Origin of the sequence: Zoogloea sp. (genome assembly GCF_044344315.1) — a bacterium.
Taxonomy (GTDB): domain Bacteria; phylum Pseudomonadota; class Gammaproteobacteria; order Burkholderiales; family Rhodocyclaceae; genus Zoogloea.
In genome coordinates, this window is record NZ_JBIJDC010000017.1 from 1 (window position 1) to 55768 (window position 55768).

The 55768-nt window shown below is 65.7% G+C and carries 47 protein-coding genes, 1 tRNA gene, 1 pseudogene and 1 riboswitch (1 of these 50 cut by a window edge); of the genes and pseudogenes, 18 read left to right on the top strand and 31 right to left on the bottom strand.

Annotated elements, in window-relative coordinates; all coding sequences use genetic code 11:
* Nucleotides 1–605 (bottom strand): annotated as a pseudogene (locus ACIQ09_RS05600) (phosphoenolpyruvate carboxykinase); the annotation flags it as partial.
* A 284-nt stretch (nt 606–889) separates the two neighbouring features.
* On the opposite strand from ACIQ09_RS05600, the gene ACIQ09_RS05605 reads away from it, so the two are divergent.
* The 3 genes from ACIQ09_RS05605 to pbpG all read left to right on the top strand — a co-directional run bounded on the left by ACIQ09_RS05605 (nt 890) and on the right by pbpG (nt 5701).
* Nucleotides 890–3157, top strand: a complete 2268-nt coding sequence (locus tag ACIQ09_RS05605; protein WP_398307059.1) for an NADP-dependent malic enzyme — start codon at nt 890–892, stop codon at nt 3155–3157.
* 69 nt (nt 3158–3226) lie between these two features.
* Nucleotides 3227–4366, top strand: coding sequence for a patatin-like phospholipase family protein (locus ACIQ09_RS05610; protein ID WP_398307061.1), 1140 nt, complete (start codon nt 3227–3229; stop codon nt 4364–4366).
* 264 nt (nt 4367–4630) lie between these two features.
* Nucleotides 4631–5701 (top strand): D-alanyl-D-alanine endopeptidase, encoded by a 1071-nt coding sequence (gene pbpG / locus ACIQ09_RS05615; RefSeq protein ID WP_398307063.1) that lies wholly within the window; start codon nt 4631–4633, stop codon nt 5699–5701.
* 67 nt (nt 5702–5768) lie between these two features.
* Here the strand turns inward: pbpG and ACIQ09_RS05620 are convergent, their stop codons facing one another.
* The 7 genes from ACIQ09_RS05620 to pmbA all read right to left on the bottom strand — a co-directional run bounded on the left by ACIQ09_RS05620 (nt 5769) and on the right by pmbA (nt 12730).
* Nucleotides 5769–6500 (bottom strand): IclR family transcriptional regulator, encoded by a 732-nt coding sequence (locus tag ACIQ09_RS05620; protein WP_398307151.1) that lies wholly within the window; start codon nt 6498–6500, stop codon nt 5769–5771.
* 153 nt (nt 6501–6653) lie between these two features.
* Entirely contained in the window at nt 6654–7595 is a 942-nt protein-coding gene (locus ACIQ09_RS05625) for a nucleoside recognition domain-containing protein (RefSeq protein WP_398307065.1), read from the bottom strand.
* A gap of 106 nt (nt 7596–7701) precedes the next feature.
* Nucleotides 7702–8421: an LrgB family protein gene (locus ACIQ09_RS05630; RefSeq protein WP_398307067.1), complete on the bottom strand. Its 720-nt coding sequence runs from the start codon at nt 8419–8421 to the stop codon at nt 7702–7704.
* Between the two features lie 11 nt (nt 8422–8432).
* The gene (locus ACIQ09_RS05635; protein ID WP_398307069.1) at nt 8433–8786 is read right to left on the bottom strand and encodes a CidA/LrgA family protein; all 354 of its coding nucleotides are present in this window, start codon (nt 8784–8786) and stop codon (nt 8433–8435) included.
* Between the two features lie 161 nt (nt 8787–8947).
* Complete coding sequence (locus tag ACIQ09_RS05640) at nt 8948–10051, bottom strand: TRAP transporter substrate-binding protein (protein ID WP_398307071.1); 1104 nt, start codon at nt 10049–10051, stop codon at nt 8948–8950.
* Nucleotides 10052–10230: 179 nt separating this feature from the next.
* The gene (locus ACIQ09_RS05645; RefSeq protein WP_398307073.1) at nt 10231–11328 is read right to left on the bottom strand and encodes a TRAP transporter substrate-binding protein; all 1098 of its coding nucleotides are present in this window, start codon (nt 11326–11328) and stop codon (nt 10231–10233) included.
* A 61-nt stretch (nt 11329–11389) separates the two neighbouring features.
* Nucleotides 11390–12730 carry a metalloprotease PmbA gene (gene pmbA / locus ACIQ09_RS05650; RefSeq protein WP_398307075.1) on the bottom strand — a complete coding sequence of 447 codons (1341 nt, stop codon included), beginning with the start codon at nt 12728–12730 and terminating at the stop codon, nt 11390–11392.
* Nucleotides 12731–12798: 68 nt separating this feature from the next.
* Here pmbA and yjgA point away from each other — a divergent pair, with 68 nt between their 5' ends.
* Together yjgA and mog are read left to right on the top strand one after the other, a co-directional pair.
* On the top strand, nt 12799–13359 hold the full coding sequence (yjgA, locus tag ACIQ09_RS05655) for a ribosome biogenesis factor YjgA (protein WP_398307077.1): 561 nt from the start codon (nt 12799–12801) through the stop codon (nt 13357–13359).
* Complete coding sequence (gene mog / locus ACIQ09_RS05660) at nt 13356–13943, top strand: molybdopterin adenylyltransferase (protein WP_398307079.1); 588 nt, start codon at nt 13356–13358, stop codon at nt 13941–13943. The genes yjgA and mog overlap by 4 nt, the downstream gene beginning before the upstream one ends.
* 11 nt (nt 13944–13954) lie before the next feature.
* Here the strand turns inward: mog and ACIQ09_RS05665 are convergent, their stop codons facing one another.
* From ACIQ09_RS05665 to msrP, 4 genes are all read right to left on the bottom strand, one after another.
* Nucleotides 13955–15655 carry a hypothetical protein gene (locus ACIQ09_RS05665; protein ID WP_398307081.1) on the bottom strand — a complete coding sequence of 567 codons (1701 nt, stop codon included), beginning with the start codon at nt 15653–15655 and terminating at the stop codon, nt 13955–13957.
* 16 nt (nt 15656–15671) lie between these two features.
* On the bottom strand, nt 15672–17141 hold the full coding sequence (locus ACIQ09_RS05670; protein WP_398307083.1) for an oligosaccharide flippase family protein: 1470 nt from the start codon (nt 17139–17141) through the stop codon (nt 15672–15674).
* 277 nt (nt 17142–17418) lie between these two features.
* Complete coding sequence (locus ACIQ09_RS05675; protein ID WP_398307085.1) at nt 17419–18093, bottom strand: sulfite oxidase heme-binding subunit YedZ; 675 nt, start codon at nt 18091–18093, stop codon at nt 17419–17421.
* 23 nt (nt 18094–18116) lie between these two features.
* Entirely contained in the window at nt 18117–19046 is a 930-nt protein-coding gene (gene msrP, locus ACIQ09_RS05680) for a protein-methionine-sulfoxide reductase catalytic subunit MsrP (RefSeq protein ID WP_398307087.1), read from the bottom strand.
* 276 nt (nt 19047–19322) lie between these two features.
* Between msrP and surE the strand changes: the two genes are divergently transcribed.
* The 5 genes from surE to arsC all read left to right on the top strand — a co-directional run bounded on the left by surE (nt 19323) and on the right by arsC (nt 23221).
* Nucleotides 19323–20066 (top strand): 5'/3'-nucleotidase SurE, encoded by a 744-nt coding sequence (surE, locus tag ACIQ09_RS05685; RefSeq protein ID WP_398307089.1) that lies wholly within the window; start codon nt 19323–19325, stop codon nt 20064–20066.
* Nucleotides 20063–20722, top strand: coding sequence for a protein-L-isoaspartate(D-aspartate) O-methyltransferase (locus tag ACIQ09_RS05690; RefSeq protein WP_398307091.1), 660 nt, complete (start codon nt 20063–20065; stop codon nt 20720–20722). The genes surE and ACIQ09_RS05690 overlap by 4 nt, the downstream gene beginning before the upstream one ends.
* Nucleotides 20723–20736: 14 nt before the next feature.
* The gene (locus tag ACIQ09_RS05695; RefSeq protein WP_398307093.1) at nt 20737–21726 is read left to right on the top strand and encodes a peptidoglycan DD-metalloendopeptidase family protein; all 990 of its coding nucleotides are present in this window, start codon (nt 20737–20739) and stop codon (nt 21724–21726) included.
* Nucleotides 21727–21881: 155 nt separating this feature from the next.
* Nucleotides 21882–22817 (top strand): RNA polymerase sigma factor RpoS, encoded by a 936-nt coding sequence (gene rpoS, locus ACIQ09_RS05700; protein ID WP_398307095.1) that lies wholly within the window; start codon nt 21882–21884, stop codon nt 22815–22817.
* A gap of 50 nt (nt 22818–22867) precedes the next feature.
* On the top strand, nt 22868–23221 hold the full coding sequence (gene arsC, locus ACIQ09_RS05705; protein ID WP_398307097.1) for an arsenate reductase (glutaredoxin): 354 nt from the start codon (nt 22868–22870) through the stop codon (nt 23219–23221).
* Nucleotides 23222–23236: 15 nt separating this feature from the next.
* On the opposite strand, the gene mltB is transcribed toward arsC, so the two are convergent.
* Genes mltB through ACIQ09_RS05725 form a run of 4 tightly spaced genes read right to left on the bottom strand, consistent with a single transcriptional unit; the run spans nt 23237 to nt 28105 of the window.
* Nucleotides 23237–24274: a lytic murein transglycosylase B gene (gene mltB, locus ACIQ09_RS05710; RefSeq protein WP_398307099.1), complete on the bottom strand. Its 1038-nt coding sequence runs from the start codon at nt 24272–24274 to the stop codon at nt 23237–23239.
* Nucleotides 24271–26214, bottom strand: coding sequence for a DUF3488 and DUF4129 domain-containing transglutaminase family protein (locus ACIQ09_RS05715; protein WP_398307101.1), 1944 nt, complete (start codon nt 26212–26214; stop codon nt 24271–24273). Before ACIQ09_RS05715 ends, mltB begins: the two co-directional genes overlap by 4 nt.
* On the bottom strand, nt 26207–27187 hold the full coding sequence (locus tag ACIQ09_RS05720; protein WP_398307103.1) for a DUF58 domain-containing protein: 981 nt from the start codon (nt 27185–27187) through the stop codon (nt 26207–26209). Before ACIQ09_RS05720 ends, ACIQ09_RS05715 begins: the two co-directional genes overlap by 8 nt.
* Nucleotides 27188–28105: an AAA family ATPase gene (locus tag ACIQ09_RS05725; RefSeq protein ID WP_398307105.1), complete on the bottom strand. Its 918-nt coding sequence runs from the start codon at nt 28103–28105 to the stop codon at nt 27188–27190. It abuts the gene before it with no gap.
* Between the two features lie 175 nt (nt 28106–28280).
* Here ACIQ09_RS05725 and ACIQ09_RS05730 point away from each other — a divergent pair, with 175 nt between their 5' ends.
* The 3 genes from ACIQ09_RS05730 (at nt 28281) to bamC (ending at nt 31444) form a co-directional block, all read left to right on the top strand.
* A complete protein-coding gene (locus ACIQ09_RS05730; RefSeq protein WP_398307107.1) occupies nt 28281–29207 on the top strand; it encodes a histone deacetylase family protein in 927 nt (308 codons plus the stop codon).
* Between the two features lie 165 nt (nt 29208–29372).
* Nucleotides 29373–30251 (top strand): 4-hydroxy-tetrahydrodipicolinate synthase, encoded by an 879-nt coding sequence (gene dapA, locus ACIQ09_RS05735; protein ID WP_296568034.1) that lies wholly within the window; start codon nt 29373–29375, stop codon nt 30249–30251.
* A gap of 29 nt (nt 30252–30280) precedes the next feature.
* On the top strand, nt 30281–31444 hold the full coding sequence (gene bamC / locus ACIQ09_RS05740; protein WP_398307109.1) for an outer membrane protein assembly factor BamC: 1164 nt from the start codon (nt 30281–30283) through the stop codon (nt 31442–31444).
* A gap of 133 nt (nt 31445–31577) precedes the next feature.
* Here bamC and ACIQ09_RS05745 read toward each other — a convergent pair whose 3' ends face one another.
* Nucleotides 31578–31868 (bottom strand): hypothetical protein, encoded by a 291-nt coding sequence (locus ACIQ09_RS05745; RefSeq protein WP_398307111.1) that lies wholly within the window; start codon nt 31866–31868, stop codon nt 31578–31580.
* Nucleotides 31869–32041: 173 nt separating this feature from the next.
* The gene (locus ACIQ09_RS05750) at nt 32042–33172 is read right to left on the bottom strand and encodes a JmjC domain-containing protein (RefSeq protein WP_398307113.1); all 1131 of its coding nucleotides are present in this window, start codon (nt 33170–33172) and stop codon (nt 32042–32044) included.
* Nucleotides 33173–33258: 86 nt separating this feature from the next.
* Between ACIQ09_RS05750 and rlmD the strand changes: the two genes are divergently transcribed.
* Nucleotides 33259–34572 carry a 23S rRNA (uracil(1939)-C(5))-methyltransferase RlmD gene (gene rlmD / locus ACIQ09_RS05755; protein ID WP_398307114.1) on the top strand — a complete coding sequence of 438 codons (1314 nt, stop codon included), beginning with the start codon at nt 33259–33261 and terminating at the stop codon, nt 34570–34572.
* 65 nt (nt 34573–34637) lie between these two features.
* Here rlmD and ACIQ09_RS05760 read toward each other — a convergent pair whose 3' ends face one another.
* Nucleotides 34638–35327: a Bax inhibitor-1 family protein gene (locus ACIQ09_RS05760; protein ID WP_398307116.1), complete on the bottom strand. Its 690-nt coding sequence runs from the start codon at nt 35325–35327 to the stop codon at nt 34638–34640.
* Nucleotides 35328–35459: 132 nt separating this feature from the next.
* Here ACIQ09_RS05760 and ACIQ09_RS05765 point away from each other — a divergent pair.
* A tRNA-Ser gene (locus ACIQ09_RS05765) sits at nt 35460–35547 on the top strand.
* Nucleotides 35548–35656: 109 nt separating this feature from the next.
* Nucleotides 35657–35986, top strand: a complete 330-nt coding sequence (locus ACIQ09_RS05770; protein WP_398307118.1) for a YnfA family protein — start codon at nt 35657–35659, stop codon at nt 35984–35986.
* Nucleotides 35987–36005: 19 nt separating this feature from the next.
* On the opposite strand, the gene ACIQ09_RS05775 is transcribed toward ACIQ09_RS05770, so the two are convergent.
* The 5 genes from ACIQ09_RS05775 to ACIQ09_RS05795 form a co-directional block, all read right to left on the bottom strand.
* Complete coding sequence (locus ACIQ09_RS05775; protein WP_398307153.1) at nt 36006–38096, bottom strand: TonB-dependent receptor; 2091 nt, start codon at nt 38094–38096, stop codon at nt 36006–36008.
* Complete coding sequence (locus ACIQ09_RS05780) at nt 37988–39589, bottom strand: hypothetical protein (RefSeq protein ID WP_398307120.1); 1602 nt, start codon at nt 39587–39589, stop codon at nt 37988–37990. The genes ACIQ09_RS05775 and ACIQ09_RS05780 overlap by 109 nt, the downstream gene beginning before the upstream one ends.
* Nucleotides 39590–39751: 162 nt before the next feature.
* Entirely contained in the window at nt 39752–40087 is a 336-nt protein-coding gene (locus ACIQ09_RS05785; RefSeq protein WP_398307122.1) for a hypothetical protein, read from the bottom strand.
* The gene (locus ACIQ09_RS05790) at nt 40084–40527 is read right to left on the bottom strand and encodes a MotA/TolQ/ExbB proton channel family protein (protein WP_398307124.1); all 444 of its coding nucleotides are present in this window, start codon (nt 40525–40527) and stop codon (nt 40084–40086) included. The genes ACIQ09_RS05785 and ACIQ09_RS05790 overlap by 4 nt, the downstream gene beginning before the upstream one ends.
* A gap of 7 nt (nt 40528–40534) precedes the next feature.
* A complete protein-coding gene (locus ACIQ09_RS05795) occupies nt 40535–44914 on the bottom strand; it encodes a cobaltochelatase subunit CobN (protein ID WP_398307126.1) in 4380 nt (1459 codons plus the stop codon).
* A gap of 136 nt (nt 44915–45050) precedes the next feature.
* A riboswitch (cobalamin riboswitch) is annotated at nt 45051–45272 on the bottom strand.
* A gap of 167 nt (nt 45273–45439) precedes the next feature.
* Between ACIQ09_RS05795 and ACIQ09_RS05800 the strand changes: the two genes are divergently transcribed.
* Nucleotides 45440–46429 carry a hypothetical protein gene (locus tag ACIQ09_RS05800; protein WP_398307128.1) on the top strand — a complete coding sequence of 330 codons (990 nt, stop codon included), beginning with the start codon at nt 45440–45442 and terminating at the stop codon, nt 46427–46429.
* A gap of 36 nt (nt 46430–46465) precedes the next feature.
* On the opposite strand, the gene ACIQ09_RS05805 is transcribed toward ACIQ09_RS05800, so the two are convergent.
* Together ACIQ09_RS05805 and ACIQ09_RS05810 are read right to left on the bottom strand one after the other, a co-directional pair.
* Nucleotides 46466–48070, bottom strand: a complete 1605-nt coding sequence (locus ACIQ09_RS05805; RefSeq protein ID WP_398307155.1) for an NAD(P)/FAD-dependent oxidoreductase — start codon at nt 48068–48070, stop codon at nt 46466–46468.
* Nucleotides 48071–48173: 103 nt separating this feature from the next.
* A complete protein-coding gene (locus ACIQ09_RS05810) occupies nt 48174–48530 on the bottom strand; it encodes an HPF/RaiA family ribosome-associated protein (RefSeq protein ID WP_398307130.1) in 357 nt (118 codons plus the stop codon).
* A gap of 124 nt (nt 48531–48654) precedes the next feature.
* Between ACIQ09_RS05810 and nhaR the strand changes: the two genes are divergently transcribed.
* On the top strand, nt 48655–49599 hold the full coding sequence (nhaR, locus tag ACIQ09_RS05815) for a transcriptional activator NhaR (protein WP_398307132.1): 945 nt from the start codon (nt 48655–48657) through the stop codon (nt 49597–49599).
* Nucleotides 49600–49708: 109 nt separating this feature from the next.
* Here the strand turns inward: nhaR and ACIQ09_RS05820 are convergent, their stop codons facing one another.
* From ACIQ09_RS05820 to cobN, 5 genes are all read right to left on the bottom strand, one after another.
* Nucleotides 49709–50662 carry a Tim44 domain-containing protein gene (locus ACIQ09_RS05820; RefSeq protein ID WP_398307134.1) on the bottom strand — a complete coding sequence of 318 codons (954 nt, stop codon included), beginning with the start codon at nt 50660–50662 and terminating at the stop codon, nt 49709–49711.
* 124 nt (nt 50663–50786) lie between these two features.
* Nucleotides 50787–51665 carry a ChaN family lipoprotein gene (locus ACIQ09_RS05825; RefSeq protein WP_398307136.1) on the bottom strand — a complete coding sequence of 293 codons (879 nt, stop codon included), beginning with the start codon at nt 51663–51665 and terminating at the stop codon, nt 50787–50789.
* 30 nt (nt 51666–51695) lie between these two features.
* Complete coding sequence (locus tag ACIQ09_RS05830; RefSeq protein ID WP_398307138.1) at nt 51696–52076, bottom strand: DUF2149 domain-containing protein; 381 nt, start codon at nt 52074–52076, stop codon at nt 51696–51698.
* Between the two features lie 2 nt (nt 52077–52078).
* Nucleotides 52079–52558, bottom strand: a complete 480-nt coding sequence (locus tag ACIQ09_RS05835) for a MotA/TolQ/ExbB proton channel family protein (RefSeq protein WP_398307140.1) — start codon at nt 52556–52558, stop codon at nt 52079–52081.
* A 27-nt stretch (nt 52559–52585) separates the two neighbouring features.
* Nucleotides 52586–55768 carry the 3' portion of a cobaltochelatase subunit CobN gene (gene cobN, locus ACIQ09_RS05840; RefSeq protein WP_398307142.1) on the bottom strand. The gene runs 771 nt beyond the window's last position, so the window shows 3183 of its 3954 coding nt (coding positions 772–3954); its start codon lies off the right edge, out of view; it ends in the stop codon at nt 52586–52588.

Genomic DNA, 55768 nt, shown 5'->3' on the forward strand with positions numbered 1-55768 from the left:
TTGCAGGGCCAGGCGGAGTCCTTCTCGCCATGGCCGAGGGGGGCGCCCACGGTGTGCACGCAGGGCACGAACTCGCCATCGGTGCCGAGCACGTCATACACGGCCTTGCCCATGCGGGTCATGGTGCGCATGTTGGTGACCACGTAGGGGCTGTCGGAGATCTCCACGCCGATGTGGGCGATGGGAGAGCCGAGCGGACCCATGGAGAAGGGGATCACGTACAGGGTGCGACCGTGCATGCAGCCCTTGAACAGTTCGTTCAGGGTCTTGCGCATCTTGGCCGGGTCTTCCCAGTTGTTGGTGGGGCCGGCGTCGTCCTTGTTGGCGGAGCAGATGTAGGTGCGGTCTTCTACACGCGCCACATCGGAGGGGTCGGAACAGGCGAGGTAGGAGTTCTTGCGCTTTTCCGGGTTCAGCTTGATCAGCATCCCGGCTTCGACCATTTCAGCGCACAGGCGGTCGTATTCTTCTTGCGAGCCGTCACACCAGACAACTTGCTCGGGTTCGCACAGGGCAGCGATCTCGCCAACCCACTGCTTCAGTTTCTGGTTCTTGACGTATGCGGGCGCGGCGGCAATGGCGGCTTCGGCAATGCTTTGAGACATCTGACGATTCTCCAGGACGTTACGGATGCGTTGTTTCGTGTTGCCGGCTTGGGAGTCCTGCCGGCTGGGCAATCGCGTCTTTGGGCCACCAGGGCGCGGCGCGTATTATTGGAGTCAATCGGGGCAAACCCCGAATGAGCTAGCCTGCAATTATGCCACGCATCGAACCTTCCAGTCACCTTGACGTCAAGGCCCAATGATGTGGATGTCACGAATTGTCGTAAATGCCGTTTGGCCGGATGATGGTCAAACACACTACACACTTAACGGAGAGGGACAACGCAATGGATGAGCAGATTCGCCAGGCCGCACTCGAGTATCACCGCCTGCCCAAGCCCGGGAAAATCTCGATCGCGCCGACCAAGGCGCTGACCAACCAGCAGGATCTTTCGCTGGCTTACTCGCCCGGTGTGGCCGCTGCCTGTGATGCGATCGTCGAGGATCCGGCCGAGGCGGCCAGCCTCACCTCACGGAGCAACCTGATCGGTGTCGTCACCAACGGTACCGCCGTGCTCGGGTTGGGCAACATCGGCCCCTTGGCGGCCAAGCCGGTCATGGAAGGCAAGGCGGTGCTGTTCAAGAAGTTTGCCGGCATCGACGTGTTCGACCTGGAGATCGACGAGCCGGATGCGGACAAGCTGATCGACATGATCGCCGCCCTGGAGCCGACCTTTGGCGGCATCAACCTCGAAGACATCAAGGCGCCGGAGTGCTTCTACATCGAGAGCAAGCTGCGCGAGCGGATGAAGATTCCGGTCTTTCACGACGACCAGCACGGCACGGCCATTGTCGTCGGCGCAGCCATCCTCAACGGCCTGCACCTGCTCGGCAAGGATCTGCACAAGGTCAAGCTGGTGACCTCCGGTGCCGGCGCGGCCGCCCTGGCCTGCCTTGACCTGCTGGTGATGCTCGGCGTGCCGGTCGAGAACATCTGGGTCACTGACATCGAAGGCGTGGTGTATGAAGGCCGTACCACCCTGATGGATCCGATCAAGGCCCGTTATGCCAAGGTCACCGACGCGCGCAAGCTCTCCGAGGTGATCGAGGGTGCCGACGTATTCCTCGGCCTCTCCGCCGGTGGCGTGATGAAGCCCGAGATGGTGGCCAAGATGGCGTCGCGGCCCCTCATCATGGCCCTGGCCAACCCGACTCCCGAGATCCTGCCCGAAGAGGTCAAGAAGGTGCGCGATGACGCGCTGATGGCCACCGGCCGTTCGGATTATCCGAACCAGGTGAACAACGTGCTGTGCTTCCCCTTCATCTTCCGGGGTGCCCTGGACGTGGGGGCTACCACCATCACCGACCAGATGAAGCTCGCCGCGGTGAAGGCTATTGCCGAGCTGGCCCGCGCCGAGGCTTCCGACATCGTCGCCGCGGCTTACGGCGAGATGGTCTCGGGCTTTGGCCCGGAGTACATCATCCCCAAGCCCTTCGATCCGCGCCTGATCGTCAAGATCGCCCCGGAAGTGGCCCGCGCGGCCATGGAGTCCGGTGTGGCGACGCGGCCGATCACCGATTTCGAAGCCTACCGCCAGCAGCTCAACAACTTCGTGTGGCAGTCCGGCCTGGTCATGAAGCCGGTCTTCCAGGCCGCCAAGCGGGCACCCAAGCGCATCATCTTCTCCGAAGGCGAGGCCGAGCGCGTGCTGCGTGCCGTGCAGACGGTGGTGGATGAGGGCCTGTGCCGCCCCATCCTGATCGGCCGTCCAGACGTGGTGGCTGCCAACGTCGAGCGCTTCGGCCTGCGCCTGCGCCCGGAGCTCGACTACGAGATGGTCAATCCGGATTCCGATCCGCGCTATGACCAGCTGTGGAGCCACTACCACTCCCTGATGGAGCGCAAGGGCGTGTCGGTGGACTACGCCAAGCGCGAAGTCCGTCGTCGCGCCACGCTGCTGGGCGCGCTGCTGCTGAAGTTCGGTTACGGTGACGGCATGATCTGCGGCACCTATGGCATGCACGGCCTGCACCTCAAGTTCATCGAGACCGTGCTGGGCCGCCAGAAGGGGGTGCGCAACTTCTACACCATGAACCTGCTGTCCCTGCCGGGCCGCACGGTGTTCCTGTGCGACACCTATGTGAATTACGACCCGACACCCGAGCAGGTGGTGGAGATGACCCGTCTGGCTGCCGACGAGGTGCGCCGTTTCGGCATTCAGCCGCGCATTGCCCTGCTGTCCCACTCCAGTTTCGGCACTGACAGTTCGCCGACAGCCGAGAAGATGCGCAAGGCCCTGGTGATGCTCCACTCGGAACACCAGGATCTGGACGTTGAAGGCGAGATGCACGGCGACGCGGCCCTGGATGCGGACATCCGCAAGCAGATCTTCCCCAATGCCAAGATGAAGGAAGATGCCAACCTGCTGATCTTCCCGACCCTGGATGCCGCCAACATTGCCTTCAACCTGCTCAAGACGGCTGCCGGTGAAGGCATGACCATCGGGCCCATCCTGCTCGGTTCGGCAAAGCCGGTGCATATCCTCACGGCTACGGCCACGGTGCGCCGGATCATCAACATGACGGCGCTGACGGTGGTCGAAGCCGGTCGCTGATCGTCAGGCCCTCAGCCCTTCGCACCCTGCTGCCGTTAAACTCCGTGAGATACATCACGGAGGGGCAGCATGGGTGAGGGGAGAGCGGCGCTGGTTCTGACAGGGGGGGGCGCGCGGGCTGCCTATCAGGTCGGCGTTCTGATCGCCATCCGGGATGTCTGGGGCAAGCGCCCCGGCAATCCGTTCCCCATCCTGTGTGGAACATCGGCGGGCGCCGTCAATGCGGTGGCGCTGGCGGTGTTTTCCGCCAATTTCGATGAGGCCGTGCGCAAGCTGGCCTATATCTGGCGCAACTTTCGGGTTGAGCACGTCTATCGGGCCGATACCCTGGCCATTGCCGAGTCGGTGGTGCGTTGGGGCTCGGCCGTCTTTCTGGGCTGGCTGATCCACCAGTCACCCCGCTCCCTGTTCGACAACTCGCCCTTGCGCGCCCTGCTGGAGGCTCAGCTCGACTTTGGTGCCATCGACAGGGCCATTGCCGCAGGGCACTTGCAGGCCATTTCGGTGACGGCGTCGGGATACACCTCTGGCGAGAGTCTGGCCTTCTTTCAGGGCAGTGAAGACCTGCAGCCCTGGCGGCGCGCCCAGCGCATCGGGGTGCGCACCCAGCTCAAGGTCGAGCATCTGCTGGCATCCAGTGCCATTCCCTTTGTGTTCCCGGCAGTGCGGATCAATCGCGAATATTTTGGCGATGGCTCCATGCGCCAGCTTGCGCCCATCAGCCCGGCGATCCACCTGGGGGCCGACCGCATCCTGGTGATCGCCGGGGGGCGCCGCTCGGAAGAGGCGCGCCAGCGAACCGATGCCTATCCCTCACCGGCCCAGGTGGCGGGCCATGCCCTGTCGAGCATCTTTCTCGATGGCCTGGCGATGGACCTGGAGCGGCTCGAGCGGATCAACGCCACCCTGAACGCATTTACGCCCGAGCAGCGGCTCGCCAGCGGCATTCCGCTGAAGCCGATCGAGACGCTGGTGATTGCGCCATCCCAACGCCTCGACTATCTTGCGACGCGGCATCGTGCGGCTTTACCGCGCGCTTTGCGACTGGTTCTGCGTGGAGTTGGTGCAACGCGCAAGAACGGGTCGGTGCTGCTCTCCTACCTGCTGTTTGAACGGGCTTACACCCGGTCGCTGATGGAACTGGGGTATCGGGATGCCATGAGTCGTCGCGCCGAACTGGCCCGCTTTCTACGTGTCGATAGCGCTTGAGCATGCGACGTGTGGGTGCGGCTTAGCGTCGTGCATGTAAAAATCAAAAAAAATCATTCACAAAAAGCTTCAGATATTTAAAATAACCCATTATTTTGAATGGAAGTCTGCCGTTAAGAACAGGCGGGCTTTGGATACATCAGGGATGTTCGGCTTCCGCTCGATCCGGAATCGAGGCGATGCAGCCGGTGCAGCACCGTTCCCCCTAACAGATTTGCAATTCCGGAAGCCCCGGCTTCCGGCTCACGATCCAGTTTGAAGACCATGAAAATCCGTAATACCGTACTGGCCGTATTGAGCGTTTTTGCCCTGGTGTCCGTGGCTGCAGGCAGTGCTCATGCTGCTGCGCAGCGTAGTTCCGCCAAGAAGGCCCCTGTTGCCAAGGTTGCCACCAAGAAGGTGTCTGTGGCCAAGGCGTCGCCGGCAAAGGCTGGCAAGCTTGCCAAGTCCAGGAGCAATGGCCGGCTGGCTGCCGTCAAGGGGCATCACCATGCTGCTGCGATCGTCATGTCCCGCGCCTTGCCGGCCGTGACTGCCGAGGTGGATCACGACGGCAATCCGCTGCTCCATTCCGCCGCCTTCATGATTGCCGATCAGGCTACTGGCAACGTGATCCTCGAAAAGAACTCCGATGCAGTGCTGCCCATCGCATCCATCACCAAGCTGATGACGGCCATGGTGGTGCTCGACGCCCGGCTGGGCCTTGGGGATCTGATCACCATTGCCCATGAAGATGTGGATACCCTGCGCGGCAGCAGTTCACACGTGCCGGTCGGTACCGAGTTGTCCCGTGAGGACATGCTGCGTCTGGCCCTGATGTCGTCCGAGAACCGGGCCTCCGCTGCTCTGGCCCGGACCTACCCGGGCGGCACCCACGCCTTCATCACCGCCATGAACCGCAAAGCTGCGTCGCTGGGGCTGCGCGATACCCGCTTCTCCGACAGTACCGGCCTCAACTCGGCCAATGTGTCGAGCGCCCGCGACCTGGTCAAGATGGTCTCTGCCGCGTCCCGTTACCCCCTGATCCGCGAGTTCTCCACCACCGCCAACTACGTGGTGTACCTCAATGGCCGCCCGCGCCAGTTCAACAATACCAATGCGCTGGTCAGCAGTCCTGACTGGCAGATCGGTGTGTCGAAGACCGGCTTTATCAACGAGTCCGGCAAATGTCTGGTGATGCAGGCCTGGCTGCTCAACAAGCCGATGATCATCGTGCTGCTCGACTCCTTCGGGCGTTTCACCCGTGTGGCGGATGCCCAGCGGGTCAAGCGCTGGCTCGAAAGTGCAGCGGCCCAGCAGAAGCTGGCTGCACAAGTCCGCGGCCCGGCGACCTGAGCTTTCCGCTTGCTGCATGAAAAACGGGCGCCAGCAGCGCCCGTTTTTCATGGATCCGGTGATGCGCTTAACGCCCTATCGGAGGCAGATAGCCGAGGGCGTTGGAGATTTCGTCGGCGGTCTGCCGGATGAGTGGAGCCCAGTCGGGATCAAAGCGTTCCGACGGGGTGGACAGGGACAAGCCTGCCACCAGCTCGCCGCTGTCGTCACGGATGCCCGCGGCGATGCAACGTACGCCATTTTCCACTTCGTCCAGGTCGTAAGCCACACCGTGACGGCGCACCTTGTCGAGTTCCTTTTCAAGGGCTGACAAAGTGGTGATCGACGTGGGCGTGGTGCCAGGCAAACTGGTGCGACGGGCGTATTCCTTGACCTTCTGGGGGCCGTCCTCAACCAGGAAGAGCTTGCCGGTGGCGGTGGTGTGCAGGGGCGCCCGGGCGCCGACGATGTGGACCACCCGCACCGAGGAGCGTCCGCTGGAGGTGCGCTCCACGTAGACGATCTCGTCGCCCGCACGGATACCGAGATTCACGCTTTCGCCTGTGGCGGCGTGCAGCTTGAGCATTGCTGCCATGGCGGTTTCTCGCAGGGAGATCCGCGATTTGACCAGGCTGCCGAGTTCAAGGAGACGGATGCCAAGGCGATAGACCCCCGCATCGCTGCGTTCGACGAAGCCGCTGCTGGTCATGGCACCGAGGATGCGGTGGGCCGTGGACGGGTGCAGCCCGGTTTCCGCCGCGAGCTGCTTGAGCGGAACTGGGTCGGGGTGCCGGGCCAGGACGTCGAGCAGCGTCATCATGCGCTCGATGACCTGGATCGGATTCTTTGCGGGCTCTTGCGTGGACAACGGATTTTCTGCCAGTGAATCAGGGATGGCGGATGTTAGCGCAGGTCGGTTCATTTCGCCTAGTGAAATGCCGTGCTGCGGCAAACGGGCGGCGAGGGAGAGAACTCAGCCTGTCAGACCGTGGCCCACCATGCGCATCACGATGCCTACGCCGGCGCCCAGGGCGGCAGGTTTCCAGACGTCGGCGACCCGCCGGCCAGCGGAAATCAGTACCGCCACCCCGGGAATGTCGAGGGGATGGATCAACATACCTGCGGCCACGCCGTTGAGGGTGGCGGCGCTGGCGGTGCCTGCGCGGATCATCTCGTCCATGACGCCCATCATCGCAGTGCCGCCAGCCAGATACTTGGTCAGGGTGGGCAGGATCAGGCCAGGGTCGGCGCCGATGCTCAACAGTAGGGGTGAGAGCAGCGCGGTCAGGGCATCCAGGGCACCCAGGCGGCGCAGGGCCAGCACCACGGTGAGGGACAGGACCAGCATGGGGATGGCGCCAACGGCGATTTTGAAGGCTTCGGCCCCGGCCCGGTTTATCACGTCGAGCACGCCCTTGGCGCTTTCGGCCACCGGGTGATGAAGGGTTTCGTCCACCGGGCGTTCGGCCGCCGAGAGCTTGCGTCCGAAGCCGTAGTAGGTGGCCGCCGCCGCTGCCAGCCCGCCGACCAGCGACCAGCCGAGGACAACACCGAAATGCAGGCCCATGGCCGCCATGGGCATGGAGACATTGGCCTGGGCCATCGCCATCACCATCGCCAGGGTGGCCGCCAGGTGCCGGCTGGATGCGCCACGCTGGTCCATCATGGCCAGGGTGGCCACGGGAGCGGCGAAACTTACGAAGTTGATCTGCAGGGCGGCAAACACGCCGAGGCCGGTAAGGCCCAGCGGGCGCAGGCCGGGTGCCAGCCGGGCGACCACCCAGTCGAGCACGCCTCTGGCTTCGAGCAGGCGCATCAGGGACAGCATCACCACCATGACCGGCAGCAGGACGAAGAAGGACAACTCGACCGCGGAGCGGCCCGCGCGCAGGATGACGTCGATCAGCAGATCCATGGTTGCAGTGCAGCAGAAGGCAGACGGCCCCGATTATCGGGGCCGCGGAGGGTAGCTACAAGCTGAGGCGAACCCTGGTTAACCTTGCGTCAATCATGACCCGGGATTATTTGAGGGCCGCAGCCAGCAAGGGCAGCAGCCAGGGCAGGGTGAGGGCGGTGAACAGGCCGTTGAGGCCCATGGCCAGGGCGGCAAAGGCGCCGGTCTGCTCGCCGAGTTGAAAGGCCCGGGCCGTACCGATGCCGTGGGAGGCCAGGCCCAGGGCGAAACCGACGCTGGCCTCGTCCTTCACGCCAACGCGCTTGAGAAGACCGTCGGCAAAGATCGCTCCGAAGATGCCGGTGAGGATGACGAACACGGCCGTCAGGGAAGCCAGGCCGCCCAGGCGCTCGGCAATGCCCATGGCGATGGGGGTGGTGACTGACTTGGGGGCGAGCGATGCCACGGTGGGGGCGCTGGCGCCGAGCAGGGCGCCGATGGCGTAGGCCGACAGACCGGCGGTCAGGGAGCCGATCACCAGGGCGATCACGAGGGGGCCGGCCATGCCCAGCAGCCGTTTGAGCTGGCCGTGAAGGGGAATGGCGAGGGCCACCGTGGTGGGGCCGAGGAGGAAGTGCACGAACTGGGCGCCATCGAAGTAGCGCTGGTAAGGCGTGCCGGTGAGCAGCAGCAGTGTGACGAGGACGCTGACCGAGATCAGTACCGGATTGACGGCCGGATGCCCGCCTGCCCGGCGATGCAGGGCTATGGCCAGCAGATAGACGGCGAGGGTCAGGGTGAGCCACAGGAGCGGCTGGGCCGAGAGATAGACCCAGATCTCGGTCATGGCCCCGCCATTCATTGTGGGCTCCCGGAGCGATGACGGGTCAGGACGTGCAGGGTCAGGCCGGTGGCGAGCAGGCCCAGCAGGGTGCTTGCAACCAGAGCCACCGCGATGGGCCAGGCCTCGTCGGACAGGCGCCCGGCGTGGAGCATCACCCCGGTGCCGGCCGGCACGAACATCAGGGACAGGTTCTGCAGCAGGGTGCCCGAGGTGCTGCGCAGGGCGTCGTCGGGGCCGCCCTGCAGTACTAGCCAGGCGAGCAGCAGCGCCATGCCGATGACAGGGCCAGGGACGGGCAGGTGGAGGGCGACACGCAGGGCTTCACCGGCGAGCTGGAAGGCGAGCAGGAGGGCGATGGCTTTGATCATGGCGGGGCTTTCCGTGGCGCAGGAAGCCGTCATCGTCGCAAAAATTGCTCAGCTTGTCCTGATGTGCAAAAGGGGCGGAGGGATGGGCAAACTCACGCCGGATGTCCACGAAAAAGGGGCCGTGCGCTGCGCGGCCCCTTTTTACAGGCTGATGAAGCAGCTTACTTCTTGGCCTTGGCGCTGGCGCTGCGGGCGGCCTGCATGAAGTTGTCGTAGCGGTTTTCGGCTACGGAGAACCACTGCAGTTGCTCGTCGCGGAATTTCTTCCAGGCTTCGTAGATCTTCTTGAACTTCGGGTTGGTGGCGGCGGTTTCCTCGTAGAGATCGTTGGCGGCCTTGTAGGCGGCAGCCATGATCTCGTTGGGGAAGGGACGCAGCTGGGTGCCGGAACCGACGAGTTGCTTCAGGGCGGTCGGGTTCTTGGCGTCGTAGCGGGCCTGCATTTCAGCGTGTGCGTACAGGCAGGCGTCTTCCAGAATGGTCTGGTATTCCTTGGGCAGGGATGCCCACTGCTTGCTGTTCACGTAGAGGGAGATCTGCGGGCCGCCTTCCCAGAAGCCCGGGTAGTAGTAGTACTTGGCCACCTTGTTGAAGCCCAGCTTCAGATCGTCGTAGGGGCCGATCCATTCGGCGGCATCGATAGTGCCTTTTTCGAGGGCCGGGTAGATATCGCCGCCCGGAATCTGCTGGGGCACCACGCCGAGTTTGGCCAGCACCTGGCCGGCAAAGCCACCGCAGCGGAACTTGAGGCCCTTGAGGTCTTCGACGGACTTGATTTCCTTGCGGAACCAGCCGCCCATCTGGGCGCCGGTATTGCCACAGGGGATGTTGTGGATGTTGTAGTCCTTGAAGAACTCGCGGAACAGCTCAAGGCCGCCACCTTCCATCATCCACGCCGTTTGCTGACGGCTGTTGAGGCCGAAAGGTACTGCGGTGTCGAAGGCGAACGTAGGGTCCTTGCCAATGAAGTAGTAGGAGCAGGTGTGGCCGACTTCAACCGTGCCATCCTTGACCGCATCCATCACGCCCGGGCCCGGGACGATCTCACCGGCCGCGAAAACCTGGATCTGGAACTTGCCGCCGGTGGCTGCAGCCACCCGTTTGGCCATCACATCGGCGCCGCCGTAGATGGTGTCGAGGGATTTCGGGAAGCTGGAAGCCAGGCGCCACTTGATGGTGGGCAGCTCGGCGGCCAGGGCGGGGGCTGCCACTGCACCGGCGGCTACGCCGACACCGGCCTTCTTGATGAATGAACGTCGTTCCACTTTGTCTCCTCTGGGAATCGCTACGAAAGGTGAACTGATTATTCATGAGCCTCCAGGCCCCGCACAGTCAGGAAAACCCTATGCTGCCTTGCGCAAATGCAAGATCGGTCCAGGGCCCCTGGGCAGACGTGCCGAGGGCGGCCTGAGCCGCCCCCCCGCAGGCCTTGAGGTTGCAGGACTTACTTGCGGCCCTTGCCCGTACGGGCGGCCTGCATGAAGTTGTCGAAGCGGTTCTCGGCTACGGCAAACCACTGCAGCTGTTCGTCGCGGAATTTCTTCCAGGGCTCGTAGATCTTCTTGAACTTCGGGTTCTTGGCGGCGGTTTCCTCGTAGAGCTCCGTGGCGATCTTGTAGCCGGCAGCCATCATCTCGTGGGGGAAGGGACGCAGCTGGGTACCGGAGCCGATCAACTGCTTCAGGGCCGTGGGGTTCTTGGCATCGTAGGCAGCCTGCATCTCGGCGTGGGCATAGGCGCAGGCATCTTCCAGGATGGTCTGGTATTCCTTGGGCAGGGAGGCCCAGTGCTTGGCGTTCACGTAGATCGACAGTTGCGGGCCGCCCTCCCACCAGCCCGGGTAGTAGTAGTACTTGGCCACCCGGTTGAAACCCAGCTTCTGGTCGTCATAGGGGCCGATCCACTCGGTGGCGTCGATGGTGCCCTTCTCGAGGGCCGGATAGATGTCGGCCGGGGGGATCTGCTGGGGCACCACGCCCATACGGGCCAGCACCTGGCCAGCAAAGCCGCCGACGCGGAACTTGAGGCCCTTGAGGTCGTCGAGACTCTTGATCTCCTTGCGGAACCAGCCGCCCATCTGGGTGCCGGTGTTGCCACAGGGGATGTTGACGATGTTGTAGTCCTTGAAGAACTCGCGCATCAGCTCCATGCCGCCGCCGTCGAACATCCAGGCGGTTTGCTGGCGGCTGTTCAGACCGAAGGGCAGGGCGGTGTCGAAGGCCAGGGCCGGGTCCTTGCCGATGTACCAGTAGGAGGCTGCGTGACCCATCTCGACGGTGCCGTCCTTGACCGCATCCAGGACGCCGGGGGTGGGTACGATCTCGCCGGCGGCGAACAGGCCGATCTGGAACTTGCCGCCGGTGGCGGCGGCAACGCGGCGGGCGACCGTTTCGGTGGCGCCGTAGATGGCGTCCAGGGTCTTCGGAAAGCCCGAGGCCAGACGCCACTTGATGGTGGGCAGATCGGCCGCGAGAGCCGGTGCGGCCACGGCGCCGGCAGCAACGCCGGCCGTGGCCTGTTTCAGGAAGCTACGCCGTTCCATGTTGTTTCCTCTTCTTTCTCTTTCTGGACGGAGGGTGATGCCAAAATCAGTGCGGGCCGGATCAGGCGCCGGCCACGGTCATGCGATCAACCAGGATGGAGCCACAGTGCTTGGAGCCGCGCACCAGCACGTCGGAGCCGATCTCCTGGATGCCCATCAGCATGTCCTTGAGGTTGCCGGCGATGGTGATCTCGTGCACCGGATACTGGATCTGGCCGTTCTCGACCCAGAAGCCAGCGGCGCCGCGGGAGTAGTCGCCGGTGACGTAATTGACGCCGTGGCCGAGCAGTTCGGTGACCAGCAGGCCGCGGTCCATCTGCTTGATGAGGCCGTCCAGGTCGTACTGGCCCGGCTTGACCAGCAGGTTGTGGCTGCCCCCGGCATTGCCGGTGGTCTGCATGCCCAGTTTGCGGGCCGAGTAGGTGCTCAGGAAGTAGCCCTGCAGCACGCCGTCGATGATGACTTCCCGGTCGTGGGTGGCCACACCATCGTCGTCGAAGGGGCTGCTGGCAAAGGCTTTGGCCAGATGCGGCCGCTCGCAGATCTGGATGTGCGGGCGGAAGACCGCCTTGCCCAGGCTGTCAAGCAGGAAGGTGGACTTGCGATACAGGGCGCCGCCGCTGACTGCATGCACGAAGGCGCCGATCAGGCCCGCCGCGAGGGGGGCTTCGAAGAGCACCGGCACCTCGCAGGTGGGGATCTGGCGGGCACCCAGGCGGGCGAGGGCACGGCCGGCGGCGAAGGTGCCGATCTCGTCGGCATCGGCCAGGTCGGCGGGGTCGCGCTTGGTGGTGTACCAGTCGTCGCGCTGCATGTCATCGCCTTCGCCGGCAATCACTGAGCACGACAGGTAGTGCCGGGAACTGGCGTAGCCGCCCATGAAACCCAGGCTGTTGGCCGAGATGAAGTGGGCTTCCTGCATGGAAACACTGGCACCGTCGGAGTTGCGGATCTCGGGGCTGACGGCGAAGGCGGCGCGTTCGCTGCGGCGGGCCAGTTCGATGGCCTCCTCCGTAGACAGCTTCCACGGGTGGTACAGATCGAAGTCGGGGAAACTCCTGGCCAGCAGGGCTTCTTCAGGCAGGCCGGCGGCGGGGTCGGGGGCGGTGAAGCGGGCGATCGAGACGGCCGCATCGACGGTGGCCTTGAGGGCGTCCTTCGAGAAGTCGGAGGTGCTGGCGTAGCCGCGCTTCTGGCCGTCATAGATGGTGACGCCGACGCCCTTGTCGCGGTTGTACTCGATGGTGTCCACCTCGTCGCGGCGGACGCTGACGGACTGGCCGAAGCCTTCGGAGACATCCACCTCGCAGGCCGTTGCGCCGCGCTTGCGGGCGAACTTGAGAATGTCCTCGGCGATGGTCTTGAGATTGTCCTGACTGAAGCTGAAACGGTTGTCGGCCATGGCTTTGCGAATGGGGGCTGGGGCTAAAGGCTATAATCTTACCCTTACAGAGCACTTCCCGCCCCCAGATGGCCAAGCACAAATACCACGAAGACGAAGAAGACACCGGCCCCAGCAAGTCCGCGCTCAAGCGCGAGAGCACGGCGCTGCAGGATCTCGGCCGCGAGTTGGCCGAACTCGGCAAGGAACGCCTTGCCAGGGTGCCCATCGATGAGGACCTGCGTGACGCGGTCAAGGATTACCAGCGCTTCACCTCCCACGAGGCTCGCCGGCGTCAGCTGCAGTTCATCGGCAAGCTGATGCGCAACGTGGATCCGGAGCCCATCCGCGCCGCCCTGGATGCGTTCAAGGGCGTGTCGGCCACCGAAACTGCCAAGATGCACCGCCTGGAAAACCTGCGCACCAAGCTGCTCGAGGATGAAAAAGCCCTCCACGGCATCGCCGAGACCTATCCCGGCGCCGACCTGCAGCAACTGAGGGTGCTGCGTCGCAACGCCATCAAGGAGAAGGAGCAGAACCGCCCGCCGCGCGCGTTCCGCGAACTTTTCCGGGTGCTGCGCGAACTCGAGGAGGGCGGCTCGGAGACCGAGTCCGATTCCTTCGACGAGGATCTCGGAGACGAGGAATGAGTGACGTGCTGAAGATCGGCCTGGTTTCCATCAGCGACCGGGCATCCACCGGCGTCTATGAAGACAAGGGCATCCCGGCCCTGGAGGCCTGGTTCGGCAAGGCCCTGAGCTCGCCCTGGCAGATGGAGACCCGCCTGATTCCCGACGAGCAGGCCGCCATCGAGGCCACGCTGATCGAGCTTTGCGACGTGGCGGGCTGCAACCTGGTGCTCACCACCGGCGGCACCGGCCCGGCACCGCGGGATGTGACGCCGGAGGCCACCCTGGCCGTGGCCCACAAGGTGATGCCCGGCTTCGGCGAGCAGATGCGCCAGATCAGTCTGGCCTTCGTGCCCACGGCAATCCTCTCCCGTCAGGTGGGGGTGATCCGCGGTCAGTCCCTGATCCTCAACCTCCCCGGCCAGCCCAAGGCCATTGCCGAGACCCTCGAGGGCCTGAAGGATGCAGAAGGCGCTCAGAAGGTGCCCGGCATCTTTGCCGCCGTGCCCTACTGCATCGACCTGATCGGCGGGCCTTACATCGAGACCCACGACGCGGTGGTCAAGGCCTTTCGGCCCAAGTCGGCGATCCGGCCTAAGGCCTGATGCTGCGTACCCTAGCGCTTGTCCTTGAAGTGCTCTGACACTTCCAGGACATAACGCATGTCGCGAGCCCCAAAATAAGTTATCAGCGAGGCAAGGAGCAGATTGAGGCTGCTCACTTGCTCGGGGGTCTTACCGCTGACAAGGGTTCTCAGTGCTGTGCCTGCTGCTTTTTTCTGGGCGCTCCGAATGCTGGATCTGTCGGCCCATTCATCCCATTGATAGCGCCCGGACGTGTCGTCCGGGAAGGGGCACGGTTCGTGACCCGGATAGGCTTGCCAGGGAATGTCGTGGTTGGCAGGAAAGTGGCGGCTGAAAAGCTTGTTGTAGAGGCGGTGCAGCAGAAGGTGTGTGGTCGGGATGTTCAGGATCTGCTGTACGAAGCGGTCGTCGAAGAACGGCAGTATCAGGTCGAAACTGCGTTGCTCCAGTGAGGCGAAGTGTTTGTCCAGGTGACGTCGCTGATCGTTAAAGAGCAGAAAGGCAAACGCCTGCTTTTCGACCGGGAGATGGGCATAGCGTTTGAGCTCATCGACGACGCCTTGCAGGGGTAGTTTGCCCAGGTGGCGCCATCCGTTCTTCAGGGCGCGCTCACTGATGCGCCAGTTATTGTGCTCTATCAATGCCTGGGCAAGGCTCTCAGTGCTTCGGGGCCCGGTGCTGCCGGTCTTCTCCGTCAGATAGACATAGCCCAGACCGACGCTGCCGCCGTCGCCGGACCACCAAAGCTTGTTGTCCACGCCGGGGTGCTCGGCCTGGATCCGGGCGACCCCTTGGTCGAGGGAAAGCAGGAGCGACTCGCTGGACGCGGGCAATGCGTAGTGGTTTGTCTGGAAAAAGCTCGCGGCACGGTTCCCCAACTTGGCGTCGAGTGTGTCGGCGGGCGCGACATTGAGGGTGATGGGGGCGGCTGCGGAGGTGCTGCACAAGGCATTGACTATGAGCCGAGAGTCCATGCCCCCGGAAAGGAATGCAAAGTGCGCGGCTTTGCCGGTTGCCTTGAGGCGATCATTCACAGCACAGAGAAAGACCTTGTTCGCGCGGTCGGCTGCCTCGTCGAGACTGATGTCCTGGTCGATGTCCGAGCCCCAGCGATGGTATTGCTGCCGGGTGTAGTTCCCGGGGCGGCATTCGACGATCTCTGCTTCGAAGAGTCGTTTGCACAGTTCAAGGCGTGTCCGGTCGGCAAGTGGAAAGCCGAACGCGAGGGTTTCCGTGATGCCGGTCTGATCAATCGCGGAGTGGGGCTCGACTATTTCCATCAACAGCGTCGGTGTGCTGCTGAAGAGCACCGTATCGCCTACTCTGGCGACGAAAACACCGCGAATGCCAATCTTGTCGGTGAACAATTGCAGTGCGCCAGTTGCCTTGTTGTAGTTCAGGCCGCAATAGCTGCCATGGGCGTTCAGCAGGCAGTCGTAAGCCTGATGGCTCAGGGTGTCGCGGAAAGTGGCAAGGGCTTGGCTGCGAGCTTGGGGTTCCGCGCAACCTTCGATAAGGAGTGGATCACCCAGCAGAACGGTGATGGCATCGCTGCCGATGGCCATCGAGGGTCCGGGCCAGCGGTCCTGTTCGCATCCAAACAGGACAAGGTGCGCATCCTGGTACGAGGCCGGACCCGCTGCGTGGACGAGACTGGCAATGAAGCCGTTGGGGTCCGCTGCCGAATTGCCATCAAGGTGGTAGAGGCCAATGAACTGAAGTGGGAGTGACATGGCGTAGTCCTGAGCTTTAGCGAGTGCTGCCTTGAAAATGGCCGAGTACCTTCGCAAGGGGGGGGACGAGGCGGATGAGTTCTTCGCGAACGGGGTGTCCTGACAGTCTGAGGGTTACCACGTACCCACCTGCCGCCAGGGTGGATGACACGGCCAGATGTACGAGTGGGGAGGGCTGCCAGGCACCTGTCCGGATGATGGCTTCCAGTGCGACGGATCCCATGATGGTTCCAGGTATCAACTTGTAGCTGGGCAGAACGGAAGAAAGGAGCTTCTTGTGCGTCAGGCCATAGTGACCCTGCAGGGCGTAGCCGAAAGTCACGAAATGAATGCAGGACGCGATGGGTAGAAGATAGACCACCGTGTCGAGGTCGAGCCAGATGGAAAGCAGCAGTATGCCCAGGACGGCGCCCTGACTGATGGCCTCGCAGCGAAGAACCGTGCCTGCATGCCCCGCCGCAACGAGGGCGTTGGCAGCAAACTCAGTCGGGGCCCGGAAGACTTGGTACAGGCAAAGGAATAGCGCCAACGCACCGGCCTCCTTCCACTGAGGGCCGAAGAAGAACAGGATCATCGGATTGGCCAGAACCGCCAGGGCACTCAGCAAGGGAACCGTGATGCCCGTAATGAGGCGCATCGAGTCGTAGTACATGTTTGCCGGGCTCTGTCCGTCACGAATGCCTTGGGCGAATGCGGGCAAGAAGACATGCCTGACAATCTCGTTGACCTTGCCCAGCAACATGTTGTTGAGGCTTGCGGCTCGGCTGTAGGTAGCGACGGCAGCAAAGCCGAGCGTCTTGCCGAGAATCAGATCCGGACCGCTGGTGCCCAGTTCGCCGACCAGTGCACCGGCACTCGACTTGCTGCCGAAGGACAGGACCTTGACCAAGCCTTTGCGCGTGGGCATGAGCAAGGCGATGTCGGGTCGCATCGCAGACAGTAGTATGACGTTTGTGATATTTCCGGCGATAGAGCCCCACGCCATGCTCATGTAGCTTTCTCCCGCCATCGCGGTGCCGATGGTGACGCTAACCTGTACGACCGAGCTGGCGATGCCGACAATGGCCAGCCGGTCGAAGCGCATTTCGCGCTTGAGCATCGACAGAATGGGGGAGCCAAACGGCAGGATGATGAAGTTGACGGTCAGGGCGGCGAATACGCTTGCCAGCCCGTCGTGGCGGTAAAACTCGGCGAGCGGGGTGCGGAGGGTGAAGAGCCCGAGTGCGATGCTCCACGAGATCATGAGCATCACCGTAAAGCCGGTCCTCAGATGCTCTCTGGAGAGTTCCTTGAGCTGGACGAAATACTGCCCCACCCCGAATTCCCGCAGGATGTGGGTGTATGCGATGACAGAAACGGCCACCGAAAAGATGCCAATTTCTTCGGGGCTCAGCAGACGTGATACGACGATCACGCTGATGAAGGAGAGTACGAAGCTGACAATGGTTGCCAGCGTTGTCAGTCGTATGGCTTGGCGAACGCTCATGAAGTCTCGGATTGGGCCAACCAGGACAGATCATTGAAATGACCTGTCCGACCGCTGGGTTGCGCCGGAGAGATGGCTCCGTGAGCCAGATCCTTATCGGCTGATTCGGCTGTTGAGGGTGTCGGGAGAAACGTAAATTCGATAACCCGGATCAGCGCAGATTATCACCTGATATCACCCCCGGGTTTGTGACGTTTACCCAATTCTGCAGACAAGCAGAAGGCTTTTTGCGAGCTTTTGCATACGGCAATGGGGGTGTTTCCAGCCACCGACCCATTCACTGTGACTGGAAGATCTTGATCACCTTGCCCTGGAATTTCGGCTGTTGCGGCAGGTAGCCGCCGGCCAGCTGCTTGCGCCGTTCCAGCTCCCGCCACCAGGCGCGCAGGCCGAGCAGGGCGACGGCGATCACCGTGTAGATCAGCGGCCAGGTGACGTCCTTCTTCACCAGCCACCAGAAGTGCACGCAGCCGAGGAGCACGATCGGATAGATCGCCCGGTGCAGGGCCTGCCAACGGCGGCCGCCAAGCTGGCGGATGGCGAAGTTGCTCGAGGTGGCGGCGAGGGGCAACATCAACACCAGCGCGGCGAACCCGACGGTGATGAAGGGGCGTTTGAGGATGTCCCTGGCAATGGCCTCCCAGTCGAAAAACTGATCCAGCCACAGGTAGGTGGCCAGGTGGGCCGTGGCATAGGCAAAGGCGAACAGCCCGAGCATGCGACGCAGGCGCAGGATCCAGTGCCAGCCAGTGAGCTTGCGCAGGGGCGTCACCATCAGCGTGATGAGCAGGAAGCGCAGGGTCCATTCGCCGGTGCTGCGGGTCAGGGCTTCGATGGGGTTGGCGCCGAGACTGTCGGTTTCCAGCCCGCGCCAGAGCAGGAAGGCTGGCGTCAGGCAGAGCAGGAAGAGGGCCGCCTTGATGGCGGAGAGGCTGGTCTTGCCGGGTGTCATGATGGGTTTCGACTTCAATCGGGTCAGAAGTTGCGGCGCAGATCCAAGCCGGTGTAGAGAGAGGCAACCTGGTCGGCGTAGCCATTGAACATCAGGGTCTTGCGCTTGGAGAACTCGCCGATGCGTCTCTCGGTAGCCTGGCTCCAGCGGGGGTGATCCACCTCGGGGTTCACGTTGGAGTAGAAGCCGTATTCCGATGGACCCGCCTTCATCCAGGCGGTGACTGGCTGTTTCTCGGTGAGGCGGATGGCGACGATGGATTTACCGCTCTTGAAACCGTACTTCCAGGGCACGACCAGCCGCAACGGTGCGCCATTCTGGATGGGCAGCACCTCCCCGTAAAGGCCGACGGCCAGCAGGGTGAGGGGATGGCGGGCCTCGTCCAGGCGCAGGGCCTCGTTGTAAGGCCAGTCCAGTACGCCGCGGGTCATGGTGGCCTTGTCGTAGTGGGAGATGAACTCCACGAAGCGTGCGCTGCCCTGGGGGTCAACCAGCTTGAGGAGGCTGGCCAGGGGAATGCCGACCCACGGGATGACCATTGACCAGCCTTCCACGCAGCGCATGCGATAGATGCGCTCCTCCAGTGGCGCCAGCTTGAGGATCTCGTCAATCCCGAAGGTGCGCGGTTTGTTCACCAGGCCTTCGATGCGTACGGTCCATGGGGTGGGCTTTAGCCGGTGGGTGTTGTTCGCCGGGTCGTCCTTGTCGGTCCCCAGTTCATAAAAGTTGTTATAGGTCGTGACGGCCTTGTAGGTGGTCTGGCTCTCGGAGGTGCTCAGGGGGCTTTTCACGATCGGGCCGATGGGCGACGTGGCGGCTCGGGCCAGACCGCTGGGCAGTGCTCCGGCAAGGGCCAGGCTGCCAGCCAGGCCCATGAAGCGGCGCCGGTCCCGGTACAGGCCGGGAGCGGTGATCTCGGAGGGCAGAATGTCGTCGGGGCGGCGGATCAGCATGATGGGCGTACCGGAAAGGATCTGTCAGGTAGACGGCGCCGGGCGTCAAAGATTACAGGTGCCGTCAACAAACTTTCCGTGCTGACCGCGGCGGCGGCCCTTGGTTCGCGGGACTGTGCGGTGGCGAGCGCCTAGCGGGTGCGAAGCCGACTCTGCTAAACTCGACGCCCATTCGGGGGTTTGGCCAGCGCCGCACATAGTTCGGGCCCCAGCCGGTCCGGCCAGCCGATCCCGCGAGTCCGATTCCAACGCCAGAAAGCCTGATCCCGGTCCCCCATGCGTATTCTGCTGAGCAATGACGACGGTTATTTTGCCCCCGGCCTGCAAGCCCTCGCGGCCGCGCTCTCCGAGATTGGAAAAGTGACTGTCGTGGCGCCCGAGCGGGACCGCAGCGGCGCCAGCAATTCCCTCACCCTGGATCGACCCCTGTCCCTGCGCAAGGCGGCGAGCGGCTTTCATTACGTGAATGGCACCCCCACCGACTGCGTGCATCTGGCAGTCACCGGCATGCTCGACGAGTTGCCGGACATGGTGGTGTCGGGCATCAACCATGGCGCCAACATGGGGGATGACACGATCTACTCCGGCACCGTGGCGGCGGCCACCGAAGGTTTTCTGCTCGGGGTCCCGGCCATCGCCATCTCGCTGGTGGCCAAGGGTGCGTCCGATTTCTCCGGCGCGGCGCGCATCGCCCGGGAGCTCGTCGAGCGCTTCCAGCGCGATCCGGTCAAGGTGCCGACCCTGCTCAACGTGAATGTGCCGGATCTGCCCTTTGATCAGATCAAGGGCATCCAGGTGACGCGCCTGGGCAAGCGTCACAAGGCCGAACCGACGATCAAGTCCGTCACGCCGCGCAACGAGACCGTGTATTGGGTCGGTGCCGCGGGGGCGGCCCAGGACGCTGGCGAGGGCACTGATTTCCATGCCGTCGCCAATGGCTATGCGTCCATCACGCCCCTGCAGATCGACTTGACCCATCAGGGCCAGATCGCCACCGTCCGGGACTGGCTGGGCAAATGAGCAGCGAGGTATTGCGGGCCGCCTTGCAGACCGCCCAGCGTGCCCGAACGCGCATGATCGAGCGCCTGCGCGAGCAGGGTGTTCGTGACGAGCGTGTGCTGGCGGCGATGATGGCGGTGCCGCGCCACCTCTTTGTCGAAGAGGCACTGGCGTCCCGTGCCTATGAGGACACGGCCCTGCCACTGGGCCTGCAGCAGACCATCTCGCAACCCTTCGTGGTGGCGCGGATGATCGAGATCCTGCGGGCCGGCCGCGAGCTCGGCAAAACCCTGGAGGTGGGTACCGGCTGCGGCTATCAGGCCGCCGTGCTGTCCCACGTGGCCACCGAAGTCTATTCCGTCGAACGGCTACGGCCGCTCCTCGACCGGGCGCGCAACAATCTGCGTCACCTGCGTCTGCCCAATGTGCGCCTGAAACATGCCGATGGCAGCCTGGGCCTCCGCGAGGCGGCACCCTACGACACGATCATCGTTGCGGCGGCGGCGCCCAAGGTGCCCCAGGCCCTGGTGGACCAGCTCTCCGAAGGCGGGCGCCTGATCCTGCCGGTGGGTGCTGCCGAGCAGGTTCTGGTGCTGATTGAACGCAGCGCGCGCGGAATCCGAGAAACACGCCTCAGTGCAGTGCGCTTTGTACCGCTGCTGCCCGGCACCGAATGAAGTTCCCAGAAAGCATGAAGTTGTCGCGTCTTACCCTGTGTTCCCTCGCGCTTGCCCTTGGCGTGACCGGCTGTGCCACCAAGTCACCGGCACCGGTGGCCGAGCGGGCGCGTCCGCCTGTCGCCGCTGCCGAGAAGACCGATGTTCCGGTGGCCCCGCCCCGGGTGGCGCGTCCCGGCTACTACATCGTCAAGCCGGGTGACACCCTTATCCGCATCGCCCTCGACCACGGCCAGAATTACCGGGATATTGCGGCCTGGAGCGGGCTGGAGAACCCCAACTTGATTGAAGTCGGGCAGGAGTTGCGGATCCGTCCGCCTGAGTCTGGTGCTGTCACCCGGCCGGTCACGTCGTCCACCGTGGAAGTCCGCCCGGCAGCGACGCCGACCACCCCGCCCGCGGCTGTTCCGGCTGACGGTGTGCGGCGCGAGCCCAAGGGGGGCAAGTTGCCCTATTCGGAGCAGGTGTGGGCCCAGGCCCAGAAGCCGGAGGCGCCGGTGGTCTTGGCCAAGGTGGACCCCAAACCGGAGTCCAAGGTGGAGGCCAAACCCGAAGCGAAGCCTGAGGTAAAGCCCGAAGCCAAGCCGGAAGTGAAGCCGGAGTCCCGGCCCGAAGACGGCAAGGGCGCCAGCAACGGTTCCATCGAGTGGGCCTGGCCCACTGCCGGCAAGGTGATCGCCGGCTTCAACGAAACCTCGAGCAAGGGTGTGGATCTGGCCGGCAAGCCGGGCGACCCGGTACTCGCTGCGGCAGGCGGGCGCGTCGTTTATGCCGGCACGGGGCTGCGTGGTTATGGCAAACTCGTGATCGTCAAGCATGACAACAGCTATCTGAGTGCCTACGCCCACAACCAGAGCCTGCTGGTCAAGGAAGGGCAGGCGGTGAGCAAGGGCCAGAAAATTGCCGAGCTGGGCGACAGCGACAGTGACCGTCCCAAGCTGCATTTCGAGATCCGCCGGCAGGGCAAGCCGGTCGATCCGGGCAAGTACCTCCCCCCGCGTTGAGTCACGCCAGGTTTTCCAGGGTGAGCGGGGGGGATGATTGGACAATCGATGCCAGCCCCTCAGCCCCGCGATAACTGGGAGGGCGCCGGAGCTGACGGTGTCGTTGCATGATGCGATCACGACCATGTTGTCCCCCATGATCCAGAGAGGAATCCATGTACGATCCGGCAGCGCCTGAGGAACTGGAAAACCCCGAACCGGACTTGCCCCCGGAGGTCGAGGTCTTTCTCGAAGTGCCGGCGGCGTCGCCGGACACCGACTTCCTGGGCGATGTCACCCAGCTGTATCTGAATGAGATCGGGGCCAACCCGCTGCTGACCGCGGAGGAAGAGCTGGCCCTGTCACGCCGGGTCCGGCTGGGGGATTTCGAAGCACGCCAGACCATGATCGAGCGCAACCTGCGTCTCGTCGTCAACATTGCCAAGCATTACCTCAACCGGGGCATTCCGCTGCTCGACCTCGTGGAGGAGGGCAACCTGGGCCTCATCCATGCCCTCGAGAAGTTCGATCCCGAACGCGGCTTCCGCTTTTCCACCTATGCCACCTGGTGGATCCGCCAGAACATCGAGCGGGCCATCATGAACCAGTCGCGCACCATCCGCCTGCCGGTGCACGTGGTCAAGGAGCTTAACCAGGTGCTGCGTGCCCAGCGTCAGCTGGAGGCTGCCGGCAACGGGGATACAACGCTTGAAGACGTGGCCCGGCGCCTGGATCGTCCGGTGGCGGATGTGCGCGCCATCCTGGCCCTCAACGAGCACACCGCGTCCCTGGATGCGCCGCTCGACATCGACCCCACTCTGTCCATCGGCGAATCCCTGGCGGATGACGAAGCCGATACCCCGGACGTGCAGATCCAGGATCTGGAAGTGGAAACCCTGGTGCGGGAGTGGATCGGCCAGCTCAGTGAAAAGCAGCGCCTGGTCATCCGCCACCGTTACGGCCTCGATGAATGCGAGGTGCGAACCCTCGAGGAGCTTGCCGACAGCCTGGACCTGACCCGGGAGCGGGTGCGCCAGATCCAGCTCGAGGCCCTCGGCCAGCTGCGCCGCATCATCAAGCGGCGCGGGGTGTCCAAGGACGTGCTGCTGTAGCTTTCCCGATGGCTGAAAGCCATCACCCTTCATTACCCGAATTGAATGCCATGAGCGAAACACTTCGCGTGTATCACAACGCCCGTTGTTCCAAGAGTCGCGCCACCTGTGCCCTGCTGGAAGAGCGGGGCTTCGCCCTGGAGGTGGTGGAATATCTCAAAACACCACCTAGCCGTGCCGAGCTGGCCGGGCTGTTGCGCAAGCTGGACGTGCCGGCCGCGTCCATCGTGCGCAAGGGCGAGGACATCTACAAGGCGGAATACCAGGGGCGCGAGCTCAACGAAGAGCAGTGGCTGGATGCCCTGGCGGCGCATCCCATCCTCATCGAGCGGCCCATCGTTGTGCGTGGTGAGCGGGCAGTGGTGGCCCGCCCGCCGGAGAAAGCGCTGGCGCTGCTGGACTAGCGCTAGCGCGCAGGCTTAGCGGCGTGCCGTCAGCGCGGCGGTGCGTGCGGCCTTGACGGCCTCACCCAGCTGAAACACTGACATGGCGTAGAAGCTGCTGCGGTTGTAGCGGGTGATGACATAGAAGTTCTGGTAGCCCAGCCAGTATTCGCTGTCCTCGCCGGGCGTCACCAGCTCGACGAAGGCCGCCTTGCCAGCCGGTGTTTCGCCACTGGCGGCTTTGACGCCGTGACTGGCCAGGGTGGCGGCGTCGAAGGCCGGATTGATGTCGTTGGCGAGCAGCGGCACCAGGTTGGCGTCGCCGCCCATGCTGGCACGCACGGCAACCGGCGCGCCGGTCTCCCAGCCATGCATCTGCATGTAGCGGGCAACGCTGCCAATGGCGTCTTTGGGGCTGTTAAGCAGGTCGATCCGGCCGTCTCCGTCGAAATCCACCGCATAGTTGCGCACGCTGCTGGGCAGGAACTGGGGCAGCCCCAGGGCGCCGGCGTAGGAACCCTGGTAGTCGAGCGGGTCACGGCCTTGTTCGCGGGCCATCAGCAGCAGGTTTTCAAGTTCGCCGCGAAACAGTTCGGCCCGGCGCGGGTAATCGAAGGCCAGGGTCGACAGGGCCGACACGGCCTGATAGCTGCCGGTATTACGACCATAGATGGTCTCCACGCCGATGATTCCGACGATGATCTCCTCCGGCACCCCGTATTTCTCGCTGGCGGCGCGGATGCTGTCCTGGTGACGCTCCCAGAAGGCCACGCCGGCCTTGATGCGTACGGGTTCGATGAAGCGGCTGCGGTAGCGCTGCCAGGAGCGCACGGCGACCGGGTCGCGGGGCGGGGAGATGGCCTTGATGACCGAGGGCAGATACTGGGCGCGGCGGAAGATGTAGGTCAGGGCGTCCTTGTCGAAGCCATGGCGCTGTTGCATCTCGTCGATGAATTGCTGGGTCTCCGGCCGGTCTGCATAGCGCTCGGCGGCATGAAGGGGGCTCGCGAGGGCGAGGGCCACAAGCAGGGCGATCAGGGAGCCGGGGCGCTGGCGGAGCGTTGCGGTTTTCATCGGGGGCGGAAGTTCTTGATGGATTGGTGAAAGCGCCGGCTGGCGACGGTGTCGTTGCCGGCCGGGCCGTAGCGCAGGCCGGCGTAATCGGTGGCGATGGCAGTGACAGCGGGGCTCAGGTCGGGGCGCCGGCTGCCGACCCGGCGGGCGTAATCCAGGGGCCCTTCCCATGTTTCACGGGGGAGTCCGATGGCCGCCAGATGCTGGCAGAAGCGTGTCCAGTCATGGTCGATGGCGTCTGCCGGCGAGCGCGAGCGCAAGGCCCAGGCGGCCAGCAGCGCCGCCACGACGGCACCCGCGGCTGCCATGAGGGCTATCAGTGTCGTCCAATCGGTCCGGGCCAGGCCCAGCGCGGAAAGCAGCGCCTGCTGGCGCGCCGGATTGTACCCGAGAACCCATTGATTCCAGCGGTTGTCGATGGCCTCCAGGTTGTCGCGCAGGGTGCGTAGCCAAGGCAGGTCGCTGCGTACCAGCAGGGGCAGGCGGTCCATGCCGGGCAGGGCACCGGCGAGGCCGCTGTCGATGCGCCGCGGCGCGCTGGCGGCGGTCGGGTCGATGCGTTGCCAGCCCTTGCCGGCCAGCCACACTTCAGTCCAGGCGTGGGCATCGGACTGACGCACGACGAAGCTGCCGTCCACCGCATTGATTTCGCCACCCTGGTAGCCGGTGACGACCCGGGCGGGGACGCCGGCCGCACGCAGTGTGACGACGAAGGCGGCGGCGAAGTGCTCGCAGAAGCCCTGGCGGGTGTCGAACAGGAAGCTGTCCACGTCATCCCGCCCGAAGGGCAGGGGATCGAGGGTGTAAGCCAGCTTGCTGGCCCGGAAGTGGGCGATGGCCAGGGCCGGGATGTCACTGCTCGCCCGGGCTTCGGTACGCAGGCGGGCGCCGAGGGCGCGGGTGCGCGGGTTGCTCCCTGGGGGAAGGTACAGGGCCTGTTGCAGCACTGCGTCGCTTTCGTCAAGGCCGACCAGGGTGCCTGGGTGGGACACGAGGTCTACGCGCAGGCGGGCATGCAGCGGTGCCTGGGCTAGGAGCTGGAAGTCGCTGCTGTAGCGCAGGCCGGGTGCTGCGGCCGGGAAGTCCAAGGCGAGCAGCCAGCGATGGTTGTGAGGCTCCAGGGTGAGGGTGTAGGTGTAGGCCGTGCCCTGGCTGCGATAGGCGGGGGCCTCTGCCACGCTGCGGCGGCCCTGGCGCCAGGTGCGGCCGTCGTAATCACTCAGTACCGGGCCGCGCCAGTAGCGCTCGGCCGGCGGGGGCGGGTCGCCCTCGAAGCGGGCGCGGAAGGCGATGGCGGCCGATTCGCTGACGCGGGCCACGTCGCCAGGCGCCATGCTGTCGGAGAGGCCTGTGCGGTGGGTGTAGGCATCGGCCGGCAGGCCCCACAGGGGGCCCTGGATGCGAGGGAACAACACGAATAGCACGGCCATCAGCGGCAGCCCCTGGATGACCAGGCGGGCTGCTGCGAGGCTGCGGGCACGAGGGGCCTCCGCCCGCCCTTCGAGGGCGAGCAGGGCGGCCACCGTGGCGACGCTGCCGGCCAGGGCGAGAGCTGCGACGCCCATGTTCTGCTGGTACAGGAAGAGCCCCATCTGCATGAAGAAGCTCAGCAGGATCACCGTGCGTGCGTCCCGGACACTGTTGGTCTCCAGTAGCTTGATGCTGAGCAGGCCCGCCAACAGCGCGATGCCCGGCTCCTTGCCGAAGAAGCGCTGGAACTCCACGGCCACCAGGGCCAGCAGGCTGGCTGCCAGGGCGAACAGCAGGAAGCGGTGGGGCAGGGGCTTGCCATGGTATGCCAGCAGGCCGCGCCACCCCAGCAGCAGGGCGCAGACGCCGATCAAGGAGAGGGGCAGATGGCTGGCGTGGGGGGCAAGGCTGAGGGAAGCGCAGGCCAGCAGCCAACCGCTCTGGTCCGGGCGCAGGCGGGGTTCAGTCATCACGCAGCCCGAACAGCGCAAGACGGGTCAAGCAGGCGTGGCGGTGGGCGCTGCCCCGGCCCGGCGGGATATTCGTGCCGGGCAGGCTCAGGCCGAAGTCGATGCCGGCGCGGTCCGCTTCCATCACCCATCGGGTGAGGCGTGCCAGGCGCGCTTCGACGCTCATGCTGGCCGGCATGCGATTCCAGTCGAGATGCACATCGCGGGCGCCGGCGCCGTCGAACTCCTTGGTGCGCCACGGGCCACCCCGGGCTACAGCCTTCCAGGCCACGTGGCGGGGCGAGTCGGCCGGCTGGTGATGGCGCAGGCCGGCGAAGTCGTCCTGCCCGTGCCCTTGTCCGCCAAGGCCCGAGTCGGTTTCGCGTCCGACGGGCAGCGCTGGGCCGTCCGTCTCCGGGGCCGGATAGACGAGGCAGCGCACATCCGGCTGGAACAGGCTCCAGGCCCGGATCAGCCCCAGGGGGTGGCGGGTTTCCAGGGTCAAGCGGGGCAGGGCGAGCCAGCCGCGGTGGTGGGTGGCCAGGTGGATGTCCGTGACTGCGCTGCTGCAGGCTGGCAGGTCGAAGGGTTCGGCGCGCTGGATGGCCTCTGCACCACCACTTGGCGCCAGGCGCAGGCCCTGACGGGGGCGCAGGGCCGGGTTGGCGAGGACGATGCCGAAGTGTGCGGGGGCGCCGCAGAAAACCGCCTCGGCCTTGCCCGGCGTGATGCTCAGCCCGACAAGATTGCGAAAGGCGTGGTGGATGCTGATCCAGGCCACGCTGCCAATCAGGAAGGTCAGCGCGAAGCCCAGGCTCAGGGTGTAGTTGATGGACGCCAGTAACATGACCAACAGGGTCAGCGCGAGGGCCAGCCCAAAGCGTGTCGGCAGCACGAAGATGCGGCGTTGGCCGAGCTGGATGGGGGCCGGCTCCGGCCCGCTGACCCGGAACAGCCAGCGGTGAAGGGTGGCACGTACTGCGGGCAGGTCCATTTAGGGTAGAGGCACAGCTTCGCGCAGGCGGCGGCTCAGTTCGTCGGGGCGCACCGGGGTTTCACCGGCGGGGCGCAGGCGGTGGCCGGCCACGGCGGGCAGCACCGCCTGGACGTCTTCGGGCAGCACATGGTCACGCCCAGCCAGCAAGGCCCAGGCCCGGGCGGCCGAGAGCAGGGCGAGGCCCGCGCGGGGGGAGAGCCCGGTGGAGAAATCGGTGCTTTCGCGGCTGCGGGCCAGCAGGGCCTGGACGTAATCGAGGAGGCGCGGGCCGACGTGGATCCGGCGGCTGGCGGCCAGCAGGGTGTCGAGTTCGCCAGCAGCGAGGACGGGGGGCAGGCGGGCCAGCATCTCGCGCCGGTCTTCGCCGGCAAGCAGGGCCCGCTCAGAGGTCGGATCCGGATAGCCGAGGGAGATGCGCATCAGAAAACGGTCGAGCTGGCTTTCAGGGAGGGGGAATGTGCCGATCTGGTCGGCCGGGTTCTGGGTAGCGATCACGAAGAACGGCGCCGGCAGCGGGTAGGTGTGCCCCTCGGCGCTGATCTGGCGTTCCTCCATGGCTTCGAGCAGGGCGCTCTGGGCCTTGGGCGTGGCCCGGTTGATCTCGTCGGCGAGAATCATCTCGCTGAACACGGGCCCGGGGTGGAAACGGAAGGCACCGTCCCGCTGGTCGAATATCGACACACCGAGGATGTCGGCCGGAAGCATGTCGCTGGTGAACTGGATGCGCTGGAATTTCAGCCCGAGCAGGTGGGCCAGGGCATGGGCCAGGGTGGTCTTGCCGACCCCGGGCATGTCCTCCATCAGCAAATGCCCGCGGGCAAGCATGCATGCCAGGGCAAGGCGCACGGCCTCTTCCTTGCCAAGGATGATCCGGCTGGCGGCCTCGATGAGGCGGGTGGCGATGTGGATCGGCATGGCGCAGGCTTTTTTCAGAATGAAGTTAAGGGGATAATGATTCCACAAGAGCATCCGGGGAACGGTTTCCCGACGCGACCTCATGCTGGCATGGAGTGCGTTTCGGAGCAGGCGTTCGCCGGATACGACAATCGACAGATATCGAAGACGAATCGCGAGAGGCAGGGGACAGTTTATGACGAGTACGGCATTCATCACGCACCGGGATTGCTGGCTGCACAACATGGGTGAGCATCACCCCGAATCTCCCGAGCGTCTCGGGGCGATCAATGACCGTCTGATCGCTGCCGGCCTCGACATGTACCTCTCCTTTCATGACGCCCCGAATGCCAGTGTCGACCAGATCTCCCGGGCTCATCCCCGCGAGCATGTGGAAGAACTGCTGGCCAGCGTGCCCGAGCATGGCATCCGCCACCTGGATCCGGATACGGCCCTGTGCCCCAACTCCATGAAGGCTGCCCTGCGCTCGGCGGGTGCCGGCATCTATGCCACCGATCTGGTGATGTCGGGGCAGGCCGAAAACGCCTTCTGTGCCATCCGCCCGCCCGGCCACCACGCCGAAGCCGCCAAGGCCATGGGTTTTTGCTTCTTCAACAACGTGGCCGTCGCTGCTCGCCATGCCCTCGAGGAGCACGGTCTCAAGCGCGTGGCCATCATCGATTTCGACGTGCATCACGGCAATGGTACCGAGGACATCTTCAAGGATGACCCCCGGGTGCTGATGGTCAGCATCTTCCAGCATCCCTTCTACCCCTACAGTGGTGCCGACAACCCGGCCCCCAACATGGTCAACGTGCCCATCAAGGCGGGCAGTCGTGGCGATGTGTTCCGCGAGATCGTGACCAACATCTGGATTCCGGCCCTGCGCAACCACGCGCCCGAGATGATCTTCATCTCGGCCGGTTTCGATGCCCACTACGAGGATGACATGGGCTCCCTGGGGTTGGTCGAGGCTGACTACATGTGGGTCACCGAACAGCTCAAGGAGATCGCCGCCGAATCGGCCAACCGGCGCATCGTGTCCTTGCTCGAGGGCGGGTATTCCCTGTCGTCCCTGGCACGCAGCGTTGTCGCCCACATCAAGACTCTGGCCGACCTGTAAGGCGGCCCTGGCGCTCATCCGCCCCGCCTCGGCGGGGTTTTTCGCTTCAAGGCGGGTTGTTGACGCAGGTCTCTGCCCGGTTTTCGTAACACCAGTTTGCGCCCGTCTAGCCTTCCCGAAGTGATTGGGTACAATACTCAACTTTCCCTCTCTCCCCGATATCCCATGATTACCGGTTCGATTGTCGCCATCGTTACCCCGATGCACGAGGATGGCAGCCTGGATCTTCCCCGTTTGCGCAGCCTCATCGACTTCCATGTCAAGGAAGGTACCGACGGTATTGTCGTTGTCGGCACTACCGGCGAGTCGCCCACGGTCAATGTGGAAGAGCACTGCGAACTTATCCGCGTTGCCGTCGAGCACGCGGCGGGGCGTATCCCCATCATCGCCGGGACGGGTGCCAACTCCACCCGCGAAGCCATCGAGCTGACCGAGTTCTCCCGTAAGGCGGGTGCGGTCGCCGGGCTGTCGGTAGTGCCCTATTACAACCGTCCGACCCAGGAAGGCCTGTACCAGCACTTCCGCACGATCGCCGAGGCGAGCCCGCTGCCGATGATCCTGTACAACGTGCCCGGCCGCACGGTTGCCGATCTGTCCAACGACACCGCCCTGCGCCTGGCCGAGGTGCCGAACATCATCGGCATCAAGGACGCCACCGGCAATATCGACCGTGCCTGTGACCTGATTGCCCGTGCGCCGAAGGATTTCGCCCTTTATACCGGTGATGACATGACGGCCATGGCCTTCATCATGCTCGGTGGCCACGGCACCATCTCGGTCACGGCCAACGTGGCGCCGCGTCTGATGCACGAGATGTGCGTCGCTGCCGCTGCCGGCGATGGTGTGCGCGCCCGCGATCTGAACGCACGAATGGTCGGGCTGCATCGTCATCTCTTCTGCGAAGCCAACCCCATTCCCGTGAAGTGGGCCGTCGAGCAGATGGGCTTCGTCGGCAAGGGGATCCGTCTTCCGCTGACCCGTCTGTCCGAGTCCTGCCATGAGCGCGTGCGTGATGCCATGCGTCAGGCCGGCGTCGAAGTTTGAGTCTGTCTTTCCCACCCCGAGGGTTACGCATGCAAAGCCGAAAGCTGGCTTCCGGTTCGGCGGTCGTCGTTGCGACGATCGTCCTGAGCGGTTGCTCCGGTTCCTTGCTGGAATCGAAAAAGATCGACTACAAGAGTGCGGCGGTCGCGCCCACCCGGTCTACCCTTGAGATCCCCCCCGACCTCACGGCACCCACTGCCGACGACCGCTATGCGGTACCGGACATCAATCCGAAGGGTACTGCCACCTTCTCCGCCTACAACGCGGAGCGCAGTGGGCAGGCCACCACCGGGGCCGCGCCCGCGGTCACCCGGGTTGCGCCTCAGTCCATCGACAAGATGCGCGTCGAGCGTTCGGGCAGCCAGCGCTGGCTGGTTGTTCCCGGTACGGCCGATAAGCTGTGGCCCCAGGTGCGTGAGTTCTGGCAGGAGAACGGTTTCATCCTGAACGTGGATCGTCCCGAGATCGGCGTGATGGAGACCGACTGGGCCGAGAACCGGGCCAAGATCGACAACGGCATCATCCGCAACACGATCGGCAAGGTCATCGATGGCCTGTACTCGACGCCGGAGCGGGACAAGTTTCGCACCCGTCTGGAAAGTGCCGGCGAAGCGGGTTTCGTGGAGATCTTCATCAGCCATCGGGGCATGATGGAAATCTACCCGAACGAGGCCAAGGACCGGACCATCTGGCAGCCTCGTCAGGCCGATCCCGAACTTGAGGCCGAGTTCCTGCAACGCCTGATGATTCGTCTCGGCGCGGATGAGACCCGTGCCAAGGCCCAGATTGCAGCCGTGCCCCAGGTCGAGAAGGCCAAGCTCCAGAGCGCCACGGGCGGTGCTGCGGTGCTGCAGGTCGAGGAAGGCTTCGATCGTGCCTGGAGACGGGTTGGTCTGGCGCTGGACCGCGTCGGCTTCACGGTGGAAGACCGGGATCGCTCCCAGGGCTTGTACTACGTGCGTTACGTGGATCCGGAAACCGACAAGAAGAAGGGCGACGACGAGGGCATCCTGTCGAAGCTGGCCTTCTGGCGCAGCAGCAAGGCGCCTGTGGTCTCCGGCAGCCAGTATCGGGTCTATGTGAAGGGCGCCGAGGGGGCTTCAACAGTCCAGGTGCTGACCCGCGAAGGCGGCACGGACACCTCGGAGTCGGCACGCAAGATCATGGGTCTGCTGTTCCAGCAGCTCAAGTAAGCGCGCTCATCCGTTCGCAACAAAAAACGCCGGCAAGCCCGGCGTGTTTTTTTTGTGGCCCGCCCCGCGGGCGCTGAGTATGGACGTAAAAAAGCCAACCCGCAGGTTGGCTTTTTCTTCACCGGGAAAAGAATTACTTCTTTTCGGGAGTGGCAGCGGCAGCAGCAGCGGCGTTCTCGGCGGTGGAACCAGCCGGGGCGGCAGCAGCGTCAGCCGGCTTGGCATCAGCGGCGGGAGCAGCAGCGCCTTCAGCGGGCTTGGCATCAGCAGCCGGAGCGGCAGCGGGAGCAGCTTCAGCGGGCTTGACTTCGGCGGCGGGGGCAGCAGCGGGGGCCGGAGCTTCAACGGGCTTCGGCTCTTCCTTCTTGCCGCAGGCGGAGACAGCGAGTGCAACGAGAGCAGCAACCAGGAGAGATTGTTTCATTGTTGGTTTCCCTTATCGATAAATGAAGTACAACAACCTAATTAGAGAGGCGATCAGGTGGGGGACCTGATGTGATGTGTATCGTAACACGGAGGAAGTGCTTGAATAAAGACATTGTTGCGGCGCCGCAACGTTCCTTGTGCCTTGTCAAGCCCCCAGGGGGGTATGGGCTGTTATGGGATCAATGATCCTGATGGGGCCGCAAAGCCGCAGCAGTACCAGTCATATAGAAGCGCAATTGTTTCTTCGGACAGGCCGGCAAGGCTTTCGATGTGGCGATGATCGGCAAGTTGCTCGATGATCGCCTTGTCTTCGTCCGGCACCGCGATGGCTTCGCCATTGATGAAAAACTGCCCACCGGAAAAGAGCAGCAGGGTGCACGCGTCGAGGCGATAGCCCTGGCCCAGGCAGGCATCCTCGAATTCATCATGTTCGAGGGGGTCGTCCGGAGAGTCGAAGTAGACGTGGGGCTTGGGCTCGGTGAGGTAGGCACCGAGGAAGCTGCGTACGTCTTCCCGCGTCCAGGTGATGCGCGACAGGCTGTCGGCCACCCGGTCGATCATCAGATCGCCGATTTCGGCCGAGTGGGCCTGACGCTTCAGGTCGGGGTCGGCGTAGATACCATCGAGCTGGATCGTATCCTGGAGGTGGATGAGGAACTGCTGGGCGAGCTCCTGGGTGGTGGGGGAGCGGAAGCCGATGGAGTAGGTGGTGCATTCGCCGATGGCGATGCCGTTGTGTGCCCAGTGGGGCGGCAGGTAGAGCATGTCGCCGGGTTCCAGCACCCAGTCGTGCACGGGGCGGAAATCCTGGAGGATCTTCAGCGGCGCATCTTCGATCAGGCTGCGGTCTTCCTGATTGCTGATCTGCCAGCGGCGCTGGCCGATACCCTGTAGCAGGAAGACATCGTAGTTGTCGAAATGGGGGCCGACACCGCCGCCATCCACGGCGTAGCTGACCATCAGGTCGTCCAGGCGGGCCTGGGGAATGAAGTCGAAGCGATGCAGCAGCGCATCACCGTCGGGGCAGAACAGGTTGAGCCCCTGGATGAGCACGGTCCACGGGCGGTTCTTGCGCTTGAGGTCGGCGGCTTTCTGGGGGCCGCGGATGACCTGCCAGTGACTGTTGTCGTGGGTGACGTAGCGGGATTCCACCTCCGAATCCCGGGCCAGCTCGAAGAGCTCGGCCTTGCTGACGACTCCGGTGAAGCCGGGGACTGCCTGGCGGATCAGCAGCGGTTTCTTTTGCCAGTATTCGGCGAGGAATTCCTCCGCCGTCAGGCCGCCCAGAAGAGTGTTTGTCATGGCCGGCATTATAGCGTCTCACCTTGCCAAGACCCTGACGGGGGATAAAATGGCGCCCTTTTCCTCGCCGTACGCCCGCCATCCCCATGAGTACCACGCCAGCCCGCGAAGCCGTCATCGAATCCCTGGACCATGATGGTCGTGGGGTCAGCCACGTGGATGGGAAAACGATTTTCATCGAGGGCGCCCTGCCCGGCGAGCGGGTCAGCTTTGTCTCCTACCGGGTGAAGCCCCGGTTTGAGGTGGCTGATGTGGAGCGCATCCTCGAGCCGTGTTCCCAGCGCATCACGCCGGCGTGCCCGCATTTCGGCGTGTGTGGCGGCTGCAGCATGCAGCACCTGGAAGCCACAGCCCAGGTGGCTGCCAAGCAACGGGTGCTGGAGGATGCCCTATGGCACCTCGCACGGGCCCGTGCCGAGGTGCTCTATCCGCCCATCGTCGGCCCGGCCTGGGGCTACCGCTACCGGGCCCGCCTGACGGTGCGCATGGTGCCGAGCAAGGGCGGCGTGCTGATTGGCTTTCACGAGCGGCGCAGCAGCTATGTGGCGCCCATGGACGAGTGCGCCATCCTCCCGCCGCATGTGTCGGCCATGGTGCCGCGCCTGCGGGCCCTGGTCGCGGGCCTGTCGGCACCCGATCGTCTGCCGCAGATCGAGATTGCCGTTGGTGAGGGCATCACGGTGCTGGTGTTGCGCCACCTGCAAGCCTTCACGGCGGCCGATGAAGCCCGCCTGGCGGCTTTTGCCCGCGACGAGGGGGTGCAGGTGTGGGGCCAGTTGAGCGGCCCGGATTCAGCCCGCCGCCTGTTTCCGGCCGAGGCGCCGGGGCTGGCTTACACCTTGCCCGAGTTCGGTGTGTCGATGGCTTTCCGGCCCACCGACTTTACCCAGGTCAACATGGGGATCAACCGCCTGCTGATGCGCCGTGCGATGCAGCTGCTGGACCCCCGTCCCGGCGAGCGCATTGCCGATCTGTTCTGCGGGCTGGGCAATTTCAGCCTGCCCATCGCCAAGCTGGGGGCCCGGGTGGTAGGTGTGGAGGGGAGCGATGCGCTGGTGCGGCGGGCGGGTGAGAATGCCCGCGCCAACGGGCTGGAGGCGCGCAGCGAGTTCTACGCCGCCAACCTGTTCGAGGCCACCGAGGACAGCATTGCCGCCCTCGGCCACCTGGACAAGATGCTCATCGACCCCCCGCGAGAGGGGGCGGTTGCCGTGGTCAAGGCCCTCGGGCCGTCGGCCCCGGGGCGCATCGTCTATGTATCCTGCAATCCGGCCACCCTGGCCCGGGATAGCGCCGTGCTCATTCACGAGAAGGGCTATCACCTGAAAGGTGCGGGCATCGCCAACATGTTCCCGCAAACCTCCCACGTGGAATCCATCGCCCTGTTCGAGCGGGGTTGAGGTGCGTGCTGCAGGCATGAAAAAGGCGACCCGGAGGTCGCCTTTTTTGCTGCTGCGAAGGTCGATCAGTCGCGATCGCCGCCGCCAAAGGCCATCACCAGATTAAGCAGGCCGACGAAGATGTTGTACACATCCAGGTAGACCGCCAGGGTGGCCGTCACATAGTTGGTTTCACCGCCCCGCACCACATTGCTGATGTCGTACAGCAGGTAGCCCGAGAACAGCATCACCACTGCGGCGGAGATCACCAGGTGCAGCACCGGCATCTGCAGGAAGATGTTGGCCACGCCGGCCAGCAGGACCACCACCAGGCCGACCATCAGGAACTTGCCCATGTTGGTGAAGTCGCGCTTGGACACGCTGGCGATGCTCGCCATGGTGGCGAACACGGCACCCGTGCCGCCTGCGGCCATGGCGATCATGGAGCCACCGTTGGAGAAGCCCAGGGCAACCTGCAGGATGCGCGAGAGCATCAGACCCATGAAGAAGGTGAAGCCCAGCAGCAGGGCCACGCCCAGACCATTGTTCTTGTTGCGCTCGATGCCGTAGAAAAAGGCGAACGAGATACCCAGGAACAGCAGGAAGGAGATGAACGGGCTGCCGGCCATAAACGAGAACTGCATCTGCACGCCAAGCAGCGCGCCGGCAACGGTCGGCACCATCGTGAGTGCGAGCAGCATGTAGGTGTTGCGCAGCACGCGGTTGGCGCTTTGCGACAGTACCTGCGTTTGCTGACCGTAAGTGTCGAGTTGCATGAAAATCCTCCAGAATTGAATAACAGGGTAGCCTGCACTGGCTGAGAGTAGCGGAGCCCCCAAGAAGTTTCAACCGCGTTGCCTGCGCGGCATTTGGCCTGCGCCGCGCTCATGCTAGAATTCGCGCCCTCGGGAAGAGTGGCAGAGTGGTCGATTGCACCGGTCTTGAAAACCGGCGATGGGAAACCATCCGTGAGTTCGAATCTCACCTCTTCCGCCATAAATCTGACAGTTGTTCGTTCTGTTCGGCTCGCCCTTCGTGCGGGCCGTTTTCTTGTGCGCGGCGAGCCACGTCGATGCGGCTCCTGTGTGCCTGCAGGAGAGTCGTCATGGAAGCCTTGCGGATGGCTGCGCTGTTTGCGCTGACTGCCTTGATGGAGATCGTCGGCTGCTACCTCCCCTGGCTGGTGCTGCGGCAGGGGCGGAGTGCCTGGTGGCTTGTGCCGGCGGCTGCATCCCTGGCAGTGTTTGCCTGGTTGCTTACCTTGCACCCCACTGCGGCGGGGCGCACCTACGCGGCCTATGGCGGTATGTACATCGCCGTGGCGCTGCTGTGGCTGCGTTTTGTAGACGGATTGGCGCTGACCCGCTGGGACGTGGCCGGAGCGGCCATGGCCCTCGCCGGCATGGCCGTGATCGCGCTGCAGCCGGCCCGCTGAGTGCCGGGCCGGCGGCGTTTCAGAAGCCCAGGCGCAGGCCCAGTCGCAGGCTGCGGGGCTCCAGCGGGTGGATCAGGCGGCCGTCGATGCCGCCGTTGCAGTTTCCACCCAGGCTTTCATTGCGCGTGCACGCGCCACCCCAGTATTCGATGTCGTTGGCGTGACGGTTGAAGAGGTTGAGCACGTCCACGCTCAGTTGCAGCTGTTTCGAGACGCGATAGCCAAGCTTGAGGTTGGCTGTCCAGAAGGGCGTGGATTTGTGCTCGCCGCTTTCTTCCAGGGCGTAGGCGCCCAGGTAGCGCAGGCGCATACCGCCGTGCCAGGCGCCGCCCTGGTCGGCGCTGATGCCCACCGAGGCAGTCAGCGGAATGGCATTGGGGACGTGGTCTCCACCGCCTACGGGCTGCCGGAAACGGGCCTTCGACAGGGCCAGGTCTGCGTCGATGATGAGGCCGTCGGCCGGGGTCAGGTAGTTGGACCATTCCAGCCCGTGGCGGCGCGAGGCACCGCGGGGTTCGGTGATGCCTTCGTCGCCGATGAAGACCAGTTCCGAGGCGAGATCCATCTGCCACACCGTCAGGCTGGTGTTCCAGCCCGGCAGGGGGGCGGCACGCACTCCCAGTTCGGCGCCCCGGGCGCGGGCGATCAGGGGGACCCGGTCGATGGGGCTGCCGTCGGTGGGGTTGGTGTGGCTGGTGGCGCCGCGGGCGTCATTGCTGTGGAAGCCATGGCCCCAGTTGGCGTAGAACTCGGTGCTGCCGGCCAGGTTGAAGGGGCCGAGGACGAAGCCCAGCTTGGGGCTGGTCTGGCCGCCGCGCACGCTGCCGCCGTTGCCCATGTTGTATTGCCCGCCCAGAGCAGTGACGTCGGCGGAGATTTCGTCCCGGCGCAGGGCCAGGCTGCTGCGCAGCCATGGCGTCCATTGGGTGCGGGCCTCGGCAAACAGGGCGAGGGCGGTCTCGGTGATACGGTCTTCGCGCACGGTGCCTGTGCGGCTGCGTCCCTCGGTGGTGTACAGGCCGACCCGGCCGATGCGGTCCTGGCGCAGGCGGGTGCCGATGGCGAGTTCGGTGTCGCGCAGGGCCGGGCCGAGGAACCAGGCGTGGCGGGCCTCGCCGCCCCAGGTGATGCGGCTGTCGGCCTGTTCGTGCTGGTCGCCCTGGGGGCCGCTGATGTAGCCCGACGGTGCCGAGTACAGGTTGAGACCATAGTCGATTACGTAGGCACTGGCCCGGGTGGCGCTGCTGTCGCCCAGCCGGGCCCATTCGGCCGACAGGCTGTTGCGCCGGGTGCGGCCCCCGTCCCGGGGGGACAGGGCGCCGTAGCGGCCGATTTCACCGGAGGTGATGGCCCGTTCGGGGACGTGCTCGGTGGCGGTCCAGTGGGCGCTGTAGGACATGGCTGTCAGGGCGTAGCCGTGGCTTGTGCTGCCCTCCGACAGGCGCAGCAGCAGGTTGCGGCGGACCAGACGCTCGGGCTGGTCCCACGGCCCGTCGTTGCCCATCAGCTCGGCGGCGACCAGCAACTGCCGGCCGTCGCTTTCATTGTCGTCGCCGAGGGCGCGGCTGCCGGCGACAAGCAGGCGCCGGTAGCCGTTCTGGCCCAGGCCGAACTCGGCGAAGTTACCGTCGAGCCGGCGCCGGTAGTCGATTCGGGCCGAGCCGGTGGTGGCGAAGTCGCCATCTTCGGCCGCATACACGCCCTTGCGATAGGCGATACCCTGGATCAGCTCCGGCATCAGGAAGTTGAGATCCATGTAGCCCTGGCCGTGGGCGTGGCTGGCCATGTTCACCGGCATGCCCATTACATGGGTAGCGAAGTCGCTGCCGTGGTCCAGGTTGAAGCCGCGCAGGAAGTACTGGTTGGCTTTGCCGTCCCCGGAGTGCTGGGTGACGATCATGCCGGGGATGGTTTCCAGGGCCTCGGCCGGGCGCAGCAGTGGCCGGTTGCGCAGCTGGGCGGCAGTGACGGTGCCCTCGGTGGCCGAATCGGCGACGCCGATCAGGTCCTGGTGGCGGGTGCTGACAGTGACTTCCTGCAGGGTCGGGATGCCTGCCGCTTGGGCGGTGGTAGCCAGGCCGGACACGAGCAGGGCCAGCGCCCCCGGCACTGGGCGATTGAAAATGCGTGACATGAAGGAATTTCCTGTGGGTTAGGGCGTGGGCTTGCGGTGGCGCAGGCGTCGCCAGCCAAGCACGCAGCCGGTGCTGGCGAGGGTGATGCCGAGGAGGCACAGTAGGGTGATGAGGGCTTCGCGTAGGGCAGGCAGCGCAGCCAGGGGGGGAAGTCGAGCCGGTGCAGGCCGTTGAAGACCCAGCGGTGCAGGCGGTTGGCGTTGTCGATGCGGGCCAGCACGCGGCCGCTGGCCGGGTCCAGATACCAGGTGGTGTCCTGCTCATCGGCCAGCCGGATGCGGGCGGCGGGGAGCACTGCCGGGTTGCGCCGGCCGTAGTGGTAAAGATCGGCCTCGTGGATCAGCTCGACGCGGGCGATCGGCTTGCCTTCGATGTCGTGGATCGCCCTGGCCAGGGTTTCCGGCGGGATGGGCCGGGCCGGGGCGGCGTTGTCGTCGAGGCGTTGGCTGTGCCCGGGGCTGCGCACTTCCAGGTAGCTGCGGCCGGCGAAGCGCGACCACTCGGCCTCCCGTGCATCGGGGACGTGGGCCAGCTGGCGGCGCAGCAGTTCCACGCTGTCTGACGGTTTGAAGGGGCCGCCAGCCAGACGTTCGGCGCTGCCAGGGGGCAGGCTGCTGAATTCGAGCAGGCCGAAGGGGTGGTTGGACAGCCAGCCCGACAGCAGCCAGGTCAGGGCAAAGCCGCCAGCGCCCAGGCCGAGGAGGTGGTGCCAGCGTTTCCAGCCGCGGTAGGGCGTGACCTGCCCGCGAGGGTAGCGATGGCGCAGACGCAGGCGCTGGATGCCCAGGGCAAGGCCGAGCAGCACGGTGAGCAGCGCCACCGGCGGCAGCCACAGGACCAGCATGCGCCAGCTGCGCGTGTCCTCGCCGCGCAGCGGGGTGAAATAGATCCAGTGGGGCACGGTGCCCACCCAGCCCGCCACCCGCTCGAGCCGGGTGGTGCGATTGACCACCTCGCCACTGCGGGACGATACATATAGCTCGGTGGCGGCCGCGTCGGCGGCCTGGAACACATGGAGCGGGCGGTGGGCGTTGTAGGTGGTGTATACCGTCCATTGGTCGCGTTCGATGGTTTCCGGCCCGCTCAGGGGGACGCCGGGCAGAAAATTGCGGGCGGCCCGCAGGGCCATGTCGGGCGCCACCGGGCCGAGGGCCGCACCGGTGTCGGCCCACACGCTGCAGGCGCCATCGCGGGTAGCGAAGTGATAGGCCGGGCGCCCGGCGGTCATGGCGATGCGGCCGCCCCGTGGCGTGCTCCGGCAGGCCCGGGCGGCCTCTGCCGGGCTGAACTGGATTGCATCGGTACGCAGGGTGTCCAGATGGGCGACGCGGGTGTCCACGTCCAGCTTCGGGAACGGCACATAGAGCATCACCAGCCCCGAGACAAACCAAACCAGCACCAAAACCCCGGCGCAGATGCCGAGCCAGCGGTGGGCCAGGTGGAGAAAGCGGAGTGCGGGGTGTTTCATGGGCTCAATCGGGGCCTTTTGCTGGGTGGAAGACATGCTCGCGTACCGGTTTGCCGCCCACCAGCTGGTGGCGGCAGTAGGCGCCGATCCGGGGTTTGATGGCCGCTCATGCCCTTGTCTCCACGCTGTCGGGTGCTTCGGCCAGCAGGGTGGCGATGGCGTTCACGGCCGGCCTTGGGGCTGGCCGGGTTCAATGAGGATCAGCTGCCCGGTCTTCGGGTCGCGGAAGACTTCACCGACCCGATCCATGCCGGCACCGGCCTGGCCCTGCCCGTCGGCCGGACGCTCGATGGCACGGCCCTTATCCACCGGCTTGGGCGGGGGCAGGGCGCCCTGGGTACTGGCCGCCAGGGCGGCAAGCAGGCCGCAGGCGAAGACCAGCATCACATCCACCAGGTTGACCAGGCTGGCACGGGGGTCTTCGTCCCGGTCGTCGAAGCGGGCATCGAGGCGCGAATAGAGGCGCAGGCGCTTGCGGGGCGGTCGGGTGGCGCTCATGCCTCTTCCTCCAGGTTCTCGAGCAGCTCTTCGTACCAGCGCCGGCGCAGCTTGCCCACCACCAGCCCGCCAATGCCGGCCACCAGGCCCAGCACGGTGGCGTCGAAGGCGGTGGTGACCGCGCTGGCCAGCTCCGAGGGGTTGCCCTGGCCCAGTGCGGCGAGACCCGGTCCGAGGGGGATGATGGTGGCCATCAGGCCCAGCATGGGTGGAATGCGGGCCAGCAGGTCGGCCCGCTCCAGGCGGTGTCGGGCGACGCGCTGGATCAGCAGCAGGTCGCCGCTGGCGGCAAGGCGGCGCAGGCCCCACAGACGTTCGCCGAGGGCCAGGCCGGCCTCGGCCAGGGCGATGGCGCAGGCGGCGATTAGGGCCAGCAGGGCCGGCGCGAGCAGCCAGGTGACTGCCTGGTGGAGCCAGGCGAGGGTAGGCAAATCGTTCATGGTGAGATCAGGCGTGGGTGGAGGTTGAAGGGGGGCGGCAGCTCCAGGCGAGGCCGAGGAGGAAGAGCAGCGGGGCCAGGGTGAGCAGGGCCACGGGCGGGGCGTGCCGGGTGGCGAGCGGCGCCGGGCGGGTATGGAGTTCGTAATGGCGCTCGGCCGGTGCCTGTGGTTCAGCGGCGGCCGGGTTGGACGCGGTGAGCGCCACAGCGGCCTGTTCGCGGCGGGGGGGCGTGGCCTCATGGCGGGCGCCCTGTTGCCGGGGCGTGGCGGCCATGGCGGTGATGGGCGCGACGGGGGCAGGCGCCAGCCCTTCACCCCGGGCCCGGGCCAGGGCCACGCCGAGGGCATCGGCGTCGACGGCGTCGATGCGTGGCTGGAGCCAGTTCCACATCGGATGGTGGGGGGCGGTATGGCCGCTGCCGGGCAGGCCGTTCTTTGCTACCAGGCGGGCGAGTTCGCCGCCCATCTGCTTCAGGGTGGCGTCATCGGCCTGCCAGAAGCCCTTCTCGGCGGCGACCATGAAGATGGCCAGCATCTGCGCTTTGACGTGGGCGTTGTGGCCCTGGGCAAGAAAGCGCGGCAGGCCGAGCTTGTGCTTGTCCTCGAACCAGGTTTCCTTGACCTCGTCCCAGGCCCATTGCTGGATCAGGTCAGGTCGGGTGACCTGCCAGCCCCACAGGTTCTCGAGGAACTCCTGGCCCATGGTGCGGGCGCCGGCGTAGCCGTGCTTCATCAGGGGCTTCAGCCATTCCGGGTTGAGGTAGCGGCCGCGCAGCTCGGACAGCAGGGCCGTGGCGAGGGGCTCGACGGCCGGATGGGCCGGGTCGGCGTGCTGCAGGATCAGGCCTTCCGGCCGGCGCCCGGTGAGCGTCTCGATGCCCACCGACATGCCGCCCAGGTAATCGAAGGCGTCGTTGTTGTCGAGCAGACCGTACAGGTTGCTGGCGCGGCCGTGGTAGCTGCGGGCCACGCCGGAAAGGGCCGTCTCGAAGGCCTGGTGGGCGGCATCGCCGCTGGCATCGAGGCCGTAGGCGTGGCCCATGCGGTTGAGGTAGACCCGGCCCAACTCGCTGCGCGCCTGCCAGGCGCCCGAACGTTCGGCCAGGCGATTGACGCCGGCACTGTAGGCGCCCGGGGCGTCACCGAAGATGCGCAGGGCCGCGGCGCGCCCGGCGTCGGCGATGCCCAGACCGGTCTGGCCGAGTTGCCGGGTACGGGCCAGCCAGCGGGCGGCGGCGATGTTGTCGGCGAGGGGCTGGTGGCCGCGGGCCGCGTTGCCGCCCAGGGGCGCCAGTGCGGCGTCGAGGGCCGTGCCAAGCTCGGGGTGCTGCTCGGCGATCAGTCCGGCGGAGGCGGCGAGGGCCAGGCGGCCGGCTCGGTCGATCTGGTTGAGCAGGTTGGGGTAGAGGTCGCGGAACAGGCCCGAGGTGGTGACGATCACGTCGCGTCGGGGGGTGTCGGCCAGCAGGCGCACGTCGGTGACGATGCCGCGGGCGTTCCATACCGGCTCGGCACCGAGCAGGGACAGGCAGAAGGCGACCATGGCGCCCTCATCGCGCACTGCGTCGGAGGCCCACAGGATGACGGCATCGCTGTCGGCGTCCGCGCGCGTCTTGCGTGGGCGGGCGGTGGCCTGCTCGGCGAGGCGGGCGCCGAGGGCGTAGCCCAGGCGGGTGGGCAGGAGGTCGCCATCGACGGCGTGGAAGTTGCGCCCGGTCGGTAGGGCCTCCGGGGAGCGCAGCGGGTCGTTGCCCTTGCCCGGGGCCACGAAGCGCCCATCCAGGCCGGCGAGCAGGCCAGCCATTTCCAGACGCGGCGAGGCCGCAAGCTTGTCGGCGATGGCGGCGTCGTAGCCACCGGCCACCTGGCCCATGGAGTCGGCCATCAGTTTCAATGATTCGGCGCTCCAGTCCTGCCCGAAGATGTGCAGGCCGTGGGGCATGAACTTCTCCTGCAGCTTGGTGAGGTAGTGGCCGATCTCGTGGGCGAGCAGGTCGTCGTCAGCGTCTTCGAAGCCGATGCCGCGCACCTCTAGCACATCGGCCATGGAAGCTTCCAGTTCGGCCCGCAGGTTGAGGGCGGTCACCTGTTCGCGCATGCGGCGGGCGGCCTGGGTCTTGAGGCTGTCGCTGCCGGCGGCCTCGAAGCTCTCCACCACCTGGCGCAATTCCAGCAGCTTGTCGTAGAGCGGGGTGGCCGACAGGGGCGGCGTGAGGTGATCGACGATCACGGCGAGGCCCCGGCGCTTGGCCTGGATGCCTTCCCCCACGCCGTCGACGATGTAGGGGTAGATGCCCGGCAGATCCGCGGCGATGAGGCTGGGGTAGTCGTCGGCGGTCAGACCGACGGCCTTGCCGGGCAGGAATTCGTAGGTGGAGTGGCGGCCCAGGTGCACCACCGCATCGGCACGGAAGACGTCGCGGATCCAGTGGTAGAAGCCGAGGAACTGGTGGGGCGGTGGCACGCTGGTGTTGGCGTGGAGAAGCTCTTCATCCAACTCCCAGCCCCTGGGCGGCTGGGGGCCGACAAAGATCTTGCCGAAGGTGAGCCCGGGCACCAGCAGCTTGCCGTCGCTGACCATCACCTTGCCCGGTGCCGGGCCCCAGCCCTTGAGGCCTTCGACACCGTAGCCGACGATCTTCCAGGTGAGGCCGGAATGGCGGCTGCAGGGGCCTTGGGGGACATCGGCGAGGCAAGCCAGGTAGCCGGCTTCGAGGGCTTTCAGCCCGGCGATGGCTTCGGCCCGCCGGGGGTGGTCGGCACCTTCGGCTAGGTGGTGGAGTTCCTTCATCGCCGATTCCACGCGCTTGCGGCCAAGGCTGCGTTCGCCGGCACGATCGGCTTCCAGCACTTCGGCGTGAAGGCGGCCCAGGGGGCCGGAGACCATTTCGCCCTGGACGCGCTCGGGCAGCCCGGCAAACCAGCGCCGGTAGTCGGCGGTGCTGAGGCCTTCCACCTCGCGGGCCAGCTCGCGCAGGGCGGTCTTGTCTTCGGGCAGGTTGACCCCGTGGGCCATGATGCGGTCGAGCAGGGCTTCGGGCGTTGCCGGCAGTTCGCCGGTGTCGTAGCCCTCTGCCTTCAGCCGTTGCAGGATGCCGAACAGGGAGGCGGGCACGTCCAGGTTGTCGGCGCCGATGTTCTGCCGGCCGGGCGGGTGGTTGTAGTAGATGATGGCCAGGCGCTTTTCGGCCCTGGCCTTGGTCTGGAGCTGCTGCCAGCGGGCCGCGCGCGACACCAGGCGGCTGATTTCGGCGGCAATCGGTTCGGTGCGGCGCAGCGCGACGCCGGTGATGGGGTCGATGCGGCTGGCGCCGACAGCCGAAACGACGATGGGCTGGCCGATGCCCTGGAGCTCCGGCAGGGCCACCCGGTACTGTACGGAATCGACCGGCAGGCCCTCCGGCGAGAGGCGCCACTGGGTGGCGCTACGCTCGGTGAGGCGGATGGCCTTGATGACCGGGATGTCCAGTTGCGTGAAGGCCTCGGTGACGGCCTCCCGGTTCTCGGCGGCGCCGACGACAAAATCCTGGATTACCACCAGGGCGGCCGGCCGGGCCGGGGCCAGCAGCCTGGGCAGGCCCTCGATGGCTGCCCGGGAGCTGCCACCCCAGCGGGTCAGGATCTCGGCGCAGGGAAGGCCCTGGCGACGGGATTCGGCGCAGATCGCGGCAGCGCTGCCGGATTCGATATTGGACAGGTCAAGGACGGCCAGGGCTGGGCCGGCAGGCAGCAGGCGGGCGTCCCAGGCGTCGGCATCGACGCGTTCGACAGCGCCAACGCGCAGGCGCAGGCTGGCCTCCGGTCGGGGTGGGGGCAGGGGGCTGCCTGCCAGCAGGTGCTTGAACAGGCTGCTCAGGTTGTCGCTGCCACCGGCCTGCCAGGTACGGCGTGCGTCCAGCCAGTGTTGTGCCGCCGGGGCCGCAGCGGCGGCCTCAAGGGCCGCCTGCGGAGGGGCTTCACCCGCCAGTTGGCGCAGGGTTTCGGCGGGAAAACTGGCCAGGGCTCCGGCCCGAGAACGGCTCAGCAGGTTGAGGCGCTGCTCGCCGCTGATGGCCAGCACGGTGCTGGCACGGCTGGCGGGTATCGCGTCGATGAGGCGCCGCGCCGGGTCGCCAAAGGCCGAGACGGCCAGCACGGCATCGGCGTCGAGCCACTGGCGCAACTGTCGGTCGGTGGCGGCCTGGATCTGGGCCGGGGTGCGCAGCAGGATGCGGTCGCGGGGGTGGCGGGCGAGGTGCTGCCGGGCGGCTTCGACGGCCGTGGGGGCGGCTCGGTCGGTGACGACGCCGAACAGGCTGGCCGCGTGGGCTTCGCTGCAGGCCGTCAGGGCGAGCAGCAGCGAGGTGCCGAGGGTGAGTATCCGGTGAATCGACTTGCGCCCTGCCATTGTGCCTCCGCGTGCCATCGGGCTGGCCGGGGGGAGGCAGGAGGGACGATACGAAGCCGCTGGGCGGGCGCCTACAGAAAGGGTGTGCGCGGGAAGGCCGACGTTTTCGCTCGCCAGTCCCACACCCCGGGGCACAGCTGAACCAGTGTTGTCGGGCCGGTCTTCTGGCTCACCTTCATCCGACCCGCTCCGGCCTTCCCGGACCGTGGCCCAGTGGCGTGCTTGGAGGTGTCGTCAGGCTTACAGCAGCGGGGACTGCGCCGGAATGCCCTGCGAGCGAGGCTCGCCGAGGTCACCGGACTTCCCGTTTCACCTTCCCCGCAGACGCGGGGTCGGCACCCGAAACGCTGCGGAGTCTAACTGCCGCTGCCATCGGGCCGCAAGTTCTGATGGCCCTGACCGGATTCGGATTCCCAAGCGCGGATACTTCATTACAATAACGTCATTGTTATGGCCTCTTTCCGGCCGCGTGTCCTTACCGATCCGCAGTTTTCCGTTTGCCCATCCTCTGCCTTGACGACAGCCGTGCCTTTCAAGCCTTCTGCCACCCCGCCCGACCTGCCCGATCCCCAGCCTTCCGGCCCGCCAGAGGCGTCTGCCGCTGCCAATGACACGTCGAGTCTGGATGCCGACGCGGCGGCGCTGCTGGCCGATATCGCCTCGTTCGACATCGAGGCGGCGCGGCGGCGCGTGCAGCAGATCGATGCCCGTTACACCGGTATTCGCGGCACGAAGGCAGATTTTTCCGACGCGACCCGGGATCTTGGTTTTCCTGTCGTCACGGGCTTGCATACCCCCGAGCCCCAGGCGGCGGCACCGGAGGCTGCGCCGCTTCCGGAGCCGGTGCAGCCTTCTGCACCCTGTGGCGGGCTGCTCGAGCAACTCCGGGATGAGGTCGCTCTACGTCAGCGCGGGGCCAGCGAGGCCTCCCGTGACGCGGAGCGGCTGCGCGAGAGCCTGGACCGTTCGCTACGTGCGGTGTTTGACTACTGCCGTGATCTCAGCACGCAACTGAACTTTCTCAAGCCTCAGGTGGGGCGCAACTACTATCTCCTCGACTCGGATGACCCCATCCGCAACCTGTCATGGCAGGAGGGCTATGCCGACTTCCGGACCCGCTCCACTGGTGAGGGTGGCAGCATTGAGCGCGTGAGCATGGGTTACACCTTGCGTGGGCCGGGGCAGCGCAGACTGGAGCGAAACGGTGGAGCCGTCGAACGCCTGCGCCAGATGTTCTTCGACCTGGGTCTGAAGTTCGAATGTCAGGAGCGTCGCAATCGCCGGCGCGAACTGGAGTCGGGCGTATTTACGGTGGCGGATGAAGTCAGCGTGCTGATCGTGTGGCGTGCCGACTTTGAAAAGGGGGAGATCGTAGTGGAGTCCCGCAATCTGGAGCGGCTGGGTTTCGTCACCTTCATCCTCCGTCCGGAGGCCATTGGCCCGACGCTGCTCGACGAGTTTGGGCGGCTGGTGCTGGGCCGGGACAACCGTTTTCGGTCCTGTCTGGCACGCTGAGGGCCCGACGCCTTCAGGCCGTCGGGCCCCGGTCGTTCAATCCCCGGCCAGCAGGCTGCTTGTCACCGCCTCGGCGACGCGGATGCCATCCACCCCCGCCGACAGGATGCCGCCGGCGTAGCCGGCGCCTTCGCCCGCCGGGTAAAGTCCCTTTACGTTGAGACTCTGGCAGTTTTCTCCGCGGGTCATGCGCAGCGGTGACGAGGTGCGGGTTTCGACACCGGTAAGCACCGCGTCGTACATGTTGAAGCCGCGGATTTGCCGGTCGAAGGCCGGCAGGGCCTCACGCATGGCGCTGATGGCGTAGTCGGGCAGGGCGGTGGACAGGTCGCCCAGCTTCACCCCCGGCTTGTAGGAGGGCTCCACGTTACCCAGGGCGGTGGAGGCCTTGCCCTTCAGGAAGTCGCCGACCAGCTGGCCCGGCGCCTCGTAGGTGCCGCCCCCGAGCACGAAGGCCCGGCTCTCCAGCTCCCGCTGGAAGGCGATCCCGGCCAGCGGGCCGCCGGGGTAGTCGTCCGGGGTGATGCTGACCACGATGCCGGCGTTGGCGTTGCGCTCGTTGCGGGAGTACTGGCTCATGCCATTGGTGACGACCCGGTTGGGCTCCGAGGTGGCGGCCACCACGGTGCCGCCGGGGCACATGCAGAAACTGTACACCGCACGGCCGTTGGAGGCGTGGTGCACCAGCTTGTAGTCGGCCGCGCCCAGCTCCGGGTGGCCAGCGTGGGGGCCGAGGCGGGCCTTGTCGATCAGGCTCTGGGGGTGTTCGATACGAAAGCCCACCGAGAAGGGCTTGGCTTCCATGAATACGCCGCGTTCGTGCAGCATTTCAAAGGTGTCCCGGGCGCTGTGGCCCAGGGCCAGCACCACGTGGTTGCTGCGGATCTCGTCGCCGCTGGCGGTCTTCACGCCGCGTACCTGGCCGTCCTCTATCAGGACGTCGGTGACCCGTTGCTGGAAGCGGATCTCGCCGCCCAGCTGCTCGATCTCGGCGCGCATGGCTTCGACCATGCCAACCAGCCGGAAAGTGCCGATGTGAGGCTTGGCGACATACAGGATCTCCGGTGGCGCACCGGCCTTGACGAACTCGGTGAGCACCTTGCGGCCGTAGTGTTTGGGGTCCTTGATCTGGCTGTAGAGCTTGCCGTCAGAGAAGGTGCCGGCGCCGCCTTCGCCGAACTGCACGTTGGATTCGGGGTTGAGGGTGTTCTTGCGCCACAGGCCCCAGGTGTCCTGGGTGCGTTCGCGCACGGCCTTGCCGCGTTCGAGCACGATGGGCCTGAAACCCGCCTGGGCCAGGATCAGTGCGGCGAAGATGCCACAGGGGCCAAAGCCGATGATCACAGGGCGGTGGGTGAAGGCGGGCGGCGCCGTGCCTACGAAATGGTATTCCATGTCGGGCGTCGGCTTGACGTGGAGATCACCGGCAAAGCGCTGGAGGAGGGCGGCCTCGTTGTTCACCTCGGCATCGACGATGTAGATAAAGGTGAGCCGGGCGTTCTTGCGCGCATCGTAGCTGCGCTTGAAGACGGTGAAGCGGGTGAGCTCGGTAGCAGGGATGCCCAGGCGCTGGAGGATTGCGGCGGGCAGGGCCTCGACGGGATGGTCGAGGGGCAGGCGGAGTTCGGAGATTCGCAGCATGGCGGTCATGGCGGGGCAGTTGGCCCCGCAGATGGCGTTCGGGCTGCGATTTTAGCCGGAATCACCGGGGAGGTCAGGCCTCCCCGTGCTTCAGATCCGGGTGTCAGGCCTTGATGGGCACGAGCTCCGGCTCGGGCATCAGCAGCATCTGGCGATTGACCCGGGCGAGCCTGTCCATCTGCCGCGCCACGTTGTACTGGACGCGCTCAGTGAGGCGGTCGATGACCCGGCGCATGTCGTCGCCGAGCTCTTCCATGACGAGGGAGCGGTTCTTCATCTGGATGACGATGCGGCACAGCTTGTCTGCACCGCCCCGGGGCCCGTTGATGTCGGATAGACGTACCGTGACACTCTGGACCGCGTGGCCGAAGCGGCCCAGTGCGGTGCGGATACGGCGGCTGGCGTGATTGCGCAGGGTCTTGGCGGCGGGCAGGCCTCGGGCCTTGATCTGGACTTCCATCTTCGTCTCCTGTGTGTTTCGGAGAGCTCACTATATTGGTATCAATCAATCAGGTAAAGTCGCATTAACTGAAGTATTGTTTCGATATATTCGAACTGTTACAAGTGCTGGCGGGAGCTGTGGAATGAACCTCAAACACCTTTTCTATTTCTGGAAGACGGCGCGCAGCGGTGGCGTTGTGAAGGCTGGCGAGGCGCTCCACGTCACGCCCCAGACCATCAGCGGGCAGATCCGCCTTCTGGAAGACAGCCTCGACACCCAGTTGTTCGCCCGGGATGGCCGCGCCCTCGAGCTGACGCCGGCAGGCCGCCTGGCCATGGAGTACGCCGACGAGATGTTCTCCCTCAGCGCCGAACTGGAGCAGGCCCTGCGCCACTATCCCAAGGGTCGGCCGGTGGAGTTCCGGGTCGGGGTGTCGGATGCGGTGCCCAAGTCGATCGCCTACCGTCTGCTCCGTCCGGCGGTGGATCCGGCCGATCCGGTGCGCATCATCTGCCGGGAGTGGCGCCTGGACCGCCTGCTCACCGAGCTGGCCATCCACAAGCTCGACCTGGTGATTGCCGATTCACCGATTCCGCCTTCGGTGGATGTCCGGGCCTACAACCACCGTCTGGGGGAGTCGGGCCTCAGCTTCATTGCTGCACGCTCCCTGCTGGGGGATCGGGTGCCGGCCTTTCCGGGGTGCATGGGCGAGCTTCCGACCCTGTTGCCGGGGGAGGATTCAGCCATCCGGCGCAAGTTCGAGGACTGGCTTGATCGCAAGCGCCTGCGGCCGCGCATTGTCGGCGAGTTCGATGACACGGCCCTGATGACCGCCTTCGGGCGCGCCGGGGTGGGGGCCTTCGTGGTGCCGACAGCCATCGAGCAGGAAACGCTGGCGACGGGTGACCTGGTTGTGCTTGGCCGTGCCGATGAAGTGCGCATTGAGTACTACGCGATTTCCGTGGAGCGGCGCCTGACCCACCCCTGTGTGCTGGCCATTTCCGATGCGGCGAAGGCCGGGCTGGAAGCCATGGGCAGCGGTGGCGTGGTGGTGTCGGCGGAGGGCGAGCTCCCCGGGGCAGGGTGAGTCCAGGATCTGCAGACTGCATAAAAAAAGACCCCTGCGACGAGCGGTGCTCGTGCAGGGGCTAGGGGGGTACTGCCAGAGTTCTGTGTGGCGGCTGTGCCGCCAGCGGTCAGGCGTTCTGCTGGACGCCGGCCACCAGCCAGCCGCTGTTGCCGCTACGGGGCTTGGTGAGGTGCCAGATTTCGTCGATGCCTTCGGGTGCAGCGTTGGTTTCCTCACGCAGCAGGCCGGTGAAGCGCACGCTGACGATGTAACGCTCGGCTTCCTCACTCACGTCGATCACCTCGGCGTTGAGGGAGACCACGTCGGTCTTCTGGCCGGCACTGGTGTCGTCCATCCAGTTCATCTTGATCTCGGCGAACATCTCGGGCGTGGTGTATTCACGGATGTCCTCGAGATTGCGGGCGTCGTTGGCTGCCTGGAGACGGATGAAGTTGAGCTTGGCGTTGCGTACGAAGGCTTCAGCGTCGAAGTCGGCCGGGATGTTGCCGACGGCAGCTGCCGTGGTGGCCGCAGCGGCAGCCGCCACGGGGGCTGCACTACCACCGTAGGACGGGGTGGCAGCGGACGGCGACTTGTCGTAGCCACCCTGGTTGGCGGTGTATTGCATGCCACCGGCGCCAGCTCCGGCCAGGGCCGGCTGGTTGGCCGCCGCGTTGGCCATCGCGCGCTTGCGCAGGAAGAAGCCGATCACGGCGATCACGGCAAAGGCGATCAGGGCCATCATCATCATGGAGGCGAGCTCTTCACCAAAGCCGAAGTGGGACGCCAGGGCGGCCAGACCGATACCGGCGGCCAGACCGGCCAGCGGGCCCATCCAGGAACGCTTGGGTTGAGCAGCGGGTGCGGCAGCGGCAGCCTGGGAACGGGCCGGAGCCGCAGCAGCACCCGGAGCCTGTGCGGGTGTGGCCGGGGTGGCGTTGGGGGACTTGGGTTGGCTCATTTCCTGGCGTTGCATGCCGGAGGACTTGCCACCGCCAAAGCGTTTGGCGGCTTCAGCGTCGCTCGTTACCAGGGTGAAGCCCAGGGCCAGTGCGGCCGTCATCAGGGCAAAGGTTTTCATTCGTGTCTCCTGTGGTTGGGGATCTCAGCCGTGGAAGCATAGCGGCTCGCGGAGTTAAATAAAATCAGAATTGTTGGTAGTCTGGTTTCGTAAAAAATTGAATGTCGTCCAGATCCCGCGTGTCTCAGGGGCGGGGTTTTCCGAATCCCTTGCACGGGTCGTCCCGGTGGACCGCGGGTGTGCGCCAGATGTGGGTGTAGGCGGTGCCGGTGTCCGCTGCCTTGCCTTCTTCCTCGAAGGCGATGTTGATGATCCGGGCGCCGGGACGCAGCCTGGCCAGCAGGGCCGGAACGCCGTAGTCGGCGCGGACGTGGCCGTTGCCGGCAACCAGGATGGCCGGCCGGTCGGGCAGGGCCACCAGGCCCAGCGCCATGGCCGCATCCCGGGCCCTCTGGGCCAGACGCATACCGGGCACCCGACTGGCAGGAAGCTGGCCGCAGTGGTTGTCCAGCAGATCGGCGTCGAGGGTAGCCTCGGCGCCCGGGCTCAAGGGGCTGGCGGCGAGGGCTGCGGCCACGGGGGCGGGGAGGGCCGGGCTGCCTTCCCGGACGATGCGGCGGGCCAGATTGCGGTTGATGTTGGCACCCACAACGTCGATCTGCGCTTTGGCTAGGCCGGCGAAAAGGGGTTCGTGGAGAGGCCACTGCCAGCCGGCTGCATCGAAGCCGGCTGCGCTGAGGCGTTTCTCCAGGGTCTCGCCGGGGGCTCGGGCCCAGTCTGTGCGCCGGTCTTCATCCAGTTGTTCGGCGACGATGGCCTTGGGGGCCAGCCCGGCTATCAGCTCTGCGCGGCGGCGATGGTGGTGGGGGTTGTCGTGGATCTCGCCGAGGAGGAGGAAATCGCTCTGGCGGGCTTGGGCCAGTAGTTCAGTGCGGCTGATCTCGCGGCCGCTGCTGACTTCGACGATGTGATCGGCAGCATGACTGACGCTGCCCAGGCTTATCAGGAGCAGGGTGAGCAGGGGCTTCATGGCGGCGGAGTGGGGGCGTGGCGTGCAGGTCATGACGGATGGACGTGCCCTGGGGCAGGGAGTTCAGCGCCGGGGCGGATTTCCGCCGCCAGCGTCGGGTTTCTTGCCGTCCGGGCCTGCCCCCTCTCCACCTTCCGGCACATAAACGATGGAGCCGTCCTTCATGCGGTAAGCAACGCCGGCCTTCTCCCCGTCACCGCTGCCGATGGCGCCGCTGGCCTTGTAGTGCTCGACCTTCTCGCCTTTCTTGATGGTGATCTCCATGTTCGGCTTGCCCGGGTCGGTGATGACGGTGACGTCCTGCTTGCTGAAGGGGTTCATCAGCGGATTCTTGGCGATGGTGATGAGCAGGGCGGCGATGACGACCAGGAAGATGTCGATGAGATTGACCACCGACAGGATCGGGTCTTCGGTCTCGGGTTCGTGCAGCAGCTTGAGTGCCATGTTCAGCCCTCCTTGCGCAGCCGGCCGATATGCACGATCTCCTCGGCCAACCAGCGCCGCCGCACGTTGGTGACCCAGAAGGTGATGGAGGCGGCAATGAGGGCCAGGATCACCGCCGAAAAGGCGACGGTGAGATTGTGGGAAACCTGGGCCAGGTCACCATCGGACAGGGATTTGAGCGCCGGACCCATGGGGATCATGGTGGCGACCAGCCCGAGCATGGGGGTGACACGGCTGGCTACGCGGGGGGCTTCCAGCAGGGTATGGGCCTGTAGGTCGAGTTCGTCGTCGGTGAGCGTGCGGTTGGCCTGGTAGGCACGGACCAGCGGCCGGCCGCCATCCCTGCGGCGGCGCCAGGCGATCATGGCGAATTCGCCGAGAGACCAGAAGGCGAACAGGAATAGCACGGCGATGAGGATGAGTGTGGGCAGCAGGAAGAGCTGCGCCACGTCGTACATGGTGTTTTCGAGGGCGTGATTCATGGTGAGGGTCAGGCAGGTTGGCAGGGGTTAGTGGAAGGCGGACCGGGCCCGCAGCATGCCGCCCAGGCTTGCCATGGCGACGAGGAGGAGCCCCCATGCGGCATCTGCGGGGGCGGGCGGGGCAGGGCGCTCGGTCTTGTCGAGGCGCAGGCCCTGGATCTGCGGTGGCGGAGGCGTGGGGGCCGGTTCGGGGTCCTGTTGCCCGGTGGGTGCTGGGGCGGCCGCGGAAGGCCGGCGCGCGGCCTGGGCCAGCCCGAAGCCGACGAAGGCGGGCAGGGTGGTGTTGTCGGTTTTCACCTGGTGACGGTTGGCCAGCTCGCGGTAACGGGCCTTGAGTTCATCGACGGTGGCCTTGTCAGCCTTCCAGTAGCCCTGGCGGGCTGCCTCGAGCATGCGCTCGATGCTCTGGGCGAGGGCGTGGGGGTTCTGGCGCTCGAACCAGTCCTTCAGGCCGAGCCTGTGCTTGTCCCGCACATAGACATCGACGAACTCCTGCCATTGGTCGTCGCGCACGATCTCTCGGGCCACGGATTGCCAGCCCGAGAAGTTGTTGATGCCATCGAGCACCTGCAAGGTGCCGGCATAGCCTTCCTTCATCAGGCCCTGGATGTAGCCGGGGTGGAAGTTGCGGGTGGCCAGCTCCTTGGCCAGGAAGCCGGCGGCGCCCTCCACCTTGCCGCCGGCCTGGCCGCGCAGGTTGGAGATGTAGAGTTCCGGTGCCTTGCCGTCCAGATGGCGCACGGCGAGGGCGATGCCGCCCAGGTACTGGAACGGGTCGTCGGTGGTGAGCATGCCGTAGAGGTTGGAGGTGCGGGACAGCACCGCGCCTTCTGTGCCCTTGAGGTGGGCGGCGTAGAGGTTCTCGCCCCCGGCGCCGGGTTGGCCCCATTGGCTTTCGTCGGGGCCGTAGGCGAACTGCATGCGCGACAGGTACAGGCGGGCGAGCTTGCGGTCGCCCTCGGCCTTGCTCTTCCAGGTGTCGGTGGCGAGGGCTGCGTCGTCCAGACCGGTGCCGTAGCGGCCGGACTCGGAGGAGAAGATGCGGGTCTGGGCGGCGTTGGTGGCCTGGGCTTCGTTCCAGCCCCGGGCGCGCAGGGATGCGGCGATGCGGCGGGTGTTGGCGGCAACGGGGTTGTCGGCTTCGTCGGCTTCGGCGGCCAGCTTGGCGGCCTTGGCGAGCAGGCGCATCACGTTGGGGAAGTGGTCGCGATACAGGCCGGTGGCGGAGAGCACCACGTCTACCCGGGGGCGGCCAAGGGCTTCCCGGGGAATGAGTCTGACGTCTTCGACCCGCCCGCCGGCATCCCACACCGGCTCTACACCCATCGCCCACAGGGCCTGGGCTTCGAGGAGGCCGAAGTGGCGCATGGTCTCCACCGACCACAGGGTGAAGGTGAGCTTCTGCGGCGCCTTGCCGGCCTTGCTGCGATGGGTGGCGAGAAGCTGGTCGAAGGCTTCGCGGCCGGCAGCCCAGGCGGCCTGGGTGGGCACGCGGGAGGGGTCGAAACCGTAGAGGTTGCGGCCGGTGGGCAGGGCGTCGGGGTTCTTGATCGGGTCGCCGCCGTAGCTGGTGGGAATGTAGCGCCCCTCCAGGCCAGCCAGCAGGGCGCTGATCTCGGGGCTGGCGTCGAGGGCGGCATACCACTTGCGGGCCTGTTCGGCGGCAGCGCGGGCCTTGGGAGGCAGGGCGGACAGCTCGGCCCTACCCTGCAGGATGGCCTTCAGGCGCAGGTACGGAGTGGACGCCTTCAGCCGGGTGTAGTCACCGACGAGGAGTTCGTCAGCTTCCTCATCGGGGCCTGCGACGCCTTCCCAGAAGTCCTTGCCAACCATCATCAGTACGGTGGCAGTGCGGCCGTCCTCGCCGGCGCCCTGGCCGAAGGTGTGCAGGCCCAGGGGCTGGGCGATGCGGGCCAGTTCGTGGAGGTGGTCGTGCACTGCGCTGACAAAGGTGGGGAAGTCCTTGCGGATACGCTCGTCCGTCCAGCCGAGATCCCGGTCGATGTGTTCCTTGCGCATGGCGGCAAGGAACTGGGCGCGGATCTTGTCCTTTACCGCGCCCTCGTCCTGGGCCAGCCAGGCGTGGAGCTGGTCGTGGATGGCCGTGAGGGCGGCATGCAGGCCGGCGGGGGCGAAGGGGGGCGTCTGGTGGCTGATGATGGTGGCGCGGCCCCGGCGTTTGGCCTGGGTGGCTTCGCCGATGTTGTCCACGATATAGGGATAGAAAACAGGCACATCGCCGACGGCGAGCATGGGGAAGTCGTATACGGAGAGGCCGCGTTCCTTGCCCGGCAGCCACTCCTGGCTGCCATGGGTGCCGAAGTGAATGAAGGCATCGCTCCGCGCCTGCTCCCGTGCCCACAGGTAGGCTGCCATATAGAAATGAGAGGGGGCGGCGCTGCTCGAGTGGTAGAGGGCTTTCTCCTTTTCCTCCCAGCGCTCGCCCCGGGGGGGCTGGGGCAGCAGGGCCAGGTGGCCGAGGCGCAGGCGCGGGATGACGAAGCCGGGCTGGCCCCGGTGGACGACGACCATGGAAGAGCGCTCGGGCTCGCCCCAGCGCTCCTGCAGCTGCTTGCGCACGCTGTCGGGCTGGGTGAACAGCCAGCGCTGGTAAGCGGCGAGGGGCAGGTGTTCGGCCAGATCGTCCCGGAGCAGGGATTCGAGGGCGCTGTTGTCGCCGGCAGGCTGGTAGTAGGGGGCGAGCAGGCGCTGGAGCGACAGGGTGAGTTCGGTCTCACCCGAAGTCTCGGTGGTGTAGCCGTGGGCCTTGAGGGCGGCGAGGGTGGCCACCAGGCTGCGCGGCAGGTTCATGAAGGAGGCGGAGAGGTTCTTTTCGCCGGGGGGGTAGTTCCAGAAGAATAGGGCGACGCGTTTGTCCTTGTTGGCCTTGGTTTGCAGCCGGGCCAGGCGGAGGGCCTTGCCCACTACGGCGTCGGCCTGGGCGGCGATGGGGGCGATCTGGTCGTCGGATTTCCGGGTGGCCGCGGCGATCTGGATGTCGGTGACGCCGGCGTATTCGGCCTGGGCCAGGTAGAAGGGCACGTCCATCAGGGTGACGCCCTGGGGATCGGCCGCCCAGGCGGCTTCGTCGCCCTTGCGGTAGGGCATGGCCTGGACGACGGGGATGCCAAGCTCGGCAAACTCGGCCCGGCGGCCCTCGGGGTTGAGCATGATCTGGGTGTTGATCAGGGCATTGGCGAGGGTTCGGCC

Excerpts from the sequence above, each read along its gene's own strand:
- rpoS (WP_398307095.1), top strand. The coding sequence starts at position 21,882 with ATGTACGATCCGGCAGCGCCTGAGGAACTGGAAAACCCCGAACCGGAC.
- ACIQ09_RS05720 (WP_398307103.1), bottom strand. The coding sequence starts at position 27,187 with ATGGACCTGCCCGCAGTACGTGCCACCCTTCACCGCTGGCTGTTCCGG.
- pmbA (WP_398307075.1), bottom strand. The coding sequence starts at position 12,730 with ATGGCCGACAACCGTTTCAGCTTCAGTCAGGACAATCTCAAGACCATC.
- mltB (WP_398307099.1), bottom strand. The coding sequence starts at position 24,274 with ATGAAAACCGCAACGCTCCGCCAGCGCCCCGGCTCCCTGATCGCCCTG.
- ACIQ09_RS05725 (WP_398307105.1), bottom strand. The coding sequence starts at position 28,105 with ATGCCGATCCACATCGCCACCCGCCTCATCGAGGCCGCCAGCCGGATC.
- ACIQ09_RS05715 (WP_398307101.1), bottom strand. The coding sequence starts at position 26,214 with ATGACTGAACCCCGCCTGCGCCCGGACCAGAGCGGTTGGCTGCTGGCC.
- ACIQ09_RS05830 (WP_398307138.1), bottom strand. The coding sequence starts at position 52,076 with ATGGCACTCAAGCTGCTGCACGAACCCGAGACCGAAGACCCGATCCTG.
- mog (WP_398307079.1), top strand. The coding sequence starts at position 13,356 with ATGAGTGACGTGCTGAAGATCGGCCTGGTTTCCATCAGCGACCGGGCA.
- ACIQ09_RS05770 (WP_398307118.1), top strand. The coding sequence starts at position 35,657 with ATGGAAGCCTTGCGGATGGCTGCGCTGTTTGCGCTGACTGCCTTGATG.
- yjgA (WP_398307077.1), top strand. The coding sequence starts at position 12,799 with ATGGCCAAGCACAAATACCACGAAGACGAAGAAGACACCGGCCCCAGC.
- ACIQ09_RS05745 (WP_398307111.1), bottom strand. The coding sequence starts at position 31,868 with ATGAAACAATCTCTCCTGGTTGCTGCTCTCGTTGCACTCGCTGTCTCC.
- ACIQ09_RS05750 (WP_398307113.1), bottom strand. The coding sequence starts at position 33,172 with ATGACAAACACTCTTCTGGGCGGCCTGACGGCGGAGGAATTCCTCGCC.
- ACIQ09_RS05810 (WP_398307130.1), bottom strand. The coding sequence starts at position 48,530 with ATGGAAGTCCAGATCAAGGCCCGAGGCCTGCCCGCCGCCAAGACCCTG.
- nhaR (WP_398307132.1), top strand. The coding sequence starts at position 48,655 with ATGAACCTCAAACACCTTTTCTATTTCTGGAAGACGGCGCGCAGCGGT.
- ACIQ09_RS05635 (WP_398307069.1), bottom strand. The coding sequence starts at position 8,786 with ATGATCAAAGCCATCGCCCTCCTGCTCGCCTTCCAGCTCGCCGGTGAA.
- bamC (WP_398307109.1), top strand. The coding sequence starts at position 30,281 with ATGCAAAGCCGAAAGCTGGCTTCCGGTTCGGCGGTCGTCGTTGCGACG.
- ACIQ09_RS05620 (WP_398307151.1), bottom strand. The coding sequence starts at position 6,500 with ATGATGACGCTGCTCGACGTCCTGGCCCGGCACCCCGACCCAGTTCCG.
- ACIQ09_RS05625 (WP_398307065.1), bottom strand. The coding sequence starts at position 7,595 with ATGGATCTGCTGATCGACGTCATCCTGCGCGCGGGCCGCTCCGCGGTC.
- ACIQ09_RS05760 (WP_398307116.1), bottom strand. The coding sequence starts at position 35,327 with ATGCAACTCGACACTTACGGTCAGCAAACGCAGGTACTGTCGCAAAGC.
- ACIQ09_RS05790 (WP_398307124.1), bottom strand. The coding sequence starts at position 40,527 with ATGAACGATTTGCCTACCCTCGCCTGGCTCCACCAGGCAGTCACCTGG.
- ACIQ09_RS05820 (WP_398307134.1), bottom strand. The coding sequence starts at position 50,662 with ATGAAAACCTTTGCCCTGATGACGGCCGCACTGGCCCTGGGCTTCACC.
- ACIQ09_RS05690 (WP_398307091.1), top strand. The coding sequence starts at position 20,063 with ATGAGCAGCGAGGTATTGCGGGCCGCCTTGCAGACCGCCCAGCGTGCC.
- ACIQ09_RS05780 (WP_398307120.1), bottom strand. The coding sequence starts at position 39,589 with ATGAAACACCCCGCACTCCGCTTTCTCCACCTGGCCCACCGCTGGCTC.
- pbpG (WP_398307063.1), top strand. The coding sequence starts at position 4,631 with ATGAAAATCCGTAATACCGTACTGGCCGTATTGAGCGTTTTTGCCCTG.
- msrP (WP_398307087.1), bottom strand. The coding sequence starts at position 19,046 with ATGCTGATCCGCCGCCCCGACGACATTCTGCCCTCCGAGATCACCGCT.
- ACIQ09_RS05695 (WP_398307093.1), top strand. The coding sequence starts at position 20,737 with ATGAAGTTGTCGCGTCTTACCCTGTGTTCCCTCGCGCTTGCCCTTGGC.
- ACIQ09_RS05630 (WP_398307067.1), bottom strand. The coding sequence starts at position 8,421 with ATGACCGAGATCTGGGTCTATCTCTCGGCCCAGCCGCTCCTGTGGCTC.
- dapA (WP_296568034.1), top strand. The coding sequence starts at position 29,373 with ATGATTACCGGTTCGATTGTCGCCATCGTTACCCCGATGCACGAGGAT.
- ACIQ09_RS05665 (WP_398307081.1), bottom strand. The coding sequence starts at position 15,655 with ATGTCACTCCCACTTCAGTTCATTGGCCTCTACCACCTTGATGGCAAT.
- arsC (WP_398307097.1), top strand. The coding sequence starts at position 22,868 with ATGAGCGAAACACTTCGCGTGTATCACAACGCCCGTTGTTCCAAGAGT.
- ACIQ09_RS05645 (WP_398307073.1), bottom strand. The coding sequence starts at position 11,328 with ATGGAACGGCGTAGCTTCCTGAAACAGGCCACGGCCGGCGTTGCTGCC.
- ACIQ09_RS05675 (WP_398307085.1), bottom strand. The coding sequence starts at position 18,093 with ATGACACCCGGCAAGACCAGCCTCTCCGCCATCAAGGCGGCCCTCTTC.
- ACIQ09_RS05785 (WP_398307122.1), bottom strand. The coding sequence starts at position 40,087 with ATGAGCGCCACCCGACCGCCCCGCAAGCGCCTGCGCCTCTATTCGCGC.
- ACIQ09_RS05730 (WP_398307107.1), top strand. The coding sequence starts at position 28,281 with ATGACGAGTACGGCATTCATCACGCACCGGGATTGCTGGCTGCACAAC.
- ACIQ09_RS05670 (WP_398307083.1), bottom strand. The coding sequence starts at position 17,141 with ATGAGCGTTCGCCAAGCCATACGACTGACAACGCTGGCAACCATTGTC.
- ACIQ09_RS05835 (WP_398307140.1), bottom strand. The coding sequence starts at position 52,558 with ATGAATCACGCCCTCGAAAACACCATGTACGACGTGGCGCAGCTCTTC.
- ACIQ09_RS05805 (WP_398307155.1), bottom strand. The coding sequence starts at position 48,070 with ATGCTGCGAATCTCCGAACTCCGCCTGCCCCTCGACCATCCCGTCGAG.
- ACIQ09_RS05610 (WP_398307061.1), top strand. The coding sequence starts at position 3,227 with ATGGGTGAGGGGAGAGCGGCGCTGGTTCTGACAGGGGGGGGCGCGCGG.
- ACIQ09_RS05605 (WP_398307059.1), top strand. The coding sequence starts at position 890 with ATGGATGAGCAGATTCGCCAGGCCGCACTCGAGTATCACCGCCTGCCC.
- ACIQ09_RS05795 (WP_398307126.1), bottom strand. The coding sequence starts at position 44,914 with ATGGCAGGGCGCAAGTCGATTCACCGGATACTCACCCTCGGCACCTCG.
- surE (WP_398307089.1), top strand. The coding sequence starts at position 19,323 with ATGCGTATTCTGCTGAGCAATGACGACGGTTATTTTGCCCCCGGCCTG.
- ACIQ09_RS05825 (WP_398307136.1), bottom strand. The coding sequence starts at position 51,665 with ATGACCTGCACGCCACGCCCCCACTCCGCCGCCATGAAGCCCCTGCTC.
- rlmD (WP_398307114.1), top strand. The coding sequence starts at position 33,259 with ATGAGTACCACGCCAGCCCGCGAAGCCGTCATCGAATCCCTGGACCAT.